Genomic DNA, 57,671 nt, shown 5'->3' with positions numbered 1-57,671 from the left:
CGGCGCGCATCAGCATCGATGCCACCGCCGGCGCCGAGGTGAAGCTGAGGGCATCGAGATCACCGACGATGACGGCTTCGATCATGCGGTCCATCGGGCTCTGGTCGTCGGGCGCTGTCCAGCGATACACCGGCACCGGCACCACCTCGGCTCCCGCGCAGCGCAACACCTCGCAGAAATCGGGGACCGGCTCCCATTCGGTGGTCGCGCCGTGCAGCTGCACGGCAATGCGTTTGCCCTCCACCCCTTCGGCCAACAGATGTTCGAGTACCTCCGCCGAGGACTCCGAGGCGGGCGACCACTCCTCGCGTAGATCGGCCGCTCGAATGGCTCCTTTCGCCTTCGGACCGCGAGCGAGCAGCCGGGACGCACCGAGTGCGCGCCCCAGTTCTTCTGCCTGCCCCCACCCGTCCGCCGCCTCGACCCAGCCACGAAACCCGATTCCTGTTGTGGCTACAGTTATTTCGGGTGGATCCGCGATGACGGCGGCAGTGACGCGTTCGAGCTCGGCGTCGTCGGCCAGCGGGATGATGCGAATAGCGGGGGCATGCATCACGGTGGCCCCGCGCCGCTCGAGCAGAGTCGCGAACTCCTCGGCTCGACGCGAAGCGGTGATCCCGACGGTGAACCCGACCAGAGGCATTGCAGCCCCTGCAATTTCGCTCACGTAGATCCGCCGCGGACGAGCACGACGCCCTCGACGCAGGAGACCTCGAACGATCCAAGGGTGACCTGCGGGTCATCGAGGCAGCGCCCGTCGGCCAGCGAGAAAACCTGCTTGAGCAGCGGCGATGCGACGGTGGGTTCGCCCCCTCGGTCTCCCACCAGTCCGCGTGACATCACTGCTGCACGCCCGTACGGATCGATGTTGCCCACCGCGAACAGTCGTCCGTCGTCGAGCAGAAACAGCGCCGCCTGGGTGCCGCCTCGCAGGAGCACCGCTACCCCGCGCCCCGGAATCAGCGCGTCGAGCGTGCAGGCCGGGGTCCAATCACGAGCGATGTCGTTCGGTACCGCTGATGGTGACTTCACTGCTGACGAATCGATGACAGTCATGGCGTACCTCCTGATCAGCTATTCCACGTTGCTTGTGTTTCTTGGCCGTTAAGTCGCGATTACTCGTCTGTGCACATGCACTCAGTCTCGTGACCTGCCGGTTGTCAGCTCCCGTATCGGCTCACGCGCCCACACGTGGCATTCCCATCAGCACGGGCACCTTGCGCGCGCCGGACTCGTCGAACGCGATCGTGGGGTCGGACTCGTCCGGAGCATTGACGAAGGAGACGAACCGACCGAGCTTCTCGTCGTCTTCGAGCACGCCGGCCCACTCGTCCTTGTATCCGGCGACGTGGCGTTCCATGTCGGATTCGAGCTCGGCACCGATCCCGAGACTGTCCTCGCACACGACGGCTCTGAGGTGGTCGAGTCCCCCGTCGAGCGATTCGAGCCACGGCGCCGTGCGCTGCAGCCGGTCGGCTGTACGCACGTAGAACATGAGGTAACGGTCGATGTAGCTGACCAGGGTGGCATCGTCGAGATTGGACGCGAGCAACTGCGCGTGCTTGGGCGACTGACCTCCGTTACCGCCTACGTAGAGGTTCCAACCACCCTCGGTCGCGATGATCCCGACGTCCTTGCCGCGGGCCTCGGCGCATTCGCGAGCGCAGCCCGAGACGCCGAACTTGATCTTGTGCGGCGACCGCAGACCTCGATAGCGGTTCTCCAGATCGACGGCCATCCCCACCGAATCCTGGACGCCGTAACGGCACCAACTCGATCCGACGCAGCTCTTGACCGTCCGTAGCGACTTCCCGTACGCCTGACCCGACTCCATCCCGGCGTCGACGAGGCGCTTCCAGATCGCCGGCAACTGCTCGACGCGGGCACCGAACATGTCGATGCGCTGCCCTCCGGTCACCTTCGTGTAGAGCCCGAAATCGCGAGCGACCTCGCCGATGACGATGAGCTGTTCCGCAGTGCACTCGCCGCCGGGCATACGCGGCACAACCGAGTAGGTGCCGTTCTTCTGGATGTTGGCCAGAAAGTGATCGTTGGTGTCCTGCAACGACGCCTGCTCGCCGTCGAGAATGTGATCGGAGGACGTAGACGCGAGAATCGACGCGACGACAGGCTTGCAGATGTCGCAGCCGGTTCCCGAGCCGTACTTGGCGATCAGCGACGAGAAGGTGCGGGTGTTCGTGGCCCGAACGATCTCGTACAGCTCGGCCCTGGACTGAGCGAAGTGCTCGCACAACGACTTCGAGAGGACCACACCGGACGCGGCGAGCAACGACTTGATCGAGGGCAGGCATCCGCCACAGGTGGTACCCGCGGTGGTGCAGCTCTTCACGGCCGCCAGGTCGCAGGCTCCGTCGGCTATCGCCGAGCAGATGGCACCCTTGCTCACACCGTTGCACGAGCAGATCTCGGCGTCGTCGGGCAGTGCACCGATGCCGACCTGCTCGGCGGCAGGTGAGATCAGAGCGCCCGGATCGCCGGGCAACTCGCGACCGACCAGTGGCCGCAACAGCGAGTACGCGGAGGCGTCGCCGACGAGGATGCCGCCGAGCAGCGTCTTCGCGTCGTCGGTGACGACCAGCTTGGCGTACGTGCCTTTGGGGGCATCGCTGAACACCACTTCGAGTGCGCCCGGCGTTGCCGCCATCGCGTCGCCGAAGCTCGCGACGTCGACGCCCATCAGCTTGAGCTTGGTGGACATGTCGGCACCCGGGAATTGCGCTGCGCCGCCGAGCAATCGGTCGGCCACGACCTCCGCCGTCGAATACCCGGGAGCGACCAGTCCGTAGCACCGACCCTCGACCGCAGCACATTCGCCGATCGCGTAGACGGCAGGGTCGGAGGTACTGCAGCCGATGTCGACCATGATGCCGCCGCGCTCACCCACCTCGAGGCCACTCTCGCGTGCCAGCCGATCCTGGGGACGCACACCGGCGGAGAACACCAGCAGCGCGGCGTCGATGGTGCTGCCGTCGCTCAGTTCGACCGTCAGACCGGCGCTGTCGTTCTCGGAGATCGACGACGTGCCCACTCCCGCATGGACGTTCAACCCGAGTTCGGTGACCAGGCGCGCCAACAGCGCGCCGCCACCCTCGTCCACCTGCAGCGGCATCAATCGTGGAGCGAACTCGATGACGTGCGGGGTCATGCCCATCTTCTTCAGCGCATTCGCCGCTTCGAGACCGAGGAGGCCACCGCCGACCACCACACCGACGGCACCCGGGCCTGCGGCGTCGGCGCGGGCACGGATCTTGTCCAGGTCGTCGAGGGTTCGGTAGACGAAGCACGCGGGCAGGTCGTGTCCGGTGATCGGCGGCACGAACGGGTAGGAGCCGGTGGCGAGGACGAGAGCGTCGTACTCGACCGTGTCCCCCGCCGAGGTCACGACGGTGCGGTGGTCGCGGTCGATGCGATCGGCACGTACTCCGGTGCGCATCTCGACGAGGGTGTCACCGGGATAGTCGTTGCCCGCCAGAGCGAGTTCCTTGTGGTCCCAGGCACCGACGTAGGACGACAGTCCCACCCTGTCGTACGCCGCCAGTGCTTCCTCGCACAGCACAGTGACCTTCCACTCGGCCGCCTCGTCGCGCGCACGCAACGCTTCGACGAATCGGTGTCCGACCATCCCGTGACCTACCACTACCGCGTTCTTCATTGCGGGTCCTTCCGATCTACGTTGCCGTGCAGTGTGTTTCGTTCTTGGCGGTGATGGATCCTCAGACTGCTACCGGCGCGTCGGCGTCGGCGGAGTTGGTCTTGCGCAGGTAGATCGCCCAGGTGACGATCGCGCAGACGATGTAGAAGGCGAGGAACACCCAGAACGCGGTGGTCGCGGATTTCGCGGTGCCCGAATACGACGCCCGCAGCACCAGGTTGATTCCCACGCCGCCGAGAGCGCCGATCGCGCCGGCGATTCCGATGAGGGCACCGGACATCTTGCGCGACCAGTGCTGCTGCTCGTCGACGGTCATGCCCTGAAGCTGAGCGGATTTCGCAGCGAAGATGGCGGGGATCATCTTGTACACCGATCCGTTGCCGAGGCCCGAGAGCAGGAACAGTGCGATGAATCCGACGACGAAGAGCACCATCACGGTGCCGCTGGCCGCGCCGGGAGTCGAATCGTCCCAGGTACTGGCCGCAACCAGAATCCCGGTGGCAAACGTCATGGCCACGAACGTGTACAGGGTGATCTTGCCGCCACCGATCTTGTCGGCGAGCTTGCCGCCGAACGGACGCGACAGCGATCCCAGCAACGGTCCGATGAACGCGATCTGAGCGGCCTGCAGCGATGCCTGCGCCTGTTGAGCGGGAGTCGCCGGTGCTCCGTCGGTGAGACCGGCGAGGAAGTTGATCTGCAGGACCTGCCCGAACGCGAAGCTGAAGCCGATGAACGACCCGAACGTGCCGATGTACAGGAAGGCGATCCACCACGAGTCCGAGAACTTCAGCACGTCGATCATGGAGCGTCCGTTGGTCTTCTGGTTGTCCAGGTTGTCCATGTACAGCGCGGCACCGACGGCGGCAAGCGCGATGAAGACGAGATAGACGGCGCACACGATCTCGGGGGCGGTGTTACCGATGGTGGCGATGACCAACAGGCCGATGAGCTGGATGACGGGCACACCGATGTTGCCGCCGCCCGCATTCAAGCCGAGCGCCCACCCCTTCTCGCGTTGCGGATAGAACGCGTTGATGTTCGTCATCGAGGATGCGAAGTTACCGCCGCCGAGTCCGGCGAACGCCGCAACGATGATGTAGGTGGTGTACGACGCCGGGTTGAGCATGAAGTACATGGTCAGCACGGTGGGGATCAGGAGCACCAGAGCACTGAAGATGGTCCAGTTACGGCCACCGAACTTCGCCGTGGCGAAGGTGTACGGAATGCGCAGGATCGCGCCGACGAGCGTGGGCACGGCCACCAGGAAGAACTTGCCCGCCGCGTCGATGCCGTAGACCGACAACGGCATGAACAGCACCATCACCGACCAGATCGACCAGATCGAGAATCCGACGTGCTCGGCGATGACCGACCAGATCAGATTGCGCTTGGCGATCTGCTTGCCGCCGGCCTCCCAGGCCTCGACGTCCTCGGAATTCCAGTGCGCGATGTGATGGTTGACGGAGACGGGAACTGTTCCGGGTGGAACAGTCGCCGTGGTGGCTGAGCCGGCATCTGCCGAAGCGCTGCGAGAAAGGCTGGTCACGTGTGGCCTCCTGATCGGTGTGTGAACCGAACATAGGAAAGCCATGTTGCCGCGGCGCTGCGCGCGATGACTCGTTGATTAACTTGGTCTCACGTGCCGTCGAGCACCGACGTGAGCTGAAGCGTCAACGTGCACCGAACGTCACCAGGTGTCTTCGAGCATCCTCGGTCGGCAGCACAGGAATCCTCCGACCAGCAGAACCGCCACACATCCGGTCAACAGAACCAACGGGAGTCCCCAGCCCCCGGACTCGGTGTGCAGCAGCCCGAACAGAATCGGACCGGTCGAGGACACCACGTAACCCAGCCCCTGGGTGAATCCCGAGAGTGAGGACGAGCCAACGGCCGTGCGCGTCCTGAGGTTGATCAGCGTCAGTGACATCGGGAACGTCATCGTGCCCAGCCCGACCAGGCACACCCACGCGACCGTACCGGCAGTCGGAGACCAGTGCAGGCCCGCGAACCCGCCGAGGTAGCACGCCGCGGCAACCATCACGATGCCGTACGGATTGCGCACGCGCGCACAGAGCGTCGGCGCGGCCAGCGACGTGATCAGTCCCATCGCGCCGAACGCCGCCACCGACGCACCGGCCAAGCCTTCTCCGATCCCCGCATCGATCAGGAGCGTCGGCAACCAGGTGAGCATGGAGTAGGTGATCAGGGAAGTCATTGCGAACATCATCACCATCCCCCACGCCAGCGAGGACCGGTGGATTCGGCCGCTCGGCGATGCGTGGACCGACGCCGACCCGGCTTCACCCGAGACGTCCTTCTCGTCGCGGCCGCGTCGGGCGATGACCACACCGAGCCACGGCAGCGCGGCGGCCAGGCCGACGACGGCCCAGATCCCGATGGAGATGCGCCAACCGTGCGCGTCGGCGACGGGGACGGCCAGCAACGGCGGAACCATGGTGCTGACCTGCATGGCGCAGATGTAGATGGTGCTGACGACGGCGAGTCGCTCGGAGAAATACCGCTTGACCAACGGCGGGATGACGACGTTTCCGATGCCCATGCCCGCAAGAGCGATCGCGGACAGCGCGAGCAGAGACGCGGTGTTCGGCGCGAACGCACGAGTGGCCATACCGATCGTGGTCAGCGCCATCGCCAGCAGAGCTGCCCGCTCCAGGCCGGTGCGCTTGGCGAGAAACGGGGTGGCCAGGCCGAAAACGGCGAACATCGCCGGAGGCAACATGCCGACGATGCCGATGACGGTGGTGCCGAACTGGAGGTCGGTGCCGATTCTGCCGAACAGCGGGCTGATCGAGGTGACGGCGGCGCGCAGAGTCAACGCGGACACGACGATCGCGGAGAAGACGAGTACTCGACCACGCACGAGCGAGGTGCCGACGAGGCGGGTATCGGGGGCGGTGGGCGCACTCACCGCGTAATCATAGGATGACCGGATCATCGGGTGCAAAGCATTACTATCGACGCTGCAACGTCCACGGCATGAGGAGTCCACGTGCGGCAGGTCCAGCGATCGAGCCTGATCTCCCAGGTCACCGCTCAGCTGCGCGAAGAGATCACGTCGCAGCGATGGCCGGTGGGTACCCGCATCCCCACCGAACCCGAACTGTGCGAGATGACCGGCACCGGGCGCAACACCGTGCGCGAGGCCGTGCAGGCACTCGTGCACGCCGGCATGGTCGAACGCAGGCAGGGTTCGGGCACCTTCGTCATGACGTGCTCCGATCTCGGCGGAACCCTGGGAAAGTATTTCTCGGACGCCCGGCACCGCGATGTCACCGAGCTACGCGAAACCTTGGAAGTCACTGCGGCGGCTCTTGCGGCCGACCGGCGCGACGACGACGACATCCGTGCCATGCTCGGCGCGCTGGCCGATCGCAACGCGGCGTGGTCCGACGAGACTCCGCTGGCCGATGCAGTTCGGATCGACGCACGCCTGCACCGCGCCATCGTCGCGGCCAGCCACAACGCCATCTATCTGGAGTTCTACGATTCGCTGCTGCCGGTGATCCACGACGCCATGCGCCACCATGCCATCGAGCACGACGACGATTACATCGACGAACACACGGCGCTCGTGGGGGCGGTGATCGCGGGTGACGCGGCCCGCGCGATGCAGGCCGCTCGATCACTGTTCCACGAACTTTCCGAATCACCGGCTCGCACAGCGGAAGTCACAGAATGAGGCGCACCAGATCTGCCGTTCGCGCCAAGCCGGGGAACGCCTCGGACGTCGAACGCGGATGAAGCGCATGCACTGCGAGACGAAACATCAACGCGCGCAGCAACATCTGCGGCCATTCCGGTAGATCGTCCCAGCGGTTGACCAGACCGTCGTCCGCGTCACCCCAGGAAAGGGCGTCCACCACGGCCACCCCGGCAGCCCAGGGCGCAGGACGCCAGTACGGGGTGATGTCGCTGATTCCTGGCGCCTCGCTACCCGAGAACAAGACCGTTCCGAACAGATCACCGTGCACCAACTGGTCCGGCGACTCGACGGGCTTGCGTAGTGTCGCAAGCTGTTTGACCAATTCCAGGCTGCTCTTGCCATCACTGGACGACGGCTCAGGTGCGCCGGCACCGCGAGCAGAGCGCAGCGGGACCGCTTCCCATGCAGCTCTGTCGGCAGCAACGAACACGTCCACGTCGGCCCACGGGGCCACGGGGGGCTGAACCAGAAATCGCGGTCGCTCGAGTTGCGCGGTCGCCGCGTGCAACCGCATCGACAACGAGACCACCTCGTCGTGACGAGGCTCCGGTTCGCCGGCGACGAACGTGTCTGCGCGCCAGCCCGACACGACGTATCGGCCGTCGGTCGACCGCACCGGTCGGGCGAGACGGACCCCGTCCACGGTCAGCGTCTCGCGCACTTTGGCCGACCATGCGGCGCGGGCATGGTCTGCCACCGGGGACAGGACGACATCGCCCAGACGCCATCCACCGTCCCAGTCCGCACCGAGAGGTGCAGGCTCGACATCGCGCAGCCCGAACGTAGAGATCACGTGCTGAGGAGGTTCGACAGAGCTCACGAGCGCCACGCTACCGCCGATCGCGGTGCCGCTGCGGACGACGCGCACACGCGACACATCAGTACATGGGCAAACCAGGATCGATCTGCTCGGCCCACTCCACTATTCCGCCGTGCAGATGGGCGGCGTCCGAGAAACCGGCTGCCACGAGGGCGGAGAGCACCTCGGCGGACCTGATGCCGGTTTTGCAGTAGAGCACGATGGGGATGTGCTGCGGTAGATCCGACATCGCCGCCCCCGACAGGATTCGACCCTTGGGAATCGAGCGCGCACCGTCGATGCGCACGATGTCCCACTCCACCGGCTCACGCACGTCGATGAGGGCGATCTCGCGACCGGACTGCATCATTGCGTGCAGCTCCGCCGGAGTGACCGATTCGCCGGTGGAGTCGGCGGCCGGCACCACTCCGCAGAATGCCTCGTAGTCGATCAGCTCGGTGAGCGGCGTGCGGGACGGGTCACGAGTCAGACCGACGGTTCGATAGCTCATCGCCAGTGCGTCGTAGATCATCAACCGACCCAGCAACGTCTCGCCGATTCCGGTGATCAGCTTGATCGCCTCGGTGACCATGATCGACCCGATCGACGCGCACAGCACCCCCAGCACCCCACCCTCTGCACACGAGGGCACCATGCCGGGCGGTGGAGCCTCGGGGTACAGGTCGCGATAGTTGATACCTGCGTCGCCGGGGGCTCGGTCCCAGAACACCGACACCTGCCCCTCGAACCGGTAGATCGAACCCCATACATAGGGGATTCCGACCAGCGCGGCCGCGTCGTTGACGAGGTATCGGGTGGCGAAGTTGTCGGTCCCGTCGAGCACGAGATCGTACTGCCGAAAGAGCTCGAGCGCGTTCGACGAGTCGAGTCGAACACGGTGCAGCGTCACCTCGACGCCGTCGTTGAGTTCGAGAATCGAGTCTCTCGCGCTGTCGGCCTTCGGGCGACCCACGTCGGACCGGCCGTGGATGATCTGCCGTTGCAGGTTCGAAAGTTCGACGTCGTCGAATTCCACGATGCCCAGAGTCCCGACACCGGCGGCCGCGAGGTACAGCAGTGCGGGTGAGCCCAGTCCCCCGGCACCGACGACGAGCACGCGGGCGTTGCGCAGTCGCTTCTGACCGTCGGTTCCCACACTGGGAATGATCAGGTGCCGGCTGTACCGGGCGACGTCCTCGGGCGACAGTTCGCCTGCGGGTTCGACCAGCGGGGGTAGGTGGACCACGACGCAGCGACGCTCCTCGACTCGACACGGCGGCCGGTGACCCGGCGCGACACGTTCGAATCTAATCCCCCGGCCTGTCGGAAACCCAGCCGATCAGCCTCGCGGGTAGGGCCACGGATTGAATCGGCAGGTCTTGCCGTCCATCGGAACGACGCCCGCTGGGTCCAGTCGCGCGATGTCGTCGTTGTTCGTTCCGAATGTCTGCTGCATCATCACCGGAGCGAGCCCACCGTCGGTCTCGCACGGTTGGTGCTGCTGGTAGCCGATCGCGTGGCCGACCTCGTGATTGATCTGGTACTGGCGGTACGAGCCGATGTCGCCCTGGAACGAGATCGCCCCACGCACCCACCTCGGCTCGTTGAGCACCACTCGCTCGATGCCGGGGTTGTAGCAGGAGACCTCGAGCTGAATGTCGTAACCGCAGGCCTGCCGGATCGACATCTGCGACGTCAGCGAGATCCTGAAGTCGGGATCGCCCTGATCGATGCGACGGAATCCGAACCGTGGATCGTTGGTCCAACTCTTGGGGTTGGTAAGGGTCTGATCCACCAATCGGCCGAACGACTCGTCGCCGCCGAACCCGACCGTGTCCACGCCGTCCTCGACCTCGACCGTGTAGGTGAACACCCGCTCGGTCCCCTGCCCCACCTGCTCCGTTGTCCCCGGCACGGTGTGCCACGTTCCGGCCCCCTCCACCGCGAACGGACCACCGTCGGGCAGTTCACCCGACGATATCGACGCTGCGAAGTTACCGTCGGCCTGCGGCGGAACGCCGATGATTCCGGTACCCGACGTCGTATCCGAACTCAAGGTGCCGAATCCAGGATCGGCGTTGGTCGACTGCGCTGCGGTGCCGGTGACGGGGTCGCCGGTCCGCACGGCATCGAATACGACGAGCGCGGTCACCACGATCAGAATCGGCACCGCGTACGCCCGCCAGCCGTACGTGGACGCGAACTTTCCGAGCTTGCTCTGCTTCCTGATATCGCGATCCGGTCGACGACTGCGCAGCTTGACCTCGCGTTGCGTCGGATCCCACTGCGCGCGGAGCGGTTGATGCGACCCGCGACTGCCCACACTGCGTGGGAAATCGTCCGCGCGATCGTCGTAACCGTCGTCGACGCCGTCCGACTGCACACCACCGCGGATACGCGGCCCGCCTCGGTCAGTCACTCGAACACGATCTCACAATCCTCACCGCCCGCTGCTCGGCACGCCGAGACCGGGAATGGAACTATCGGGTTTTCGGTACGAAAACATCGTACGAACAAACCGCTCGACATGTTCCGGTATCGCCCACTTTCCGCAACGGTCCCCCAGGATCCCGTGGGTGCCGGCCGCCACGAGTATCGTTGCCCGTGATCTGCGCTACGAGCGGTCCGAACCGACGGCTACCCGCCGGAAGTTCATGCCGGACCGTTCGTTGTCGAACCAAGACGAGCGCAGCTGTCGACGCGGATGGGAACATAATTGATGACAGATCTCGACGACCGGAGGTCTTCGGACCGGCCGGCCACCACCGGCAATCGGCGCGGCGCACGGCTGCCTCGCGATGCCCGTCGGGCGCAACTGCTCGCTGCGGCGAGCGAGATATTCGTGACCCGTGGGTACCACGCATCCGGAATGGACGAGATCGCCGAATGCGCGGGCGTCAGCAAGCCGGTCCTGTATCAGCACTTCCCCGGAAAACTCGAGCTCTATCTGGCGGTGCTGCAAAGTTACGTCGACACCCTGATCGCAGGAGTACGCCAGGCTCTACGCTCGACCACGGACAACAAGCAACGAGTTCGTGCCGCGGTGCTGGCGTTCTACGACTTCGTCGACACCGACACACAGGGATTCCGCCTGGTCTTCGAATCCGATCTGATGGGCGACCCGCAGGTCAATGCACGCGTCGAGCAGGCAACCGAAGCGTGCGTCGACGCCGTCTTCGACCTCGTTGCCCACGATTCCGGACTCGATCCCTATCGAGCTCGCGTACTGGCCGTAGGCCTGGTCGGTGCCAGTCAGTTCACCGCTCGGTACTGGCTCGAAGCCGACCGGCCGATCTCGAAGGAAGACGCCGTCGACACCACGGTCTCGCTGGCCTGGGGCGGTCTGTCGCACGTTCCCCTGCAGGCGCCGTAGCCTCGCAACCCGCAAACTCGACACGCCCCTCACTCGATGCGAGTGAGGGGCGTGTTCTGCGTTCCGAGCAGTCTCAGGCGGTCGCGAATCCGACCTTCCGAGAATCGGACGGACCGATCTCGACGTACGACACCTTGGAAGCCTGGATCAAGAACTTGCGTCCCTTCTCGTCCTCCAACGCCAGCACTCCGTCCTTACCGGCAAAGGCGGTCGATACGAGCGCTTCGACCTCGGCCGGGGACTGCGTGCTGTTCACGACGAGCTCACGGGAACTCTCCGAAACACCGATCTTGACCTCCACGGTCAACCTCCGAACTCTCGACAACTCTGCTCACGCCAGGCTAGTGCAGCGGCGTCGAGCCAGACGCCCGACGCCCTGTGCTGTCAGCGAACACAGTCCTGTGCGGTCAGTCGAGGCCGAGTGAGGACATCCGTTCCGCGTGTTGTTCCTGCATGCGATCGAACAGTGCGACGACACCGTTGAGGTCTCCCGATGCGGTGATGACGAGATCGGTCAGCGACTCACGGCGAGCGAGCACGAACTGCGCCTGGGTGATGGCCTCACCGAGCAGACGACGACCCCACAGCATCAATCGCGCCTTCTCCTGCGAGCTCGCACGAACCCGATCGGACACCTCGTGCACCACGAATTCCGAGTGCCCGGTCTCGGCCAGCACGTCGCGGACGATCTCGGCCACGTCGGGGGCGAGACTGTGCGCGATCTGCCGGTAGAAATCGGCCGCGATGCCGTCACCCACGTACGCCTTGACCAACGACTCCAACCACGTCGACGGCGTCGTCGACTCGTGGTATTCGTCCAGGGCGCGAACGAACGGGTCCATCGAGGCGTAGACGTCGAGACCACGATCGGACAAGGCTCTCTGCAACGTCTCGAAGTGGCTCATCTCCGCAGCCGCCATGCTCGCGAGCGCGACGCGACCCTCCATCGACGGAGCCATTCGAGCGTCGTCCGCCAGGCGATAGAACGCGGAAATCTCGCCGTACGCGAGCACCGCGAACAGATCCGGAATACCGGGGTGATCGTGCGCGATCGACGGCTCGACTCGATCCGACTCGGGCGACTCGACGACAGTGGTGGGTGAAACTGCGGACGACGGCTCCGACGAATGGGCTCCCATGGCTGGCAATCGTAGTCCGGTGCCCGACGCCTCGTCGCGGCGCGCGCTGGACCTATCGTGACCTGCCGACAATGGAGAATTCCGTTCGGCAAGCTACCATGGTGCTCGATCGTCACTCGCGGACCGATGAAACGGACCGAAGAAGCACACGACGGTCATCGATAATGTGTGCGCACCTGATCCGGGTCGCCTCGACAGCTTCGCCGCAGCGGACATCGCAGTTCGCGGCCGCGCTGAGGCTGACGGCGACATCACATCGGATCGAGGGCATCGACTTCGGCCGGCAATAGGCCTATGCCCTTCCTCGTGCGCACGTTCGACCACGAGGAAGGCCAGTCCCCTGAGCAAGATAGTCATCGACCAAGAATCCGACACCGGCGACACCACGCTGTCGGCGCAGCTGGACGACAAGCACGTACCCCCCACTTTCGCCGAACTGAACGTTGACCCCACCATCGTTCGCGCGCTCTCCGAGATGGGAATCGAGCGGACGTTCGCCATCCAGGAGTTGACGCTGCCGCTCGCCATCGCGGGCGACGACCTCATCGGTCAGGCACGCACCGGAATGGGCAAGACGTTCGGCTTCGGTGTGCCTCTGCTGCACCGACTCGCCACGGACAACTCCGGTACCTCCCCGCTCGACGGCACTCCCCGCGCCCTGGTGATCGTGCCGACCCGTGAACTGTGCGTTCAGGTCAGCTCCGACCTCGAGAACGCATCCAAGTACCTCAGCGGCGCGAACGGCCCCGTCAAGGTGCTCTCCATCTACGGTGGCCGTCCGTACGAGGCGCAGATCAGCGCGTTGCAGAACGGCGTCGACGTCGTCGTCGGCACCCCGGGCCGACTGCTCGACCTCGCCAAGCAGAACCACCTGATCCTCGGCAAGGTCGGAGTCCTGGTCCTCGACGAGGCCGACGAGATGCTCGACCTCGGGTTCCTCCCCGACATCGAGCGCATCCTCGGCATGGTTCCCGACAAGCGTCAGACGATGCTGTTCTCGGCGACGATGCCCGGCCCCATCATCACTCTGGCCCGGACGTTCCTGACTCAGCCGACGCACATCCGCGCCGAAGAGGCGGAGTCCTCGGCCGTCCACGACCGCACCGCCCAGCACGTCTACCGGGCCCACGCCCTCGACAAGGTCGAGATGGTCGCCAAAGTTCTCAAGGCCGAGGGTCGCGGCGCGACCATGGTGTTCACCCGCACCAAGCGCACCGCCCAGAAGGTCGCCGACGAGCTGGCCGAGCGCGGATACTCGGTCGGTGCCGTGCACGGTGACCTCGGCCAGGTCCAGCGCGAGAAGGCCCTCAAGTCGTTCCGGACGGGCAAGATCGACGTTCTGGTGGCGACCGACGTCGCGGCCCGCGGTATCGACATCGACGACGTCACCCACGTCATCAACTACCAGTGCCCCGAGGACGAGAAGACCTACGTGCACCGCATCGGCCGCACCGGCCGTGCCGGGCGCACCGGCATCGCGGTCACCCTGGTCGACTGGGACGACATCCCCCGTTGGCAGCTGATCGACAAGGCGCTCGATCTCGGCATGCCGGATCCGGTCGAGACCTACTCGAGCTCGCCGCACCTGTTCACCGACCTCGGTATCGCCACCGACGCCACAGGCACGGTACGCAAGGCACCCTCGCGCGCCCCGGAGAAGGCGGACGACGGCGAGGCGACGGCAGCCGACGCGTCTTCGGCTACCAAGCCGCGCCGCTCACGCAGTCGGCGTCGAACCCGCGCAGGGCAGGACGGCGACAACACCGCCGCAACCAGCGTTGCGCAGAACGATTCCGCACCGGCAACGAAATCGGTTGCCGAACAGTCGGATACGTCCGATGCGGCGTCCGCGGACACGGTCACCAAGACTGCGCCGCGCCGCCGCAGGCGTCGTCGCCCCAGTGGGTCGTCCGCCGACGCCGGACCCTCGACTGCGAGCGCGTCGGAGTAATCTCCCGCCGTGCTGGCTCCAGAACGAAGGACGAGAACCGACCTCGTCGTCGCCGCCGTCATCGCGGTGGTGGTAGTGGTTGCCGCGAGCATCGCCTGGTTCACCGGTGATGCTCGCGGAACCACATCGATCCCGGCCGAGGAGCCGCTGGCTCAGGCCGAGCCCGCGCTCGCGGTGCCCACTGCGCTCACCGAATTGTGGCGTGCGCCGAGTGCAGCGACGGATTCGACGCGAACCCCACTCCCTGTCGTCACCGGGTCCACGGTGGTGACGGCGGACGGGGGCTCCGTCCTCGGCCGCGATCCACGGTCAGGAGAGCCATCCTGGTCGTACTCGAGAGATCTCCCGCTCTGCTCGGTGGTCTCGTCGTGGAACACCGCGGTCGCGGTCTACCGCGACGACCGCGGTTGCTCTCAGGTCACCGAACTCGACGGGCCGACCGGAGAGCGCAAGGCGCAGCGCACTTCCGACGCCGACGATGCGGTCCGCCTGTCCTCCGATGGCACCTACGTGACGTCGAGGGGCGACACGCGCATGGAGCTGTGGCGGTCGGACATGGTGCGCACCCTCGAATACGGTCGAGTCGATGCCCCGGTCAATCCGGGTAGTCAGCCGCGAACCGGGTGCACGCTGCTGTCCTCGGCGTCGACGAACTCGCGGACGGCTGTGCTCGAACAGTGCCCGGGAGAGACCGCTGCCCGATTGTCGCTGATGAATCCTGCGCCCAAGGACGCCGGTAAACCTGAGGAGTACGGGTCGACGGTGGTACCGGAACTCGTTCCCCGATCCGACGCACCCACTGCCGGGCAGATCATCGCGATCACGGGCAGCGTTGTCGCGCTGTACATTCCAGCGGAAAACGGCGCGCCCGACCGGGTAGGACTCTACGACGACGCGGCCGCGAAACTGTCCGAATTCACTCTTCCGACCGGCTCCTCCCCTACCCCGGATCTTCCTGCGACGAAGGCAGGTTCGGCTCTCACCTGGTTCACCGGCACGGGGGTCCAGGCGTTCGATTCCAACAACCTGAGCCCTCTCTGGACCGTCCCCGGGGCCCTCGGAAGTGGAGCGGTCATGGCAGGCCGACTCCTCTTACCGGTGCCCGACGGCATCTCGGTGGTCGATCTCTCCACCGGTGTCAGGGTGGCCGACATTCCGGTCGACCGAGGCGATTACGCCGGCCCGATACAGATGTCGGTGATCGGCGATGTGGTCGTCGAGCAACGCGGTTCCGACGTGGTCGCTCTCGGCTGACCCGCCGGCACGGGCTTCGTTCTACTCCGCCGGATCGTAGGTCTTCAGATCGGCTTGACCGTCCCAGTACGCCAGCAGATTCTCGGCAAGTTCTCGATAGGCCTGTGCGCCCTTGTTCTTTCGTCCCGAGAGTACCGTCGCGCCCGAGGCACTGGCCTCGGCGAAGCGTACGGTCCGCGGAATCGGCGGTGCGAGAACCGGCAACGAGTAGCGGTCCGAGACGTCGCCGAGCACATCCCTGCTGTGCGTGGTGCGGGCGTCGAACAGTGTGGGAAGGGCACCGAGCAGCGTCAGATCGGGGTTGGTGATCTGTTGCACCTCGGACACCGTTCGCAACAACTGCCCGACCCCGCGATGAGCGAGAGTCTCGCACTGCAGGGGCACGAGCACCGACTGTGCGGCGGTGAGGCCGTTGAGGGTCAGCACCCCCAACGACGGCGGACAATCGATGACGACGACATCGAAGTCCTCGAGGATCGGCGCGAGTGCACGCTTGAGCGCGAACTCACGACCCGCGCGCATCAGCAGCAGGGCTTCCGCACCTGCGAGATCGATCGTCGCCGGAAGCAGAACGATTCCTTCCGCAGTCTCGATCAGCACGTCCTCGACCTTCGCATCCCCGGTCAGCACCTCGTGCACCGAGGAATCGAGCTTGTCGGGATTGTGTCCGAGAGAGAACGTCAGACAGCCCTGCGGGTCGAGGTCGACCACCAGGACTCGTCGATCGAGAGCATGCAGCGCCGCCGCGAGCGAAGCCACCGTGGTGGTCTTGGCGACGCCGCCCTTCTGATTCGCAACCGCGAGAATTGTCGTCACGGCCCTGATCCTTGCTTACATCGAGCCGATGAGCGAGGGTTCGGCATCTCTCGGGCGCGTCAGTGCAGCGAGATCGGTGCCGCGGACCGCTCGGTCACGTGCTTCGTCCGGGGCAGGAAGAAGGCGGGAACGAACGTGACGACGATCAGTACCAACGCGACCATGAAGGTGGTCCCGAAGGCCCTGGCCGAGATGTCGAAGGCCTCGATCTGGCTGGTTGCGGTCAGTGCGGGCTTCTGCTGAGCGGTCAGCACCACCGACATCAGTGCGGTACCTATCGACCCGGCCGCTTGCTGGACGATGTTCATCAACGTCGAGCCGCGCGCAACCGTCTCGTCGGTCAACGTCTGCAGCGCAGCCGTCATGATCGGCATCATCGTCGAACCGAGTCCGAGTCCCATGACGAACAGTGCACCGATCAGCAAGGTGTACGAGGTGTCGGTGCCGACCCGAGTGAACACCGCCATCCCTGCGGTGATGAGCACCATCCCCACCAGCACGATCCTGCCGGGACCGAACTTGTCGGCGATCACTCCGGCGATCGGCATCGCGATCATCGCGCCGATGCCCTGTGGTGCGAGCAGCAGCCCGGCAGTCAACGTCGTTTCTCCACGAAGCAGGAAATAGCTCGGGAACAGCAGACCCGCGCCCATGAAGGCGACCATGAAGAGCGTCGTGGTGATCACGGCCACGGTGAGCGACCTGTTCCGGAACAGCCGTAGATCGATCAGGGGATGCTGCACGCGCAGTGCATGGAACACGAACAGAACGATCAACACGAGTCCGATGATGACCGGGACCAGCACCTTCACCGCGAGAACGGTTTCGGTTTCGACGACCGAGGACGCGCCGTAGAGGAACAGTGCGAGGCCGGGCGAGAGCATCAGCATGCCGCGGAAATCGAAGGACTCGGACGGAGTCGGGTTGTCCTTGGGGAAGATCAGCACGGCCGCGATCAGAGCGAGGATGCCGATCGGCAGATTGATGAGGAAGATCCAGTGCCAACTCGCCGCCTCGATCAGCCAGCCTCCGAGGATCGGCCCCGCGATGGGCCCGATGAGCATCGGGACACCGAGCACGGCCATCACGCGCCCGATCCGCTCCGGGCCTGCGGCGCGCGTCATGATCGTCATGCCCAGTGGCATCAGCATGCCTCCGCCGAGGCCCTGCAGCACTCGGAAGACGATGAGCGAGGTGATGTCCCACGCGAAGCTGCACAGCACCGAACCGAGGACGAACAGCACCAGCGCCGTGATGTAGAGGCGCTTGGTTCCGAACCGATCGGCAGCCCACCCCGTCAGCGGTATGACGGTGGCCAGGGCGAGCGTGTAGCCCGTCATCGTCCACGCGGCATTGGCGTAGGTGGTCTCGAAGACGTCGGTGAAGGTCCGGAGCGCGACGCTGACGACGGTGACGTCGAGTATCGACATGATGGCCCCGAGCACGACGACCCCGGCGATCTTCAGCAACGCGCCGTCGAGCTTCTCCGGAGAATCGGGCGACGCGGGCTTCTGCAGGTCGGTCATGGTTCTCCAAGTCGATGAGAAGGAGCTGTGCGGCACGACGGACAGAGCTGCGTCGCCCATGGCAGTGACGATTCGGAACGAGAGTAACCGGCCGGTAGGTCTGTACTCAATCGACAAATCGGACACATCCGCAGGTCGACTATGACAAGGGCCACATCACGCGGGCAGGCATGATCGTTCCATGACCACACACGGCGGCGTCGAGGCAGGCAGAGTCGTTCTACTCCGGCACGGCGAGACCGAATGGGCTCTGGCCGGCAAGCACACCGGTAACACCGACGTCCCCCTCACCAGCGTCGGCGAGCAACAGGCCGTCGAGGCCGGATCGCTGCTCCGATTACTGAACCTGCGCGATCCTCTGGTGATCACGAGCCCGCGAGAGCGCGCACGTCGAACCGCCGAGCTCGCAGGCCTGGAGGTCGATCGGGAGTGGGATGCGTTGTCGGAGTGGGACTACGGAGAATACGAAGGCATCACGTCGACGCAGATCCACGAAACTGTGCCGCACTGGACCGTCTGGACGCATCCATGTCCGGGTGGTGAGTCCATCGGTGACATCGCCGTACGCGTCGACATGGTGCTCTCGGTCGTCCTGCCGCTGTTGAGCGGCCGCGACGTCGTGTTGGTCGGTCACGGCCACTTCTCGCGCGCACTGATCGCCGGCTGGACCGAGGCCCCCATCACCGAGGGCAAACGCTTCGCCCTCTCGCCCGCCGCGTACTCGTTGCTCGGCTTCGAGCATTCGTTCCGCCAGCTCGTCGCGCACAACGTGCACCCGTCGATCCTCACCGCCGCCACGGCACCGGAAGGAAACCCAGGATGATTCGCCGCGCCACCGAGGCCGATGTTCCCGCCGTCACCGCTCTCGTGCACGAACTCGCCGCATACGAGAAGTCGTCCTCGCTGTGCACCGTTCGAGACGAGCAGCTTCGCGCCGCTCTGTTCGGAGCGCAGCCGTCGGTGTTCGCACACGTCGCCGAGCACGAGGGGACGGTGGTGGGATGCGCGTTGTGGTTCCTGAACTTCTCCACGTGGGACGGAGTCAACGGAATCTATCTGGAGGATCTCTACGTGCAACCCGCCGCGCGGGGAGAAGGCTTCGGAACTGCACTGCTCGCCGCATTGGCCGCCGAATGCGTCGATCGGCAGTACACGCGGTTGGCCTGGTCGGTTCTGGACTGGAACACCCCGTCGATCGGCTTCTACCGTTCGCTCGGGGCAGAGCCACAGGACGAGTGGACGACGTTCCGCCTGACAGAGGATGCATTGTCCGAGTTGGCCATCCAGGCGCGTTGAACGACTACGTCAGCGGAGGTCGTCGTCGACGTCACTGTATTCGGCGGCCATCCACCGAGAGGACGGCGGGCTGAACAGCAAGACGAGCACGCCGACGACCACGACTCCTAGGGCGACGCCGTAGACGGTCTGGTGCGATCCGGTCAACAGCGACCACACGACGGGCAGCAGCAGGAGCTGTACGACGGTGGCGATGGATCGTCCCCAGCGTTTTCCGAGGATCAGGGCGACGCCTGCGGCTCCGACTCCGATGCCCAGGACACCGAACCACCCGGCGGTGCCGTACCCGTTGGCCACTGCGTTCTCTCCCTCTCCGGAGAACGCTCGGACGAGTAGGACGATCGCGGCCACCAACGACGCCACGCCCTGCGCCGCGACGAGCGCCCCGGCGGATCGAAACGTGGCCGGCGGGGTGAGGTTCTCGGGTGAGGTGGACACGCGACCAGCCTAGGCAACCGGGAGTGGAGCGTGCGGAACGACCCGGTTAGTGTCATTGCTCGTGCGTGCGCTGCTGATCGTCAATCCCAATGCGACTTCTACGACTGCTGCGGCTCGGGATCTGTTGGCTCATGCGTTGTCGAGTCGGGTGCGGGTGACGGTTGCGCAGACGACTCATCGTGATCATGCGTCGGAGCTGGCTCGGGGTGCCCGTGAGGACGGGATGGGGTTGGTGATCGTTCACGGTGGTGACGGGACGGTCAACGAGGTGATCAACGGTTTGCTCGGGGTGCCGTTGCCGACGTCGATGCAGGCGGTGACGATCGGTGCGATTCCGCCGATCGCGGTCGTTCCTGGCGGCAGTGCGAATGTGTTCGCTCGTTCGTTGGGTATCGAGGCCGATCCGGTGGCGGCGACGAATCAGTTGATCGGGCTGCTCGATGCACGGGCGCGGCGGACGATCGGGTTGGGGCATTGCGACAATCGCTGGTTCACCTTCAACGCGGGTATGGGTCTGGATGCCGATGTGTGTCGGGCGATCGATGCCGGCCGTAAGGACGGCAAGCCGGTGTCTGCGACGCGGTATCTGCGGTCGGCTGTGCAGGAGTTCTTCAAGCACAAGCGGCAGCCGGCTCGGTTGACGGTGGAGGTTCCGGGTCGGGATCCGTTCGAGGGAGTCCACTATGCGTTCGTGTCGAATTCGAGTCCGTGGACTTATTTGAACCAGAGGCCGGTGCACACCAATCCGGGTACCGGTTTCGATTCGGGTCTCGGAGTGTTCGGTATGCGCTCGACTGCGTTGTTCCCGACGTTGCGGGTCTCTCGCCAGCTGCTTGCCAAAGGCGCAGAACCGAAGTCTCGCAAGCTGATTCGCATCGACGATGTACCGAGCGTCCGAATTTCCTCGGCAGAACCGGTCGGTTTGCAGATGGACGGCGACTACCTGGGCGAACGCACCGAGGCCGAGTTCTTCTCCACTCCCGACGCGCTGCAGGTGGTTGCGCCGAGCATGTGAGGGCAGCGTGTGCCGAGCCACACTGAGGCGCAGAGCGCACTTTCTGTGAAATCACGAGCGAAATCTGTTCACTCGGGGTACAAAGGAGCGCAGAAGGCTAAAGCGAGCCTAACAGAGTGAGCTTGACCACGGTCACGCGCGTACCCCTTGACTTCACCTGAGTTCGTGAAAGCATTCACAAGCAACAGTGCGGAAACATTGGTTACCCACTCGTGAACAGAAGAGAAACGAAACGGCGCTACGGCGCCCGGTAAGGAGCAGAGGATGGACTGGCGCCACAAGGCTATTTGTCGCGATGAAGATCCGGAACTATTTTTCCCGGTGGGAAACAGTGGTCCGGCGCTCGCGCAGATCGCCGATGCCAAAGTCGTCTGTACTCGGTGCCCCGTCACCGCTGAATGCCTGTCCTGGGCACTCGAATCCGGCCAGGACGCAGGAGTATGGGGCGCAATGAGTGAAGACGAGCGCCGTGCACTCAAGCGACGCAACGCACGTACGCGCGCACGCAGCTCCGTCTAGGACGCGAAACCAGCACACGCTCGAGGCCCGGTATCCGCTGTAGCGGATACCGGGCTTTCTGCGTTCCACGGGCCTCCAGCGTCCCTCTGGCGGTCGAAGAGCCCGTTACGCACTGTTCACCGAACGTGCATCAGGGCCTGGGCACACGCCGTCCCAGAGGAACCCTCAGCATCGCGTCGGTTCCCCCACCCGCCGCGGGATGCAGACCCAGCGATCCGTTCAGCTCCACCGAGACCAGAGTGCGCACGATCTGCAGTCCGAGGCCGTCCGAACGTTCCAGAGAGAACCCGGTGGGCAGACCGCGCCCGTCGTCGTGGATGACCACATCCAGCCATTTCGCGGACCGGTCGGCTCCGATTCGGACGACACCGGCCGACCCGGCGTCGAATCCATGCTCCATCGCGTTCTGCACCAGCTCTGTGAGCACCATCACCAAGGGCGTCGCGCGTTCGGCCGAGAAGACTCCGAGTTTGCCCTCGCGCACCACTCGCACCCTCGGATTGACCGTGGCTATATCCAGCATGATCGGCACCAATCGATCGACGATCTCGTCGAGGTCCACTTCCTCGTCCACCGACATCGACAGCATTTCGTGCACGAGTGCAATGGACGTGACTCGACGGACCGACTCGGACAACGCCGTGCGCGCTTCCTCGTTCTCGAGTCGGCGCGACTGAAGTCGGAGCAGCGCCGCCACCGTCTGCAAGTTGTTCTTCACCCGATGGTGGATCTCCCGGATGGTCGCGTCCTTGCTGAGCAGAGCACGATCGCGGCGCTTGACCTCGGTGACGTCGCGGATCAACACGGCCGCCCCGGCAGACCTTCCGCGCGGCTGCAGGGCCAGCGTGCGCACGAGAACTGTGGCACCGCGGGCATCGACCTCCATCCGATGTCCCACGTTGCCGTTGAGCGACGACCTGATGTGGTCGGCCACTTCCTGCGAGTCGAAAGGGTCGGTGACCAGCGACCGCGTGACCGACGCCAGATCCCGGCCGGACAGCTCGGTCGTCAATCCCATCCGGTGGTACGCCGAGAGGGCGTTGGGACTGGCGTAGTCCACCAGCCCCTCGGTGTCGACGCGAATGAATCCGTCGCCTGCACGGGGGGACGAGTTCACATCGGTGCGCTCTTCGGGGGTGGGAAACGTGCCTTCGCTGATCATCAGACACAGGTCGTCGGCGCATTCTCGATACGCCACCTCGAGGGCGCTCGGCGGTCGAAGCTGCGCGGGATTGGTATCGCGGGTCAGCACCGCGATGACGTGCTCTCCGCAACGCACCGGGATGCTCTCGGTTCGCGTCACCACGCCTCCGTGCACGATCTTCCGCTGCTGCAGCGCGACCATCACATCGGGGTGCTCGGATTCGGAGATCGTCGTTCCCACGATGTCGTGAGTGAAGACCGTGGGCGCGGTCGTCGGCCGGCACTGGGCCACACACAGCACGTCGGCAGTCCCACTGGAGACGTCGTCCGTGCCGACCCACAGCAGCACATCGGCGAACGAGAGGTCGGCCAGCAGCTGCCACTCGCCTACGACGCGTTGGAGATGGTCCACCGCAACACCGGGGAGGTCGGTGTGCTCGGCCAGAAGGTCACTGAGGGTCGACACGAGATCTCACGTGATCGTTGCTCAGGACACGACGGCGATGAGGTCGCCCTGCTGAATGACGTCGCCCACCGCGACGTCCACCGACGTGACCGTCCCTGCGGTCTCGGCCAGCACCGGAATTTCCATCTTCATCGATTCCAGGATCACGAGGGTGTCACCGACCTCGACGGCATCGCCTCGGGCCACGACCACCTGAAACACAGTGGACACCATTTCCGCGCGAACGTCCTCGGACATCGGCGAACCCCTCTCTCACGTCACCACGAACTGCGCTGGACACCCATATGAGACCAGGCCCGTCACAGTAAGCCAATCACACGTGGGAGACTGTAGTGAACAAACGAGAGGAGCCCATCATGGGAAAGCGTGGACGTAAGAAGCGTGCTCGTAAGGGCAACAAGGCCAACCACGGCAAACGTCCCAACAGCTGACGGTTTGCCACAAGCCGCGAGGGGCCGAGAAGCGACTGCTTCTCGGCCCCTCGTCGTTTGTGAGTAGGAACTGCGACTACTCGGAGTCCGTCTGGCGGATCAGCACGGTTCGTCGAATTTCGACGCTGAGTCGTTCGCGCAACCCGGCCGGTGCCTGGTCTCCCCCGCACTTGCGTGAGATCAGCCGCTTGACCTTCTCTTCGATTCCGTAGGCCTCGAAGCACGATCCGCATTCGTCGATGTGCTTCTGCAGACGGGATCGGCTCGCTTCGTCGCATTCGTTGTCGAGCATCACCCACACGTCCGCGATCACCGCCGAGCAGTCGAGGCGCTCGAACTGTGCGTCGCCGTCGTTCCCGCCGTCGATCTTTCCGGTGCCCGTCACTGGACTACCTCCTGCTCGTGCCGGTCGACTGCGCCGTCCCGGTTGAAACCACGCTCGCGTGCAACCCCTGCCAGCAGGCCCCGCAGCTGCTTGCGTCCGCGGTGCAGACGCGACATCACCGTGCCGATGGGAGTGCCCATGATCTCGGCGATCTCCTTGTACGGGAACCCCTCGACGTCGGCGTAGTAGACAGCCATCCGAAATTCTTCGGGAAGAGACTGCAGCGCCGCCTTGATGTCGTCGTCCGGCAACGCGTCCAGAGCCTCGACCTCGGCGGAACGCAGCCCCGTCGACGTGTGTTCGGCGGTGGCGGCGAGCTGCCAGTCACTGATCTCGTCGGTCGGGTACTGAGCGGGCTGACGCTGCTTCTTGCGGTAGGAGTTGATGTAGGTGTTGGTGAGAATTCGGTACAGCCACGCCTTGAGGTTCGTGCCCTCACGGAACGACCGGAAAGCCGAGTAGGCCTTCACGAACGTCTCCTGAACCAGATCCTCGGCGTCGGCGGGGTTGCGCGTCATACGCAGAGCTGCGCCGTAGAGCTGATCGAGCATCGGCAGCGCGTCGCGCTCGAAGCGCTCGGTCAACTGCGCCTCGGTCTCGGCAGCTCTGCGCTCCGCGATCGCCTTCTCGTCGTCCACGTCAGCGACGGGATTGCTGGCTTCTGTCACGCTGATCCCTTCGATAGCTTCCACCGCCCAGGCTACCGCGCCCGAAGTCGACTTCTGCGAAGAGATCACCCCCTTCAGCGCGAGGGGACGTCCCGCGGTCAGCACTGCCATTCGTCATTCCTTCCACCTGCATTCGTATCTGTTGTTGCACAACACGGCGTCGTGCCGCCGTGTTCCCGCCCGATCGCTAGAGTCCCGTGAATGGCTGCGTCCACACCTGCTCTCGCGCTGCTCACCGCACGAAAAGTGGCGCACACCGTGCATTCGTACGACCACGACGCACGGGCGCAGTCCTACGGCGAGGAGGCGGCACAGATACTCGTCGAACGACTCGGCGTTCGGCCCGAACAGGTCTTCAAGACTCTCGTCGTCGAACGAGCGGATCGCTCGCTGGCGGTGGCGATCGTCCCGGTGACGACGACGCTCTCGCTCAAGGCCGCGGCCGCCGCGCTGTCCACCAGAAAGATCACGATGGCCGACAGGACTGCCGCCGAGCGCTCCTCCGGGTACGTCTTCGGCGGTATCTCACCTCTCGGCCAACGCAAATCCCTGCCCACCGTGATCGACGTCTCGGCCCTCGGTCTCGAGACGATTCTGTGCAGTGGAGGTCGGCGCGGACTCGAGATCGAACTCGCACCGGCCGATCTCGTCCGGCTCACAGCCGCTACATCCGCGCCCATCGCCGCGCGCTGATCCCGAATGAGAGAAGATGGACGGGTGAGCAATTGGACAGCCCCCGCCGCCGTCGCACCCGTCGACGCGACAGTCACTCTGCCCGGATCGAAGTCGATCACCAATCGCGCACTGATCATCGCCTCGCTCGCCACCGGCTCGTCGACGATGACCGGTGCCCTGCGCAGCCGTGACACCGATCTCATGATCGACGCCCTGACAACCTTGGGCATCGATATCGAGGCCGCGGAGGACGACAGGACGTCGTTGCGGGTGACTCCGGCACCGCTGCACGGCGGAGCCGTCGACTGCGGGCTGGCAGGTACCGTCATGCGCTTCGTGCCACCCCTGGCTGCGCTCGCCGCAGGCGAAGTGTCGTTCGACGGCGACGAGCAGGCACGTATCCGACCGCTCGACACGATCCTCGACGCTCTGCGCGCGGTGGGGGCCGAGATCGACGGCAGCGCGCTGCCGTTCACGATGCGTGGCACCGGTTCGCTGCGCGGCGGATCGGTCGAGATCGACGCCTCGGGCTCTTCGCAGTTCGTCTCCGGTCTGATGCTCTCCGCTGCGGCCTTCGACGAGGGAATCGAAATCCACCACATCGGCAAGCCCGTTCCGTCGATGCCGCACATCGACATGACCGTGGAGATGTTGCGGCGTGCGGGCGTGCGAGTCGATACCCCCGAGTCCGGTGGTGACGCGAACACCTGGCGGGTGCACCCAGGCCCGGTCGCGCCGATCGACTGGACCATCGAGCCGGACCTGTCCAACGCCACCCCCTTCCTTGCTGCAGCGGTGGTGACGAAAGGCAGAGTGCGCGTGCCGAATTGGCCCGAATCGACCACTCAGCCCGGCGATGCATTCCGCGAGATACTCACCCTGATGGGCGCTCGGGTCGACCTGACCGCAGGCATCCTGACCGTCGAGGGCCCGGATACGTTGCGCGGCATCGATTTCGATCTGCACGATATCGGCGAACTGACCCCTACGGTCGCGGCGCTCGCCGCACTGGCCGAGGGGCCGTCGATTCTGCGTGGCATCGCCCATCTGCGTGGCCACGAGACCGACCGACTCGCTGCACTGACAACCGAGATCGTCCGACTCGGCGGACGCGCCGTCGAGACCGACGACGGCATCCGAATCGATCCGGCACCGCTGCGCGCAGGCGTCTGGCACTCCTACGCCGACCACCGCATGGCGACCGCAGGCGCGATCGTCGGCTTGCGGGTAGCCGGGGTCGAGGTGGACGACATCGGCACCACCGCCAAGACGCTCCCCGGTTTCGAAACGCTGTGGGACGCAATGCTGTCCGCACCGACACCGAGCGGGGTCGGCTCCTGACCGCGCGCCGGTACGACGAGTCCGACGTTCGGATCCGACCGGGCAAGAGTTCGCGACCACGGACCAAGACTCGACCCGAGCACAACGACGCAGAAGCAGGCATGGTCGTGTCCGTCGACCGCGGCCGCTGGGGATGCGTGCTCGACGGTGACCCGGCACGGCCGGTCGTGACGATGCGCGCCCGCGAGCTGGGCCGAACTCCGATCGTGGTGGGAGACGAGGTCGGTATCGTCGGAGATCTGTCGGGCAAGGTCGACACTCTGGCTCGCATCGTGCGCGTGGCCGAGCGGCGGACGGTGTTGCGTCGCACCGCGGACGACACCGACCCGTTCGAGCGCGTCGTGGTGGCCAATGCCGACCGGCTGCTCATCGTCGCCGCGCTCGCCGATCCACCTCCTCGCACCGGCTTCGTCGAACGAGCACTCGTGGCGGCGTACGTCGGCGGACTCGAACCCGTTCTGTGCCTGACCAAGAGCGATCTGGCCGACCCCGAAGAATTCACCGCCGCCTTTTCCGATCTCGACGTACCGGTGGTGCTGGCGGGCCAGTCCGAGGACCTCACGGAGCTGACCTCGATGCTGACGAACTCGGTGACCGCGCTCATCGGACACTCGGGCGTCGGAAAGTCCACGCTCGTCAACCGGCTGGTGCCCGACGCCTATCGCGCCACGGGGGTGGTTTCGGGCGTCGGCAAGGGCCGCCACACCTCGACACAGTCGGTGGCGCTACCGCTTCCCGGCGGCGGCTGGGTGGTGGATACTCCCGGGATCCGGTCGTTCGGACTGGCGCACATCTCCCCCGAAAACGTCGTCGCAGCGTTCTCCGACCTGGCCGACACGATCGAGAACTGCCCCCGAGGATGCACGCACCTCGGCCCGCCCGCCGATCCCGAGTGCGCCCTCGACTCCCTCACCGGAGACGCAGCTCGACGTGTTGCTGCGGTGCGCCTCCTGCTCGAAGCCGTTCGAACGAACGAAGCCTGGTAGCAACCACCCGCTCGGGGTCGGTTGCCACCAGGCTCCAATTCGGTGCAGGACTTACGCGGCCTTACCGACCAGCCTGCGAATTCCCTTGCGCTTCTTCGTTTCTGCGATGGCGGTGCGCAAACCACGACGCTTGCCGGTTTCGGGATCGACGGTGAACAGGCCCGCCGGCGCGTCGGCCCACTTACGCTCGGACGCAGTCTCGGGGGCGTCGTCGCTGGTCGCCCTCAGGTACTTGTTCGGCAGCGACAGCTTCGCGATGGTTCTCCAGGACAGGAAGTACTGGTGAACGATCGAACCGGTCGTGTACGGCAGGTCGTACTTCTCCGCCAGTTCGAGCACCCGAACCTTGATCTCCCGCAGGCGGTTGCTGGGGAGGTCCGGGAACAGGTGGTGCTCGATCTGGTAGCAGAGGTTGCCGCTCATGAACTCCATGACGGGACCAGCATTGAAGTTCGCGCTGCCGAGCATCTGACGCAGGTACCACTGCCCCTGCGTCTCACCCTCCATGTCGGACTTGGTGAACTTCTCCGCACCGTCCGGGAAGTGGCCACAGAAGATGACGGTGTTGGTCCACACGTTGCGGATCATGTTGGCGACGATGTTCGCCGTCAACGTGCTCTTCCAGGCAGGTCCGGTCAGCAACGGGTGCAGGATGTAGTCCTTGCCGATCTGCTTGCCGACCTTCTCGAGCACCTCGCGCCGCTTCTGCTCGAATTCCTCGCGGGGCACTCGACCCTTGGCGACCTTGCCCAGTTCGAGGTGCTGAAGCGCCACTCCGTACTCGAAGAACAACTGCAGCAGCAGGTTGTAGACGGGGTTGCCGATGTTGAAGGGCTTCCACCGCTGATCGCGGGTGACGCGGAGAAGACCGTAGCCGACGTCGTCGTCCATGCCGAGCACGTTGGTGTACTTGTGGTGGATGTAGTTGTGCGTCTGCTTCCAGTGAGCCGACGGGCCCGTGTTGTCCCACTCCCACGACGTGGAGTGGATCTCCGGGTCGTTCATCCAGTCCCACTGGCCGTGCATGACGTTGTGGCCGAGCTCCATGTTCTCGATGATCTTCGCGACCCCGAGCATGGCGGTGCCGACCAGCCAAGCGGGACGCTTGCGGCTGGCGAAAAGCACGGCCCGGCCACCGATGTCGAGGGATCGCTGCAGGCGGATCGTGTTCTTGACGTACCGGGCATCGCGTTCGCCGCGGGACGCTTCGATGTCACGTCGGATGGAGTCGAGCTCGTGGCCCAACGCCTCGATGTCGGCATCGGTCAGATGCGCGTATTCTTTGACGTCCGTAATCGCCATGGGATACAACCTCCTGGCAGTCGTGAACACACAGCTCGCGTTATCAGGCCATGTGCAATTCCATCACCTACCGTATCGTAAGTTACGGTTCCGTAGGTTAGTGGCGGAAATCTGTGTGACGATTCACAACGAAACGCGGTCACCCGAGCGACGCAGGCTCTTGGCCTGACGCTTGGCTTCCTTCTTGGCGTTGCGCAAGCTCACGCGTGCCTCTTGCATTGCCGAACGCAGACCTCGGCGCTGCCCGGTGAGCGGATCGATTCGAAGCGCGTGGACGGTAGGCGAATCGCCCTCCCGCCATCGTCGCTCGGACGACGTCTCGGGAGCGTTGTCGGACGTGGCGCGCAGCCACGAGTCGGGCAGCGACAGCTTGTGGATGGTCCGCAGCGCCAGCAAGTACTGCTTGCCGAGTGATCCTGTGGTGTACGGCAGATCGTACTTCTCGCACAGAGCGTGCACCTTCTCGGCGATCTCCGAGTACCTGTTGCTCGGCAGATCCGGGAACATGTGGTGCTCGATCTGGTAGCAGAGGTTGCCGCTCATGAAGGCCATGACCGGACCGGCCTCGAAATTGGCACTACCCAGCATCTGACGCAGGTACCACTCGGGGCGTGTCTCGGTCTCGAACTGCCCGATCGTGAACTTCTCGGCGCCGTCGGGGAAGTGACCGCAGAAGATCACCGCGTAGGCCCACAGATTACGGACCAGGTTGGCCGTCGCGTTGGCGGTCAACGTGGACTTCCACGCCGGGCCGGACAGTGCTGGGAACAGGACGAAATCCTTGCCGACCTGCTTGGCGATCTTGCGCGCGAAGGCTCGGCTCGCCGGAGACTTCAGCAGACCCTTCTGGTCCTCGCCGTCCAGCTGCTTCTGCGCGTCGTAATCGTGCAGCGCGATGCCCCACTCGAAGGTGGTGGCCAGCACGATGTTGGCAAGCGGCTGAACGAGATTGATCGGCTTCCACGGCTCGTCACGGGTCATGCGCAGAATGCCGAAGCCGATGTCGTCGTCCATGCCGACGATGTTGGTGTAGGTGTGGTGCGAGTAGTTGTGGGCTCGCTTCCACTGCTCGGACGGCCCGGTCTGGTCCCACTCCCACGAGGTGGAATGGATCTCCGGATCGTTCATCCAGTCCCATTGCCCGTGCATCACATTGTGACCGAGCTCCATGTTCTCGATGATCTTGGCGACACTGAGCATCGCTGTGCCGGCGATCCACGCCGGCCGATACTTGCTGCCGAGCAGCACCGCGCGGCCGCCGAGCTCCAGCAACCTCTGCAGTCTGATGGTCCGACGGATGTATGCGGCATCGCGCTCGCCACGGCTGTCTTCGACGTCTCGACGAATCGAATCCAGTTCGCGACCGAACGCTTCCATGTCCGCTTCGCTGAGATGAGCGAACTCTTTGATGTCGGTGATGGCCACCGGGTCCTCCAACAGTTGAGTGCAGTGCCCGAAATATCGGGTTTCGACGTGGGCAACCTACGTAAGCGTAACCGAACAGTCTGAGAAGGCAGTGTGCGAGAAACAGACCTACAGTTCCAGTGTGCAGTCGCCCGCAGCTGCGGAAATGCACGTCTGGACGCGGTCGCCCTCGCTGTGTTCCTTACCGGAACGCAGGTCGATGACATGCCCCGAAGTCAACGGCACCACACATGTCTGGCAGATACCCATCCGGCAGCCGAACGGCATCTGAACTCCGACGTTCTCGCCTGCTTCGAGCAGACTGGTCGCGCCGTCGACAGTGGTCTTCTTGTCCGACTTGGAGAACGTGACGGTGCCGCCGGCACCGGAGGTATCGGCGCGCGAGATCTCGAACCGCTCCAGATGAAGCCGGTCCTCGATTCCCTCTCGCTTCCAGGTCTTCTCGATCTCCTCGAGCAGTGCTGCCGGTCCACACGCCCAGGTGTCGCGCGTGCGCCAGTCGGGGTAGAGCTCGTCGAGCGAGGCGAGTGCGAACTTGCCGTCCGATCGTGTCAGCTGCACATGCGAGGTGAAGTTCGGATGCGATTTCTCGAGCGCAGCGATCTCGGCCGCGAACATGACTTCGTCCTCGGTCGGTGCCGAGTGGATGTGCACGGTGTCGGGCATGTCGCCGTGGCGATCCAAGGCCCGCAGCATCGAGATGATCGGGGTGATGCCGCTACCGGCCGTGACGAACAGGATCTTGTTCGGCGGCGGCACGGGCAGCGCGAAATTGCCCTTCGGGGCGGCCAGCCGAACGATGGTCCCCTGCGGCACACCGCCGACCAGATGCGAGGAGAGGAAGCCTTCCGGCATCGCCTTGACGGTGATGGAGATCAGCTTGTCTTCCCAGTTCGGCGGGGAGGTCAACGAGTACGACCGCCAGTGCCATCGCCCGCCGAGGTGCAACCCGATCCCGATGTACTGACCGGGCCGGTAGTCGAAATTGAAGCCCCAACCCGGCTGAATCACCAGGGTCACCGCCGTGGCGGTCTCCTTCTCCACTCGCACGATGCGGCCGCGGAGTTCGCGTGCCGACCACAGAGGATTCGCGAGATGAAGGTAGTCGTCGGGCAACAAGGGGGTGGTGATGCGGGTGAAGGCACCACGCACCATGTTCAGTCTCGGACGCTTGGGGGCCGATACTCCGGCCGCCGGAGCCTCCAGCCACTTCTTCAGATCCATCGGGTGTTCCATCCCCTCGATCGAGATACTGAACCGCTTGCGGTCATCGAGGTTACGCTACCGTAGGTTCGGGTTCGGGAACACCTGTGTCGGTGTGAATCGTGCGCGAACGAACACCACGGAATCACAGCAGTTCGAGCAGAAACGACAACTCTTGCGGGGCGTACCACGCGAGCGTGTGATCCTCGGCATCTCCCAGCACGAACTCCGCATCCTCGTCTCCCATGTCCGCGGCATCGACCGCGGCGACGGCCTTGGCGACCGCCGATTCGGCACCTTCGAGATCGACGTGGACCGACGCGACCTGATCCATCCGCAACGGCTCTTTGAGGCGGACGACGGCGTCGTCCAGATCGGGACGCAGTGTCGGATCGTCGACATCGGCCGCGATCACCGCCCTCCGATACACCACCCCTTCGGCGACTGTCCCGGTGTCGGTCTCGTCGTCGACTGCTGCGGCGATCAAACGCAGAGAGGCCCGGGCGGCCTCCCCCATCGCCACCTCGGAGAGCTCCTCGTCGTCGCCGGACGAATAGGCCTCACGCAGTGTCGGTGTCACCGCGAAGGCCGTGCGCGAGACCGGGCTGAACTCGCCCTCCGCCGACAGCACTTTCAAGAACTCCAGCGTCGCCGGAACGTAGACACGCATGACAGAAGACCTCACACTCTCGATTCGTTACTCGCGTCGACCAACTCTTCCAGCGCCTCGTGCAGAAGCGCCGTGACGACGTCCACATCGGGCATGGCACCTCGATCTGCATTGAGCCCGAAGAACACGTAGCCGTCGTAGGACGTCAGCCCGATGCTCATCGCCTGGTTCTCGAACAGCGGCGACACCGGATACATCTCGAGCATGCGCGCACCGCCCACATACAGCGGGAACTGTGGTCCGGGGGCATTGGTGACGATCAGATTGAACACCCGCTGGGACAGCCGACTACCCGCTCGCGCGCCCATCGCGTGCAGGCTCGCAGGCGCGAATCCGGAGATGCGCATCAAGGTCTGAGCGGTGACGCCGCGACTCTGCTTGGAGTGGGCCTCGGTGGCGTGCGCAATGTGCGAGAGCCGCACCACGGCATTGGATTCACCGACGGGCAGGTCGACTAGAAACGACGAGACCTCGCTGCGATCTTCCTCCGTCGCATCGATCGGCCGATCGGCCGCATCTCCGAAACCGACCCGATCGACCGAGACGTACACCGACATGGGCACCATGGCCCGCACCGTGGAGGACGCCGTGACGGGCTCGCCTCGGGAGAGCAACCAATTGCGCAGTGCCCCGGTGACGACAGCGAGCACCACGTCGTTGATCGAGCAGCCGAACCTGTTGTGCACTCTGCGATAGTCGGCGAGCTCGGTCTTGGCCACCGCGAATCTGCGGTTTCGCGAGATCGGGGCGTTCAGCGGACTCGACGGCGCGCTCTGGGTCGCGGTGCGCAGCACGGCCGCGACCTTCGCTGCGGCCCGCAGGGCCCCACCCGCGACACCGGCAGCGCCGTGGACCGCGCCGCGCAGTGCCTCGACGCTCTCCCCCGGACGTACCACCAAGTCGGTGAGAGCATCGATGACCAACGCCGAATCCTTGGGCTCGCGCGCGGGCATCCAGAGTTCCTCGGCCATCGGCGGCGGATTCTTGCTGGCATCGAGTATGACCTGACCGATGTCGAGCGCGTGTTCACCGTCGACCAGCGCCGAGTGAGACTTGGTGAAGACGGCGAAACGATTCTTCGACAACCCCTCGACCAGGTACATCTCCCACAGCGGACGGGTGCGATCGAGTGGGCGCGAGGTCAGCCGCGCGATCAGATCGTGCAGCTGATCGTCCGAACCCGGCTTGGGTAGTGCCGAACGGCGGATGTGGTAGGTGATGTCGAAATCCGCGTCGTCGACCCACACCGGCCTGGCCAGCCCGAAGGCGACCTCACGCACCTTCTGCCGGTACCGGGGAACCAATGCCAGGCGTTGCTCGACCAACGACAGCAGACGGTCGTAGCTGAATCCACTGCGCGGAGTCCGGAAGATGGCGAGCGACCCGAGGTGCATCGGGCTGCTACTGGCCTCGAGAAAATAGAACGACGCATCCTGCGCTGTCAGCCTGGTCGCCATCGCGTGTTCCAGTCCCCGTCCTCGCGTGAAGTACGCGCCGATTCCTGTGGCCGAGCGCGCAGTGTGCTCGAACCTAGAGTACGTGGCGGACGAATGTCGCTCTCGGGGTCGTTCGAGGACCGTGTCGCGTGTTGTTCCCGGGTTTCGACGGGAACCGAACGCGCGCTCGGACCGTCAATGTCGGTGTGAGCGTCATCGAATCGAACGACCCGCCGCACATCGCGGACACCTCGGCCCCGGGCTCGCAACTCCGCGCCGAACATCATTGCTTTCTCTCGCGTGCCGCTCCGTTCGAGCCGCCGCTCAGCTCCGGTGCCGTGCACACGTGGGATCCAGCGGCGATCACCGATTCGCCGCCCGCCCGACACCGACCCTCCGTGCGCAGCAACCGTTCTCGACGGCGCATCGAGCCTCCCGGCCGGCCGACGGTGCCCGCCGATGCGCGCTCGAGTGCCGACCGGGCGATGCGCATGATGATCGAGGTGATCGATCGTCGACGCAGCGCAGACCAGCTGTCGCCGTTGTTCACCGCCTCGATGATCGACCTGGTGCGGACCATAGTGCGAAACCCACCGCCAGGAAGGCGACTCGGTTTCGCCGCAGTGCGTCGAGTGCATGTGGCGTATCAGTCGGATGTCTCGGCGGAGATCTTCGGCTCGTACACTCGCGGCCCACGTATGTTCGCCTTCGCGGGCCGAATCGAGCTCGCCATCGACCCGCGCCGCCCCGGGTGGACGGTCACGTCGTTGCGAGTGGGGTGAGGGTCGCGTCGCCCCGCGGCGACGCGACCGTCGTGTACTACCTCTTGCGCTTGGAGCGAGCTGCCTTCTTGGGGGCCTTGCTCTGCGTTCTCGCCGCCTCGCGACGCTCGCGGCGGGTGCCCTCGGCCGCGGACTCGCTGCCGGTCGGGGTCGGCCCGGATCGACGAACGGCAGTGCCGCCGCCCTCGGCCGGACCGGAGAAGGTCAGTCTCTGGTCTTCCTGCTCGTCGAGACCCTTCGCCCGCAGCGCCGAGGGCACCGCAGGAGCAGTAGGTGCCGGAGCGGTGGGTGCGGGAGCCGTCGGTGCAGGTGCCGTCGGTGCAGGTGCTGCGGCGGGTGTCGCTGCCGGGCGGCCGGAGCCCACCGGAGAGGACAGTCCAGGAGCCACTGCGAGACCTGCAGAGGCTGCCGGACCTGCCGGAGCCGGTGTGGCCTCGACCTGCAGGTTGAACAGGAAGCCGACCGACTCCTCCTTCAGGCCGTCGAGCATGCCCTGGAACATGTCGTAGCCCTCACGCTGGTATTCGACCAGCGGGTCGCGCTGCGCCATCGCGCGCAGGCCGATGCCTTCCTTGAGGTAGTCCATCTCGTAGAGGTGCTCGCGCCACTTGCGGTCGAGAACCGACAGCAGAACTCGACGCTCGAGTTCGCGCATTCCGTTCTCGCCGGCGATACCGTCGATCTCGGCCTCGCGCTTGGCGTACGCCGATCGCGCGTCCTCGAGCAGCGCCTCACGCAATTCGTCGCGGGTCAGGTCGCCCTTCTCGCCGTCCTCGTTCTCGCCGGAGAGGACCTTGTGGTCGATTCCCACCGGGTAGAGAGTCTTCAGCGCGGTCCAGAGCTGTTCCAGATCCCAGTCCTCGACGTAGCCCTCGACGGTGGCACCGTCGACGTAGGCGGTGATCACGTCGGTGATCATGCCCTCGACCTGGCCCTCCATGTCCGCACCTTCGAGGATGCGGCGGCGCTCCTCGTAGATGACGGTGCGCTGCTGGTTCATCACCTCGTCGTACTTGAGAACGTTCTTGCGGATCTCGAAGTTCTGCTGCTCCACCTGCGTCTGAGCACTCTTGATGGCCTTGGACACCATCTTGGCTTCGATCGGGACGTCGTCGGGCAGGTTGAGCCGAGTCATGATCGATTCGAGTGCGCCGCCGTTGAATCGACGCATCAACTCGTCGCCGAGAGAGAGGTAGAAACGCGATTCGCCCGGGTCACCCTGACGACCGGAGCGGCCTCGCAGCTGGTTGTCGATGCGGCGCGAATCGTGCCGTTCGGTACCGAGGACGTACAGCCCACCGGCCTCGCGCACGGTATCGGCATCGGCCTTGACCTGCGCCTTGACCTCTTCCAGCGCAGGCTCCCAGGCGGCCTCGTATTCCTCGGGGGTCTCGACCGGGTCCAAGCCCTGCTTCCGGAGCTTCAGGTCGGCCAGGATGTCCGGGTTGCCGCCGAGCACGACGTCGGTACCACGACCGGCCATGTTGGTCGCGACGGTCACCGCGCCCTGCCGGCCCGCCTCGGCGATGATCGTCGCTTCCTGCTCGTGGAACTTCGCGTTCAACACGTTGTGTGCGACGCCGCGCTTGGTGAACTGCTTCGACAGGTACTCCGAGCGCTCGACGCTCGTCGTGCCGATGAGGACCGGCTGGCCCTTGCCGTGCCGCTCGACGACGTCGTCGACGACCGCGTCGAACTTGGCCTCTTCGGTCTTGTAGATCAGGTCGCCGTTGTCCACTCGAACCATCGGACGGTTCGTCGGAATCGGAATGACGCCCAGACCGTAGATCTGATGGAGCTCGGCGGCCTCGGTCTCGGCGGTACCGGTCATGCCCGAGAGCTTGTCGTAGAGGCGGAAGTAGTTCTGCAGCGTGATCGTGGCCAGAGTCTGGTTCTCGGCCTTGATCTCCACCTTCTCCTTGGCCTCGATCGCCTGGTGCATGCCCTCGTTGTAGCGGCGTCCCACCAGGATGCGGCCGGTGAACTCGTCGACGATGATGACCTCGCCGTCGCGAACGATGTAGTCCTTGTCCTTGGTGTAGAGCTCTTTGGCCTTGATCGCGTTGTTGAGGTAGTTCACCAGCGGTGAGTTGGCGGCCTCGTACAGATTGTCGATGCCGAGCTGATCCTCGACCAGTTCGACGCCTGCCTCGTGCACACCGATGGTCCGCTTGCGGATGTCGACCTCGTAGTGGGTGTCGACCTTGAGCATCGGCGCGATACGGGCGAACTCGCCGTACCACTTGCTCGACGCATCGGCCGGTCCCGAGATGATCAGCGGCGTACGGGCCTCGTCGATGAGGATGGAGTCGACCTCGTCGACGACGGCGAAGTTGTGGCCGCGCTGCACGAGATCGTCGAGCGAGTGCGTCATGTTGTCGCGCAGGTAGTCGAAACCGAACTCGTTGTTGGTGCCGTAAGTGATGTCCGCGGCGTACGCGGCGCGGCGTTCCACCGGGGTCATGCCGGACAGGATCACGTCGACCGAGAGACCGAGGAAGCGGTGCACGCGGCCCATCCACTCCGAGTCGCGCTTGGCGAGGTAGTCGTTGACCGTCACCACGTGCACACCCTCGCCGGAGATGGCATTGAGGTAAGCCGGGAGAACACACGTCAGTGTCTTGCCCTCACCGGTCTTCATCTCGGCGATGTTGCCGAAGTGCAGAGCGGCACCGCCCATGACCTGTACGTCGAAGTGCCGCTGCGACAGCACTCTCCAGGACGCCTCACGGGCCACGGCGAAGGCCTCGGGCAGGAGCTGATCCAGGGTCTCGCCTGCGGAGTACCGCTCCTTGAACTCCGCGGTCTTGCCGCGCAGTTCGTCGTCGGAGAGGCTCTCGACTTCGGAAGACAGGGTCGAGACGTGGTCGGCGATGCTCTTGAGCCGCTTGACCATGCGACCTTCACCGACACGGAGCAGCTTGGAAAACGACAGCGACGGCACGGGCTTTCTCGTCCTCGATCCTCGGTTCACGGGTACTGGTACGGACAACACTGCTTACTGCACGAGCTCACGGGTTCGTCACCACGACATCTGCGCGGCGGGTAACCCGAACGCGTCCATGGTAGGCGGTGTCGCTGTGAACCCGGCAGCCCGACTATCGGTCGTCGGAGATCGCCGGTCGGCCATTCGGACAACACCGACACAGCACTGCAGGCTCGACGTGGGGATCGAGTCTCCGGCGTCGAGCCTGCAGCGGTGAAAAGATTTCACGGACGGCGAACGTGTCGAACCGTCCCGATCGGTCCGGTCAGGTGAGTCTGATCAAGCCGTAATCGAAGGCGTGCCGTCGGTACACGACCGAGGGGCGATCGGTTGCGCTGTCGTGGAACAGGAAGAAATCGTGGCCCACGAGTTCCATTTCGTACAGTGCGTCGTCGACGCTCATCGGTGCGGCCGAGTGGGTCTTCGTCCGCACGATGTGCCCCGGACCGCTCTGGTCGTCCTCGAAGGTGTCGAGTTTCGTGTCGGGGTCGAGTGCCAGCGTGTCGTCCTCGGCGAGTTCGGCAGTGGCCTCGGCGACGGACACGGGCCGCTTCTCGCCGTAGTGAACCTTGCGACGGTCCTTGGTGCGCCGGAGTCTGCTCTCGAGTTTCGACGTCACCGCTTCGAGTGCGGCATAGAAACTGTCGGCGCACGCTTCGGCTCGAACGACCGGGCCCTTGCCCTTCGCGGTGATCTCCACGCGTTGACATGCCTTGGCCTGGCGGCGATTTCGTTCGTGCTGCAGTTCCACGTCGAACAGGTAGATGGAGGGATCGAAGCGCTCGAGGCGAGCCAGTTTCTCGGAGACGTATATCCGGAAGTGATCCGGTATCTCGACGTTGCGGCCCTTGACCACGACGTCCGCATTGCTCTTGGCGGGTTCTTCCGAGGGCTTCTCGTCGAAGAAAACCGAGGCTTGTGAAGGGGTCGTCACGCGTACCTCCCGATATCGGCCACGCCCACTGTTGGACGCGGCAAGTGTGCATGCCGAATGGGGAACCTTCCGGCATCAAAGTCCGGGGCATCACCTCACATCTGGTCCAGTCGGTGCGTGTCCGCGACGTTAGTCGGTCATCGACTCGTGTGCCACCGTTCACCCCGAATTGGTTGTCGGCGTGTCCTTCCCCTCCGCCGTCACGCACTCGCCACCACCAGCGCTCCGGCTACCGGGACTCCGAAATCGGTTAGCACTCTTGCACATTCGGCCAACGTGGCACCGGTGGTGACGACGTCGTCGGTCAGCAGAACGGTGAATTCCGCCGATGGCGTCACGCGTGCGTCGGCGTGCGAACGAGCCAGCCCGACGGCCTCGATCCGCCCTGCCACGTTGTGCTGTCGTTGTCCCGCCGACAGTCCGACCGAATCACGTACTCCACCGGTCATGCGGAGCAACTCGGGAACGAGCACACGCTCGGGTGCCAACTGCTCGGCGGCGATTCGAGCGCATCGCAGAACGGGATCGCCTCCACGAGCCCGCGCCGCACGAGCCCGAGAGGGCGCGCAGATCAGAATCAGCGAACTCAGCTCCGGTGGATCGATCTCACCCGCGTCGCGTAGATGTCCGACGGCCTCGGCGAGCGCTCGCCCGAAAGGCCGGGCCACCGACCGCCGACCTCGCTCCTTCAGCGCGATCACACCACTGCGGCGCGGCCCGCTGTACGTACCCAGGGACCAGCAGGGCACACCGGGATCGACTCGTGGCCGAACGGCAACGGGCGGGACGAACAGGGCCAGAGAACACCCTCCGCACCAGTGCTCCCCCGGCACACCGCACCCGGCGCACTCGAGGGGCAGAACCAGATCGAGGAGCGTCCGCATGGATGCGGAGTCTGCCCCGGCCCACCGACAGAGATCTGCGACCGACGTCAGCCGGGCAGAATGGGCACAGCTTTCACGCCGGCCAGACCGGTGACCTCACGCCAGTACCGGTCGCCGACCGGATCGGAGTTGTTGAGGGCGAACACGGCCCGTGCATCGGCCACGTACTCCGTTTCCGGCGAGGCATCGACCGCCAACACCGGGGTGGTCAGGTTGCGTGACGGCAACGGATCCATCCGGGATCCGTCGACGCTCACCTGGACCACCGGGGAGTCGGTCGCGACCCGCGCGATCACGATGGTGTCGCCGGTACTCCAGTCCAAACTCGTGGCGTCGCTACCGAGTCCGATGGCCACGGCCCTCGGCTCGGTGAGGGAGTACACACCCGAGGGCTCGCGCACCACCGTTGCCACGTACACGACGCCGTCGACGATGAGCGCAGCTCGCACGCCGTCGCGGGCCAGTCGCAGTTCGGTGATCCGGTTGCCGAGTGTCGTGACGGCGGTGGCCTCGACGGGTACCACCGACACCTGGCCGGTGGAAGGATCGCGGGCGGCCCGGATGACGTTGGTGCCGTCGATCACCGCCCAGGCTGCGTTGTCGTCGGCTCCCCAGGTGGGTCGAGTGATCGATTGTCCCTCGGCCACGGGAAACGCGCCGCCGTCGTAGCTGCCGACCATGAGCGTGCTCGACGGCGCAGGGGCGGGCCGTCCGGTGTCCGCAACTCCTGCCACGAGCGTGCCGTCGTTGGACAGGGCCACCGAGCGCAGATTGCGGGCCTGCCCGAAGTACCCGGGAGCGGGCGTGGTCTCCGCCTCGTCGACGCGAAGCAATGTGCCGGACGCGAGTGCGTGCAGTCCGACACCGTCGCCGGTACTGCCCAGCGGATCGAACGAGTCCACGCCTGCGGTCGTCCACCCGTCGGGCTTGGTCGTGTCGATCGGTTGACCGTCGGCGAGCAGCACGTAGGGCCCGGCCACCTCGGCCGAGGCCAGGGTCCAGATCACTTGCGCGGCAAGCAGTTCGCGATCGCGATCACCTTTGTTCTGCAGGCCGCCGAAATCGATTCTGATACCACCGAGTCCCACCCCCACCTGTGAGGTCTGACCATCGGCCTTGGTGATGGGCCCGCGAATACTCACGTCGTCGGACAGTTCGTTGCTCACCGCAGCGGACAGCGCGGACTTGGGGCCGTCGATGAGCAGCTGTACGAGCTGGTTGGCGAGCTGGTCCTGAGATCCGCTGGTCCACCGCACATCGGGCACGAGTACGCCACCGAGCGGATCGACGAAGTAGAGCGATCGCTGCTGATAAGTGTTCAGAAAAGCGGATCGATCGATGACGACACCGGGCGGCAGTTTCGAGATCCGCCACTGACCGTCCACCCGTGCCATCTCGATCGCAGCGTCGAAGGTGTCCGATCCGGCCTGGTACTCGCCGCCCGAGGCCAGCATCCCGGCCGTCGCCGAGCGGATCGTGAACTGCGCGGTATCTGCGGTTCGTGGACCGGACAGGGTGTCGATTCGATCCGCCACGACCGTCCGCGCGCCGTCGTCCCAGGTTCCCGACGCCTCCTCGGTGAGAAACTGCCGGGCGGCCTGGTGTCTGTTGGCCGAGACGGCGCTGGCCTCGAAGAAGTCGTCCAGCAGTCGATCGGGCTCACGTCCCGGCTCGGGGGCCGGGGCGCTGGTGGGAACGGCACCGGCGGTCAGGGTGCCGATGGCCTGGGGGCTGGACGACTCGGGCAGGCTGGCGCAGCCGCCCACGAGGGCGACGACGAGCGCGCACATCGCCAGCACCCGGGTGCGACGGCACGAGAAGATCACGTCGCGGGCTCCGACGTGGCTGTCTTGGCTGCGGTGATCGCGGGAATCGGTTGTCCTTGTGCGAACTTCTTGGTGCTGGGTTTGAGGGGCAGTGGGGATCCGATCACCTTGTGCCCGCGCACGAGCGGCAGAGTGAGTCGGAAGCATGCGCCTTCGCCCAGTGCTCCCCACGCCTCGAGCTTACCGTCGTGCAAGCGGGCGTCCTCGACGCTGATCGCCAGCCCCAGGCCGGTGCCCCCGGACCGTCGAACGCGGGAGGGATCCGAGCGCCAGAACCGGTTGAACACCAGCTTCTCTTCGCCTGGTCGCAGACCGACTCCCTGATCGCGCACGACGAATGCTGCCGCGTCGGCATCCGAGCGTAGCCGCAGCAGGACCGGCTTGCCTTCGCCGTGGTCGAGTGCGTTGGCCAGCAGATTGCGCAGAATCCGTTCCACCCGTCGGGGGTCGACCTCGGCGATGACTGCCGTCTCGGGCATGTCGACGATCACTTCGGTGCCGGTCTCGCGCGCCAGGTGCCGCACGGTCGACACTGCCGCCCGGGCGCACATCCGCAGGTCGAGTTGTTCGGCGGCCAGCTCGGCCACGCCCGCGTCGTGGCGGCTGATCTCGAGCAGGTCACCGAGCAGGGTCTCGAACCGATCGAGCTCGTTGACCAGCAGCTCCGAGGATCGCTTGAGTGCAGGCTCCAGGTCGTCGCTGGCGTCGTGGATGAGGTCTGCGGCCATCCGGACGGTGGTCAGCGGGGTGCGCAGTTCGTGGCTTACGTCGGAGGTGAATCGGCGCTGGAGGTTACCGAATTCCTCGAGCTGGGTGATCTGTTTGGAGAGACTCTCGGCCATCTCGTTGAAGGACATCGCGAGTCTGGCCATGTCGTCCTCGCCGCGGACCGGCATGCGCTCCTTGAGCCTGCCGTCGGCGAACCGCACCGCGATCCTCGACGCCGAACGAATGGGCAGAACCACCTGACGTGCGACGAGCATCGCGATCGCCGCGAGCAGCACCAACAGCACCACTGCGCCGATGAACAACGTGCCGCGTACGAGCGAGAGCGTGCGATCCTCGCTGGCCAACGGAAAGATGAGATAGAGCTGCAGGGCCGAGATGTCGGATCCGGTGGGCGATCCCATGATCAGCGCCGAGCCGGAGTACCCGCCGTCACTGTCGGTCACCGTCGCGTACTGCGAGCTGATCAGGCCCTTCTTGACGAAGTCGCGCAGGCTGTTCGGGATCTGATCGACCGGGCCCACCGAGGCCTCCGCGCGGGTGGCGTCGCCTTCCACGATCAGGACCGGATCGAACGATCCCGCAGACCCGGTGGTCGACGCGGCGTCCAGGTCCTGGTTGGTCAGCGCCGCCCTGGCTCGTTCGAGGCGCGTCGCGAGCCCGCTCGAGTCGTCGGCTCCGGCGAGGTTGCCCTCGACGGTGGTCCGTGAGCGGTCGAGTTCCTCGGTGGCTGCGGACAGCTTCGCTTCGAGCAGCCGATCGGTGATCTGAGAGGTCAGCACGACCCCGAGGATGAGGATGACCACCAGGGACAGGGTCAGCGTCGACACGACGACGCGCAGCTGCAGTGATCGACGCCAGGCATGGCCCAGCGACGTACTCAGCGAACGAAACCAACGCAGTACGGGAGAGAACTTGCCGTTGATTCGTCGCCGAGAATGGGAGAAACGGATCACGGCGGTCCGGCCTTGTAGCCGACCCCCCTCACGGTCAACACCACCTCGGGGTTCTCCGGATCCTTCTCGACCTTGGCACGCAGACGCTGCACGTGCACATTGACCAGTCGGGTGTCGGCTGCGTGGCGGTAGCCCCAGACCTGTTCGAGCAACACCTCTCGGGTGAACACCTGACGCGGCTTGCGAGCCAGTGCCACCAGCAGATCGAATTCGAGCGGGGTGAGAGAGACGAGTTCGTCGCCGCGACTGACCTTGTGGGCGGGCACGTCGATGACGATGTCCGCGATGGACAGCAGTTCGGCGGGTTCGTCCTCGGTCCTGCGCAAGCGCGCGCGCACCCGAGCGACCAGTTCCTTCGGCTTGAAGGGCTTCATGATGTAGTCGTCCGCGCCGGACTCGAGACCCAGTACGACATCGACGGTGTCGGTCTTGGCCGTCAGCATGACGATCGGCACGCCCGAGTCGGCACGCAGGACGCGGCAGACGTCGATGCCGTTCATGCCGGGAAGCATCAGATCCAACAGCACCAGATCCGGCCGGTTCTCGCGCACGGCCGCCAGTGCTTGGGTACCGTCGCCGACCACGAAAGGCTCGAACCCCTCACCGCGCAACACGATGGTGAGCATCTCCGCCAGAGCCGAATCGTCGTCCACAACCAGAATCCGAGGCTTCATGGTCCTATGGTGTCACTTTCCGAACGCCTGATGGCTGATTGAACATGTCGGCGGCGAGTCGATCGGGATCGACGTCGGCGGTGACGACTCGCCACGGTGACACCCAGTGCGAGGCCGCGAGCCTGCCGTACGCAGCCGAGGTTCGGCTCTGCAATGAGCCGTCCCTCTCGTAGGCGTCCCGGGTTCGAGCGACGTCCGCACTCTCACGGGCCGCCGCACGCTCGGCGGCGAGCGCAACCGGGACGTCGAGCAGAATCTGGACATCGGGAACGGGCACGGCGAATCGGTCGAATTCGAGCGACCTGATCCATTCGACGGCCTCGCCGTCCGCGGACTGCTCCAGCCGAGCCGCGGTGTAGGCGGCATTGGATGCCACGTACCGATCGAGGAGAACGATGTCGTTGTCCGAGAGCAATTTTCGGATCTCGTCGCCCGCGTCCCGGCGATCGAGCGCGAACAACAGGGCCATCGCGTGCACGCTGCCCGCGGTGTCACCGTGCTCGCCGTGCAACGCCTCGGCCGCCAGATCGGCGTGCACCGACCGGTCGTACCGGGGAAACCCGATGCGCTCGACCGACAGGCCCTGGCGTTCCCACGCCGAAACGAGCCGACGGGCGAGCGTGTTCTTGCCCGCTCCGTCGACTCCTTCGATGACGAACAGTTTTCCCACTGACGGTGCGGTCAGTAGCGGTAGTGCTCGGGCTTGTACGGGCCCTCGACGTCGACGCCGATGTACTCGGCCTGCTCCTTGGTGAGCTTGGTGATCGAGCCGCCGAGCGCTTCGACGTGGATTCGTGCGACCTTCTCGTCCAGGTGCTTGGGCAGGCGGTAGACCTCGTTGTCGTACTCGTCCGGCTTGGTCCACAGCTCGATCTGAGCGATGACCTGGTTGGAGAAGCTGTTGCTCATGACGAACGACGGGTGGCCCGTGGCGTTGCCGAGATTGAGCAGACGCCCCTCGGACAGCACGATGATCGAGTGCCCGTCCTTGAACTGGTACTCGTCGACCTGCGGCTTGATGTTGATCCGCGTGACATCGGGGGCCTTCTCCAGACCGGCCATGTCGATCTCGTTGTCGAAGTGGCCGATGTTGCCCAGGATGGCCTGGTGCTTCATCTTGCGCATGTGCTCGAACGTGATGATCGACAGGTTGCCCGTCGAGGTGATCACGATGTCGGCCTGCTCGATGAACTCCTCGACCGTGCGCACGTCGAAGCCGTCCATGAGCGCCTGCAGGGCGTTGATCGGGTCGGCCTCGGTGACGGTCACACGTGCACCCTGACCCTTGAGCGCCTCGGCGCAGCCCTTGCCCACGTCGCCGTAGCCACAGACCAGAACGGCCTTGCCACCGATGAGGACGTCGGTGCCGCGGTTGATGCCGTCGATCAGCGAGTGGCGGGTGCCGTACTTGTTGTCGAACTTGCTCTTGGTGACGGAGTCGTTGACGTTGATGGCGGGGAACGTGAGCTCACCCGCAGCTGCGAACTGGTACAGCCGCAGCACGCCGGTGGTGGTCTCCTCGGTGACGCCCTGCACGGACTCGGCAACCTCGGTCCACTTGGACTTCGATGCCTCGAGCGAACGACGCAGCAGGCCGAGGAACACCTTGTACTCGTCCGAATCGTGATCGTCGTCGGTCGGCGGAACCACGCCTGCCTTCTCGAACTGCGCGCCGCGCAGTACCAGCATCGTGGCGTCGCCACCGTCGTCGAGAATCATGTTGGCGGGCTGATCGGGCCAGGTGAGCATCTGCTCTGCCGCCCACCAGTACTCTTCGAGGCTCTCGCCCTTCCACGCGAACACCGGGACGCCCTTGGGCTCCTCGACGGTGCCGTACGGGCCGACGACGACGGCCGCTGCTGCGTGATCCTGGGTGGAGAAGATGTTGCACGACGCCCACCGCACCTCGGCTCCGAGCGCAACCAACGTCTCGATCAGCACCGCGGTCTGCACGGTCATGTGCAGCGATCCCGAAACTCGCGCTCCCTTGAGCGGCTGTACGTCGGCGTATTCGCGACGCAGCGCGATCAGACCGGGCATCTCGTGCTCGGCGAGCCGAATTTCCTTGCGGCCGAATTCCGCGAGGGACAGGTCCGCGACCTTGAAGTCGATTCCACCGCGGTGTTCCACGGTGAGTGCCGATCCTGACGTAACTGAGGTCGTCATCTTGCCTCTCCTGTTGACTGAGTGTCTGCCGTCCAGGCTATCGGGTCCGCACGCTTCGGGCTTCGACTGCCCGGAAGTGCAGAGGTGGAGCCTGTCGCCTGCGACCGATTGTCGAGAACCCGCGCTATCCGTTTCGTCCGGCTCGCGCCAGGATTCGAGCCCGTTTGCGGGGCAGGATGTTCGCTCGGGTGATATCTCCCTGGTAGTGCGCCAGTACCCGCGGATCCATGACCCGACGCCACAGCGGCGGAATTGCGGCGAGCATCACCATCGAGGCGTAGCCGGCAGGGAGCTGCGGAGCCTCGTCGTAGGAGAGCAGGGTCTGGTAACGCTTGCCCGGATTGGCGTGGTGGTCGCTGTGTCGCTGCAAGTGGTACAGAAATATGTTGGTGCAGATCCTGTCGCTGTTCCAGCTGTGGCGGGGCGAGCACCGAACGTATCTGCCGCGATCGTTGGTTTCCCGGAGCAGGGCGTAGTGCTCCACGTAGTTCACCATCTCGAGCAGCACGAATCCGACGACGGCCTGCAACAGCAGGTACGGCGCGATGGACCAGCCGAACACGATCAACAGCGTGCCGAACAGCACCAGGCTGAGCAGCCACGTGTGCAGCAGGGCATTGGTCGGGCTTGCGACCGAGCGGCCTTTGCGCCGAAGTCGCTGCGACTCGAGCTTCCATGCGGAGCCGAGGCCGAGAATCGTGCTGCGCGGCACGAAGCTCCACACGCTCTCGCCCAGTCGTGCGCTCGCGGGGTCGTCGGGCGTCGCTACTCGAACGTGGTGTCCGCGATTGTGTTCGACGAAGAAGTGTCCGTACAGCGTCTGAGACAGGGCGATCTTGGCCAGCCACCGCTCGTGCTGCTCGATGCGGTGGCCCAGTTCGTGGGCCGCGTTGATGCCGGTACCTGCCACCAGACCGACTGTGACCGCGAGGCCGATCTTGTCCACCACGCTCAGATCGCCGTACGCCCACATCCAGCAGGCGACGAAGAGCCCGACGAACTGAACGGGCAGGAAGAGGTACGTACACCACCGGTAGTACCGGTCGTTCTGCAGCTTTTCACTGGCCGAAGCGTCCGGATTGTGCCCGTCCTCGCCTGCGATCACGTCGATCACCGGAATGATCACGAAGAACACCAGCACGCCGCTCCACCAGAACAGCGGTATGCCCGTCCAGTAGACCAACTGCGACGGCAGCAATGCCGACGCCGGGGCCAGCAGCCCCAGCATCCATAGATATCGCTTGTTGTCCTGCCAGCGAACCGACCGCTCACTGGCCTTCGAATCCCGCCCCCCGAAAGCGACACCCGAACCCTCCAACGAAGGAATTCGGCCGTCCACACTCACTGTTGCAACACCCTCTCATCGAACTTTTTGAGTCCTCCAAGTCTGTTTTCGAGGGTATAACATTCCAGCGGTTTGATGTGACGCTATCTAAATTGCGCGGAAAGTCCCTGGTTGGGACGTGAGTCGGTATATCCGCGTCGCCGATGCCGGGGTCAGTTCCCCGACCTGTCGGTACGAGCCTTCTCGGTTTCCCGCAGTCCCATCACCGAGTGCCGCCTGCTGTACACGACGTAGATGACGACACCGGCGGCCATCCAGACCAGGAAGCGCAGCCATGTTTCGACCGACAGGTTCAGCATCAACCACAGGCACGCGAGGACCGCGAGGATCGGCACAAGGGGAACCCAGGGAACGCGGAAACCACGCTCGAGGTCGGGTCGAGTTCGGCGTAGTACCAGAACCCCGGCAGAGACCAGCACGAACGCGAACAACGTGCCGATGTTCACCATCTCCTCCAGCGTGCCGAGCGGAACGAAAGCGGCGAGCAGGCCGACGATGACACCGACCAGAATCGTCGTCCGGACCGGCGTGCCCTTCTTTCCGGTGTGTGCCAATGCACGCGGCACCAGTCCGTCTCGCGACATCGCGAACAGCACCCGGGTCTGCCCGAGCATCAACACCATCACCACGGTCGTCAGACCGGCGAGTGCGCCGAACGAGATGATGTTCTTGGCCCAGGTCAGCCCGTTCAGTTCGAATGCCGTCGCCAGCGTGGAACTGTCACCGGCCAGATCCGTGTACTTGACCATCCCGGTCAGAACCAGAGTGACGGCCACGTACAGCACGGTGACGATCGCAAGCGATCCGAGGATTCCGCGGGGAAGTGCCTTCTGCGGTTCCTTGGTCTCTTCGGCGGTCGTCGCCACCACGTCGAATCCGATGAATGCGAAGAACACCAGGGACGCCGCGGCCAGCAGTCCGTACCAACCGAACGTGCTGCCTCCTGCGCCGGTGACGTACGAGAGCAGAGATTGATGCAGTCCCTCGCCGGTGGATCCCGCTTCCGACGGCGGAATGTAGGGGTCGTAGTTGGCGACCTTGATGTAGAAGGCTCCGAGTACGACGACGAACAGCACGACGATCACCTTGATCGCGGTGATGACCAGCGACACCCGCGAGGACAACTTGGTGCCCGATGCGATGAGCACCGTCAGGACCACCACGATCAGCAGTGCACCCCAATCGAAGTTCAGTGAACCGATCTCGAGCACCGGAGCGGCCGTACCGAGCAGATCGCCCAGATAGAGCGACCACGCCTTCGCCACCACCGCGGCTGCGAGGCCGAACTCGAGGATGAGATCCCATCCGATGATCCAGGCGATGAACTCACCGAACGCCGCGTACGAGAACGTGTACGCGCTTCCGGCCACGGGCACCGTCGACGCGAACTCCGCGTAACACAGCGCCGCGAGGCCGCAGGCGATGGCCGCGAGCACGAAGGCCAACGACACTGCCGGTCCCGCAACGTTTCCGGCGGTCCGCGCGGTCAGGGTGAAGATGCCGGCACCGACGGCGACGGCGACACCGAACACGGTCAGATCCCAGGATCCGAGTTCTTTCCGGAGCTTGGTGTCCGGTTCGTCGGTGTCCTGGATCGACTGCTCGATCGATTTGGTCCGGAACCAACCCGTCGTGCGTGGGGTCTTCTCGGGCCGGTCTGCTCTGGTCATCGGGTCTCCGTATCGCCACTTCACATCTGTCGACGGATCACCGAACTCATCCGTCACTTCGATTCACTGTGGCATCAGACTATTGCCTCCGGGCGGACCGTTCGCACAATTACGCAGTCCGAAACCGCAAGCGGCGCAACGATGACCGAATTGCCCGATCTAGACGCGTCCGACGGAGGCCACGAAGACCTCGGCCTCGCCCGACTCGGCGGTCACGGTGACGGATTCGTCTGCAGCGGGTATCCAGGCAGAGCTGCCCTGCGGCACCGTCAGCCCGAACTGGGTGCCCTTCGTGGCGGCCACGACGGTGCCACTCGTGCACAGCAGGATTCTCGGGCCGGAGCCGGGCACGGCGACCGTCTCCCCCGCCGCCACCGCAGTCCGGCTCAGCGCGAATTCGGGTGCAGGCGTGGAATACAGGTAGGTCGGTCGATCGTCGGCACCCGGGGTGATGGGAGAAAGATCGGCCGGCTCGAAATCCAACACGCGCAGCAGTTCCGGGACATCGACGTGCTTGGGTGTCAGTCCTCCGCGCAACACGTTGTCGGAGTTCGCCATGATCTCCACGCCCGTCCCGCGCAGGTACGCATGCAGGTTTCCGGCGTCGAGGTACAGGCCCTGGCCGGGAGTCAACGTAACCCGATTGAGCAGCAGCGCCGCGAGCACTCCGGCGTCACCGGGATACGACTCCCCCAGCTCGAGCAGAGTTCTGGCCTCGGCGGCGAATCGTCCACCGTCCGAGCGTGCGGGACCGGAAAGATAGTCGATGCACCCCTGGGCGACCGCAGGCAGAATGTCGTCCAATGCCTGCCCCGGCAACGTGATCCACGAGGTGAACACCGTGCGCAGACCGGAAGCATCGGGCTGAGCGGCCAGCAGGGTTCGATACCCGCCCAAGGCGGGGACGGCCAACGCGTCGAGCAGTTCGACGGTGTCGGTGGGCCGCCGGAAGCCCGCCAACGCCTCGAACTCCGTGAGCGCGACGATCAGTTCGGGCTTGTGGTTCGGATCCCGGTAGTTCCGTACCGGTGAATCGATGGGGACACCCGCGGCATTCTCGCGAGCGAAGCCTTCACGGGCCTGAGCACTGCTGGGATGCGCCTGCAGAGACAACGGCTCTTCTGCGGCAAGCAGTTTCAGCAGATACGGCAGACGAGACTCGAAATGCTGCGCGGAGCCGCCCAGGTGAGTACCCGGATCTCCGTCGATCAGCGTGAGCAGTGGCGTACTGCCACCCTCGTGCACCACGTGCGCGGAGTCGGCCGGATGAGCTCCGAGCCAGATCTCGGCCTCGGGATGATCGGACGGCACCGGCCGGCCTTGAATCCGAGCCAGTGCTGTTCGCGAACCCCATGCGTAGGACCGAACCGCGCCTCGCAAGAGCTGCACTAGCTACCGCCCATCAACAGCAGATACGCGGCAGTGGTGTCCAACCGCGTCGCCAACACGGACATCGTGTCGAGCACCGAGAGTCTATCCGGATCCGGTGCCGGAGCGGGGTTGTCGAATTCGGATCTCGCGCGGTCGCCGCCGAACAGCGCTTCACTCGAATCGGCGAGCAACAACTCCGATTCCGGAACACCGGCAATTCGTCGTTCGGTCATCGCCCGATCGGCGTCCGAGGCCACGACGACGACGCGCATCGGCAACGCCGGTGGCGGCCCGTCGAGCTGCTCGTCGTGAAAGAACGAGTCGAATGTCTGTGGTGTGCGCGACGATTCGACAACCGACGCCCGGATGGACGCGGCAATGACGTCGCCCAACTCCCCCGCACCGACGACGACACCCGCCACCCGCAGCAGCACCTCGCTGCCGTGCCGAGCCACCTCCACTGCGGCGGGACTGGCCCCGGTCAGCACCACCCGCCGACCGTTCAACCCACTTGCGAGGGCCTTGGCCGGATTGTGGAACATCTCGTTGGACGGGCTGTTTCGTACCGCTTCCGCGTCGAGCAGATCCGCAAGTCGAGACAAATTGGGCAGCAACGTCTTCCACGATCCGCCGGCAACCGCCCCGAGTACGGCCACGAAGGCCGCGAGGTAGCGCATCAGAGCATTGTGGTCACGAACTGCGATTCGCGGCGGAAGCCACATGACTCTGGCTCCCCGGACGGCGCGCAAGGGCCCCTCCTCCGGGGCGACCACGACGACTTCGGCCCCACGCCGGGCTGCCGCGTCCACCGACTCGGCCAGTCGCGGATCCCCGGCGTCGTCGCCCGCCACCACCACCACATCGAGTGGGCCGATCCACGGCGGGGTTCCGGTGCTTCGGACCAGGGGCACCCCGAGGCGATCACCGAGCGCGGCGACGAGCAGCGACGCCGCCCGGCTGCTCCGCCCGTCGCCGGTCACGATCACCACACTTCGGGGACGCAGATCGGCCAACCGCTCCAGGACCGACTCGTCGACCGCGGTCGCGACGGCGCGCACCTGCGCGCCCGCCAGCGCTGCGCTACGCAAGGAGCCCTCACGATCGGCTGCGATGAGAGCATCCGAATCGTCGAGATCGACCAGAGACGACACTGCCGTCATGGCTGCGACACCTCCCCTTACGTCACCCTGCGCGAAACCGCTGTATACCCACTCATGAACCCTCGGTAACCACTATTCCAGTCCGGCGCGAACGATGCTCAATATCTCTGTCGAAAGCGCATCGACGTCCGCTTCGGTGCGTGCTTCGACGTTCAGCCGCAGCAGTGGTTCGGTGTTCGAGGCTCGGAGGTTGAACCAGGCACCGTCGGCAAGATCGACCGTCACCCCATCGAGTCGGTCGATGCCTGCAGTCCGATCGGCAAATGCCGCCAGGACCGCCTCGGTGCGTTCGGCGGCGTCGTCGACGGTCGAGTTGATCTCGCCCGATGCACTGTAGGTCTCGTAGCTGGCCATCATTTCCGACAGCGGACGGTCCTGTGCCCCGAGTGCGGCGAGAACGTGCAGCGCGGCGAGCATGCCGGAGTCTGCACCCCAGAAGTCACGGAAGTAGTAGTGCGCGGAGTGCTCACCGCCGAAGATCGCCCCGGTGTCGGCCATCTGCTGCTTGATGAAGGAGTGCCCCACTCGGGTACGAACCGGTGTGCCACCGAGCTCGGTGACCAATTCCGGAACCGCGCGTGAGGTGATCAGATTGTGGATGACCACCGCGCCCGGTTCCTTGGCCAGTTCCCGCTCGGCCACCAGGCAGGTGACTGCGGACGGCGAGACCGGGTCGCCCTTCTCGTCGACGACGAAGCACCGATCCGCGTCGCCGTCGAAGGCGAGTCCGATGTCGGCACCGGTCTCGACGACGAAACGCTGCAGATCCACCAGGTTCGCCGGATCGAGCGGATTTGCCTCGTGATTGGGAAAGCTGCCGTCGAGCTCGAAGAACAGCGGCTCGATCGTCACCGGCAACGGCCCGAACACCGCGGGCACCGTGTGACCGCCCATTCCGTTTCCGGCGTCGACGGCGATCTTCATGGATCCGATTCCCGACAGATCGACCAGGTCTCGGACGAACTGCGCGTATTCGTCGAGCACATCTCGCGATGTCGCTGTTCCGGACGGCCCGTCGAACTCCGGTACCCCGTCCACCAATTCGGCTTTGACCGTGGCCAGGCCGGTGTCCTGGCCCACTGGCTTGGCACCGGCGCGGCAGAGCTTGATCCCGTTGTACTTCGCCGGATTGTGACTGGCGGTGAACATCGCTCCCGGGCAATCGAGCATGCCGGAGGCGAAGTAGAGCTGGTCGGTCGACGCCAGCCCGATGTGCATCACGTCGAGGCCCTGAGCGGTGACGCCGTCGGCGAACGCCCGTGACAGTGCGGGCGAGGAATCACGCATGTCGTGGCCGATGACGACCGAGCGCGCGGCCCCTACCTCGTCGCGAACCAGTCGCGCGAACGATGCACCGACGTCACGCACGAACGCCTCGTCGATCTGTTCACCTACGACGCCACGGACGTCGTAGGCCTTGATGACGGCGTTGACGGACTCTGCGGTTCGGGCCACGAAGATTCTCCTGGTGATCGTTCTTGACGACGCCGCACATCGGCGTCGGAATCGAGCGTCGGTAGCGGTGCGATCCACACCGAGTATCGGCATACCGCAGCTGTCCGTTTCGGTCCTGCTCGTCGAACCTTGCCAGACGGCAGACGGACCGGCCAGTCGGACCGACGCACACCACACTCGGTGTGCTCGGGCTGCTCAGGACGTGGGGTCGGGAAGAACTCGAAGGTGCCCGCGCCTGCCCGTTCGGACGGCCGGAGCGGATCGGCGTTCGGTGTCGGACGGCCGTGAGCTCGAGCGGTCGGAGCTCTCGCGGTCCTCGGACCGGACGCGATCGCCGCGGCCGGCCTCGCGGACGGCCTCGGCCAGAGCCGTCAGGTCGTCCTCGTCGGGGCTCGACGTCGAGTAGCCGCCTTCGTAGCGCACCAGTTCCCAGCCCTTGGGAGCGGTGGTGGTCGACGCGTGCACCTCGCACAGATCCCAGGAATGCGGTTCGTCGACTGTGGCCAGCGGCCCGACGACCGCGGTGGAATCGGAGTAGACGTATGTGAGCGTCGCAACGGCAGAACGGTTGCAACCAGGCCTGCAGCAGCCACGCAGTGATCTCACGAGTGCAGAGTATCCGGTGGGTGCAACCGACCGAACGACCGACACACCGGACGAGCGCGATAACCTCCCCCTATGCCTCGATTCTCATCCGCGCGCAGGATCACCTCTCGGTCCGTGGCCCGGCACGGACGCGGCGTCCGCGGACCGGTTCTGCCCGAGGACATCCCGGCCAGGCGCTCACGAGCGGAGAAGTTCGACCGGCTGGTACTCGAAGCGTTCGCGCGGATCGATCATCGATGGCACGAGAAGCTCTCGAAGCTCGACATCGCCGTGGACGAGGTACCCAAGATCAGGGCGTTGGACCCGGAATCGGTGACGTGGCCACCCGAGGTGGTGGCAGAGGGTCCGGTACCGCTCTCGCGACTGGTACCAGCAGGCATCGACAAGCGCGGAGAGACGACACGTGCCAGGGTGGTGCTGTTCCGGCGGCCGCTCGAGCGGCGGGCGAAGCACCCGGAGGACTTGGAAGATCTGTTGTTCGAGGTTCTGGTGGAGCAAGTGGCCACGTACCTCGGCATTGATCCCGACGAGGTCGACCCGGCCGGGGTATGAACGATCCGTGCGGTTCCGATCACCGAGACCGAACGGAACCGCTCAGCCGATTCCGCGCTTGAGCCTGCGACGCTCGCGCTCGGACAACCCGCCCCAGATACCGAACCGCTCGTCGTTGGCGAGCGCGTACTCGAGGCACTCGTCCTTGACCTCACAGCCGAGGCAGATGCGCTTCGCCTCGCGGGTGGAGCCACCCTTCTCCGGGAAGAAGGCCTCGGGATCGGTCTGCGCACACAGAGCGCGCTCCTGCCACTGATCCTCGATCTCCTCGAACATCTCGTCGAAACCCGCGACGAGACTGAGGAACGGCTTGGCCGGGGGAACCGACTCGGCGACGAACGGCATCGAGTCGATGTCGGAATCGGAATCGAGCTCTGTGTCGGAATCCGAGTCCAGTTCGGCGTCGACGACATCGACCTCGTTGTCGGACTCGTCCGTTCGGCCGACGTACGCAGAACCCGCGTCGATCGAGACGCTCGAATCTGCGCCGATGCCGGACTCGGTTTGCGGCGCGTCGTCGACAGCGCTGAGATGTGCAGTGGGTCCGCCCCGCTGATCACGTGTCACGTGCTGGTCATACATCGCTTCCGCCTCCTCACCTGTGGTAGCGCAGATACTTTCGGTCCTCGTGTTCTCGAATACCTTGCCCCGCGCCGGTATTCGATCGAGCTGGTCCAACGTGCCGATCCGACTCTCGACCTCTACTCGACGTCCAGTCAGGGACGAACAGGAAGGGAACGAGTGTTCGAAACCAGGTTCGCTGCAATCGAACTCGTGTTGCGAACACTGAATGACATACCTGTGATTAGACACGTCCAGGTGTGTCGCGGTCAAGCCGATCGCACAAATCCAATACCATCACATGCCCGAAATCGGCGCTCTCCCCGGATCGAAGCCCGTCCCGTGCGTGTCGCATCGGTTCTCCCGGTCACAAACAGTCCCCGCGGACGTCGGCCCACGGGTGGGCGCTCACCCCGCACCACCGCAACCCCACTAGGCTCGCATGTTGTGAAAGTTACTGTTCTGGTCGGTGGCGTCGGTGGCGCTCGGTTTCTGCAGGGCCTGAAAACCTTGTTCGGCGACGAGCCCGAGCACGAGATCACCGCCGTGGTCAACGTCGGTGACGACGTGTGGATGCACGGTCTTCGCATCTGCCCGGATCTCGACACGTGCATGTACACCCTCGGCGGAGGAATCGACACCGAGCGAGGCTGGGGGCGCATCGCGGAGACCTGGAACGCTCGGGACGAGTTGGCAGCCTACGGTGCCGATCCCGACTGGTTCGGACTCGGCGACCGCGACATCGCCACACACCTGATCCGCAGTCGTATGCTGCGCACCGGCTTTCCGCTGTCCGCCGTCACCGAAGCGCTGTGCAACCGTTGGCAACCCGGAGTTCGGCTCCTGCCCGTCACCGACGACCGCTCCGAGACCCATGTCGTCGTCACCGATCCGGACGACCCGACCGGGGAGCAGCAGCGCGCAATTCACTTCCAGGAGTGGTGGGTTCGGTACCGCGCACAGATTCCGACCCACAGCTTCGCCAACATCGGAGCCGAACAGGCAACTCCGGCACCGGGAGTCGTCGAGGCGATCGCCGAGGCCGACGCCGTCGTCCTAGCTCCGTCCAACCCGGTGGTGAGCGTCGGTGCGATCCTCGCGGTGCCGGGTATCCGCGGGGCGCTTCGCACGACGGCCGCCAAAGTGGTCGGCCTCTCCCCCGTCGTCGACGGTAAGCCGTTGCGCGGCATGGCCGACGAGTGCCTGTCCGTCATCGGAGTCGAGACCACGGCGCAGGCGGTGGGCCGTCACTACGGAAGCCGAAGCGGTACCGGCATTCTCGACGCATGGCTGGTGCACACCACCGATACGGCGGTTGTCGACGGGGTGGACGTGCAGTCTGTTCCGTTGCTGATGACCGACCCCGAGACCACAGCGGTCATGGCCCGAACCGCTCTGCGCGCAGCCGGACTCGACCTGTGACCGACACTCGCGATACCGACTCGCTCCGGTCGGCACCCGAGGATCACGCTCCGGGCGGCTCGATCGAGATACTGCCGGTCACCGGCCTCCCCGAGTTCCGGCCGGGCGACGATCTGGCCGCGACCGTTGCGGACCGAGCGCCGTGGTTGCGTGACGGAGACATCCTGATCGTCACCAGCAAGATCATCTCGAAGGTCGAGGGCCGTCTTGTGCAGGCACCTCGCGATGCGGACGAGCGAGACGCCGCCCGCAGAGTCCTCGTGGAACAGGAAGCAGTGCGCATCGTCGCACGTAAGGGCCGAACCCTCATCACCGAGAACCGACTCGGCATCGTGCAGGCCGCGTCGGGAATCGACGGCTCCAACGTCGACGGAGGCGAACTGGCACTGCTGCCCGAGAACCCCGACGCCAGTGCCGCCGCGCTCCGCACTGCCCTCGGCGCACTGCTGGGGGTGACGGTCGCCGTGGTCGTCACCGACACGATGGGACGGGCGTGGCGGATCGGCCAGACCGACGCCGCCATCGGTGCGGCGGGCCTGGGCGTCGTCCACGCGTATGCCGGAGCCGAGGACGGTCAGGGAAACGAGCTCGTGGTCACCGAGGTCGCGATCGCCGACGAGCTCGCGGCCGCAGGCGATCTGGTGAAGGGAAAGCTCGGCGGAGTTCCGATCGCGGTCGTGCGCGGACTGACCCCCGTCGACGACGGTTCCACCGCGGCGACGCTTCTGCGCGGCGGCGAGGACGACCTGTTCTGGCTCGGTACCGCCGAGGCACTCGATCGCGGTCGACGCGAGGCGCTGCTGCGCCGACGCTCGGTGCGGTCGTTCACCGACGAACCGGTCGATCCCGACGCCGTTCGAGCGGCCGTTGCCGATGCCCTCACCGCCCCGGCCCCGCACCACACCCGTCCGGTTCGATTCGTCTGGGTCAGAACCCCTGCCGTCCGGCGTCGACTGCTCGAGACGATGCGTGAGCAATGGCGAGCCGACCTGGCCGGCGACGGGCTGAGCGAGGAGCGGATCGCGGCGAGACTGAGCCGCGGCGACATCTTGTTCGACGCCCCGGAAATCGTGATCCCGTTCTGCGTGCCCGACGGCGCGCACTCGTACCCCGACGAGAGGCGTCGAACCGCGGAGGACACGATGTTCACCGTGGCTGTCGGTGCGGCCGTGCAGGGGTTGCTCGTCGCCCTCGCGGTGCGTGAACTGGGCAGCTGCTGGATCGGTTCCACCATCTTCGCCGCCGATACCGTGCGCGCCGAACTCGGCCTGCGCGCGGATTGGAAAGCCATGGGAGCCATCGCAATCGGGCATCCCAGCGAATCGCTGACCGTCAGGGATCCGGTGGTTCCCGGGTCGTCACTGGTGGAGCTCTGACGTGTCGGCGTCCACACTGTGGCACTCGGTCGCCACGACACTCGACCGATGGGCACCCTCCGATTCGAACGACGAGTCGCTTCGACACACGATGCTGGCGTTTCTCGACAGCAACCCGGACGCCTGCCTGCGGGCCAACGAGGCCGGCCATTTCACCGCGTCCTCGTTGGTGCTCGACACGTCGGGTACCCATGTGCTGCTGACCCTGCATCCGAAGGTCGGTCGGTGGATTCAACTCGGCGGCCACTGCGAACCGTCGGACAGCACGGTTGTCGACGCAGCGCTACGGGAGGCCACCGAGGAATCCGGGATCGCCGATCTGACGGTCGACCCGATCATGCTCTCCGCGCACACGCATCCGATCACCTGCTCGCTCGGTAAGCCGACGCGGCACCTCGACCTGAGGTTCCTGGTCCGAGCCCCGGACGGAGCGCGAGCAGTCCGCAGCGAGGAATCGACGGATCTGCGCTGGTGGCCGGTCGATGCTCTGCCCGACGACGCGGAGCGCGAGACGATCGACCACCTCGTCTCGCTCGCCGCGCGTCGCCGGTAGGGACCGCCT

At 65.2% G+C, this 57,671-nt stretch carries 54 protein-coding genes (1 of these 54 cut by a window edge); 17 read left to right on the top strand and 37 right to left on the bottom strand.

Translation table 11 applies throughout. The features are described 5' to 3' along the window. The 5 genes from R3P93_RS02210 to R3P93_RS02190 all read right to left on the bottom strand — a co-directional run. Positions 1-643 carry the 5' portion of a uroporphyrinogen-III synthase gene (locus tag R3P93_RS02210; RefSeq protein WP_255183303.1) on the bottom strand. 539 nt of this gene lie to the left of the window's left edge, so only the first 643 of its 1,182 coding nucleotides appear in the window; it begins with the start codon at positions 641-643; its stop codon lies off the left edge, out of view. A gap of 20 nt (positions 644-663) precedes the next feature. Then, the gene (nirD, locus tag R3P93_RS02205; RefSeq protein ID WP_094642301.1) at positions 664-1,056 is read right to left on the bottom strand and encodes a nitrite reductase small subunit NirD; all 393 of its coding nucleotides are present in this window, start codon (positions 1,054-1,056) and stop codon (positions 664-666) included. 121 nt (positions 1,057-1,177) lie between these two features. Further along, the gene (gene nirB, locus R3P93_RS02200; RefSeq protein ID WP_317532322.1) at positions 1,178-3,673 is read right to left on the bottom strand and encodes a nitrite reductase large subunit NirB; all 2,496 of its coding nucleotides are present in this window, start codon (positions 3,671-3,673) and stop codon (positions 1,178-1,180) included. A 61-nt stretch (positions 3,674-3,734) separates the two neighbouring features. Then, positions 3,735-5,126: a nitrate/nitrite transporter gene (locus tag R3P93_RS02195; RefSeq protein ID WP_094642478.1), complete on the bottom strand. Its 1,392-nt coding sequence runs from the start codon at positions 5,124-5,126 to the stop codon at positions 3,735-3,737. 237 nt (positions 5,127-5,363) lie between these two features. After that, positions 5,364-6,605, bottom strand: coding sequence for an MFS transporter (locus R3P93_RS02190; protein ID WP_317532321.1), 1,242 nt, complete (start codon positions 6,603-6,605; stop codon positions 5,364-5,366). Positions 6,606-6,686: 81 nt separating this feature from the next. Here R3P93_RS02190 and R3P93_RS02185 point away from each other — a divergent pair, with 81 nt between their 5' ends. Further along, the gene (locus R3P93_RS02185) at positions 6,687-7,376 is read left to right on the top strand and encodes a FadR/GntR family transcriptional regulator (protein ID WP_317532320.1); all 690 of its coding nucleotides are present in this window, start codon (positions 6,687-6,689) and stop codon (positions 7,374-7,376) included. Here R3P93_RS02185 and R3P93_RS02180 read toward each other — a convergent pair. The 3 genes from R3P93_RS02180 to R3P93_RS02170 all read right to left on the bottom strand — a co-directional run bounded on the left by R3P93_RS02180 (position 7,366) and on the right by R3P93_RS02170 (position 10,522). After that, on the bottom strand, positions 7,366-8,220 hold the full coding sequence (locus R3P93_RS02180) for a TIGR02569 family protein (protein WP_068046053.1): 855 nt from the start codon (positions 8,218-8,220) through the stop codon (positions 7,366-7,368). The two genes, R3P93_RS02185 and R3P93_RS02180, sit on opposite strands and share 11 nt — an antisense overlap. A gap of 58 nt (positions 8,221-8,278) precedes the next feature. Next, on the bottom strand, positions 8,279-9,445 hold the full coding sequence (gene moeZ / locus R3P93_RS02175; protein ID WP_317532319.1) for an adenylyltransferase/sulfurtransferase MoeZ: 1,167 nt from the start codon (positions 9,443-9,445) through the stop codon (positions 8,279-8,281). Between the two features lie 93 nt (positions 9,446-9,538). Next, entirely contained in the window at positions 9,539-10,522 is a 984-nt protein-coding gene (locus R3P93_RS02170; protein WP_317532477.1) for a DUF3152 domain-containing protein, read from the bottom strand. A gap of 396 nt (positions 10,523-10,918) precedes the next feature. On the opposite strand from R3P93_RS02170, the gene R3P93_RS02165 reads away from it, so the two are divergent. Beyond that, complete coding sequence (locus tag R3P93_RS02165; protein WP_068046045.1) at positions 10,919-11,572, top strand: TetR/AcrR family transcriptional regulator; 654 nt, start codon at positions 10,919-10,921, stop codon at positions 11,570-11,572. Positions 11,573-11,645: 73 nt separating this feature from the next. On the opposite strand, the gene R3P93_RS02160 is transcribed toward R3P93_RS02165, so the two are convergent. Both R3P93_RS02160 and R3P93_RS02155 read right to left on the bottom strand, forming a co-directional pair. Continuing rightward, positions 11,646-11,873, bottom strand: coding sequence for a DUF3107 domain-containing protein (locus tag R3P93_RS02160; protein ID WP_068046048.1), 228 nt, complete (start codon positions 11,871-11,873; stop codon positions 11,646-11,648). A gap of 106 nt (positions 11,874-11,979) precedes the next feature. Then, positions 11,980-12,711, bottom strand: a complete 732-nt coding sequence (locus tag R3P93_RS02155) for a ferritin-like fold-containing protein (protein ID WP_317532318.1) — start codon at positions 12,709-12,711, stop codon at positions 11,980-11,982. A gap of 286 nt (positions 12,712-12,997) precedes the next feature. Between R3P93_RS02155 and R3P93_RS02150 the strand changes: the two genes are divergently transcribed. Beyond that, a complete protein-coding gene (locus R3P93_RS02150; protein WP_317532476.1) occupies positions 12,998-14,662 on the top strand; it encodes a DEAD/DEAH box helicase in 1,665 nt (554 codons plus the stop codon). Between the two features lie 9 nt (positions 14,663-14,671). Next, a complete protein-coding gene (locus R3P93_RS02145) occupies positions 14,672-15,916 on the top strand; it encodes an Rv3212 family protein (RefSeq protein WP_317532317.1) in 1,245 nt (414 codons plus the stop codon). Positions 15,917-15,937: 21 nt separating this feature from the next. Here the strand turns inward: R3P93_RS02145 and R3P93_RS02140 are convergent, their stop codons facing one another. Then, complete coding sequence (locus R3P93_RS02140) at positions 15,938-16,732, bottom strand: ParA family protein (RefSeq protein WP_068045629.1); 795 nt, start codon at positions 16,730-16,732, stop codon at positions 15,938-15,940. A gap of 59 nt (positions 16,733-16,791) precedes the next feature. Next, positions 16,792-18,258 (bottom strand): DHA2 family efflux MFS transporter permease subunit, encoded by a 1,467-nt coding sequence (locus tag R3P93_RS02135; RefSeq protein WP_094642306.1) that lies wholly within the window; start codon positions 18,256-18,258, stop codon positions 16,792-16,794. Positions 18,259-18,439: 181 nt separating this feature from the next. Here R3P93_RS02135 and R3P93_RS02130 point away from each other — a divergent pair, with 181 nt between their 5' ends. Further along, on the top strand, positions 18,440-19,081 hold the full coding sequence (locus tag R3P93_RS02130) for an acid phosphatase (RefSeq protein ID WP_317532316.1): 642 nt from the start codon (positions 18,440-18,442) through the stop codon (positions 19,079-19,081). Further along, complete coding sequence (locus R3P93_RS02125) at positions 19,078-19,554, top strand: GNAT family N-acetyltransferase (protein ID WP_317532315.1); 477 nt, start codon at positions 19,078-19,080, stop codon at positions 19,552-19,554. Before R3P93_RS02130 ends, R3P93_RS02125 begins: the two co-directional genes overlap by 4 nt. Before the next feature lie 9 nt (positions 19,555-19,563). On the opposite strand, the gene R3P93_RS02120 is transcribed toward R3P93_RS02125, so the two are convergent. Continuing rightward, positions 19,564-19,992, bottom strand: coding sequence for a hypothetical protein (locus tag R3P93_RS02120; RefSeq protein WP_094642307.1), 429 nt, complete (start codon positions 19,990-19,992; stop codon positions 19,564-19,566). A gap of 61 nt (positions 19,993-20,053) precedes the next feature. Here R3P93_RS02120 and R3P93_RS02115 point away from each other — a divergent pair, with 61 nt between their 5' ends. Further along, positions 20,054-21,007 (top strand): diacylglycerol/lipid kinase family protein, encoded by a 954-nt coding sequence (locus tag R3P93_RS02115; protein ID WP_068045641.1) that lies wholly within the window; start codon positions 20,054-20,056, stop codon positions 21,005-21,007. Positions 21,008-21,271: 264 nt separating this feature from the next. Next, entirely contained in the window at positions 21,272-21,526 is a 255-nt protein-coding gene (locus R3P93_RS02110; RefSeq protein ID WP_032366305.1) for a WhiB family transcriptional regulator, read from the top strand. 130 nt (positions 21,527-21,656) lie between these two features. Here the strand turns inward: R3P93_RS02110 and R3P93_RS02105 are convergent, their stop codons facing one another. Both R3P93_RS02105 and R3P93_RS02100 read right to left on the bottom strand, forming a co-directional pair. Continuing rightward, positions 21,657-23,135 carry a sensor histidine kinase gene (locus R3P93_RS02105; RefSeq protein ID WP_068045643.1) on the bottom strand — a complete coding sequence of 493 codons (1,479 nt, stop codon included), beginning with the start codon at positions 23,133-23,135 and terminating at the stop codon, positions 21,657-21,659. 21 nt (positions 23,136-23,156) lie between these two features. Beyond that, the gene (locus tag R3P93_RS02100; protein WP_008717734.1) at positions 23,157-23,372 is read right to left on the bottom strand and encodes a biotin/lipoyl-binding carrier protein; all 216 of its coding nucleotides are present in this window, start codon (positions 23,370-23,372) and stop codon (positions 23,157-23,159) included. Positions 23,373-23,491: 119 nt separating this feature from the next. Here R3P93_RS02100 and R3P93_RS24585 point away from each other — a divergent pair, with 119 nt between their 5' ends. Beyond that, complete coding sequence (locus R3P93_RS24585) at positions 23,492-23,566, top strand: 50S ribosomal protein bL37 (RefSeq protein WP_370878772.1); 75 nt, start codon at positions 23,492-23,494, stop codon at positions 23,564-23,566. A gap of 76 nt (positions 23,567-23,642) precedes the next feature. Here the strand turns inward: R3P93_RS24585 and rsrA are convergent, their stop codons facing one another. Beyond that, positions 23,643-23,951: a mycothiol system anti-sigma-R factor gene (rsrA, locus tag R3P93_RS02095; RefSeq protein ID WP_255183292.1), complete on the bottom strand. Its 309-nt coding sequence runs from the start codon at positions 23,949-23,951 to the stop codon at positions 23,643-23,645. Continuing rightward, the gene (locus R3P93_RS02090) at positions 23,948-24,730 is read right to left on the bottom strand and encodes a sigma-70 family RNA polymerase sigma factor (protein ID WP_094642309.1); all 783 of its coding nucleotides are present in this window, start codon (positions 24,728-24,730) and stop codon (positions 23,948-23,950) included. The genes rsrA and R3P93_RS02090 overlap by 4 nt, the downstream gene beginning before the upstream one ends. A gap of 90 nt (positions 24,731-24,820) precedes the next feature. On the opposite strand from R3P93_RS02090, the gene ybaK reads away from it, so the two are divergent. From ybaK to rsgA, 3 genes are read left to right on the top strand one after another with little or no spacing between them, the layout of a single operon-like run. Then, entirely contained in the window at positions 24,821-25,312 is a 492-nt protein-coding gene (gene ybaK, locus R3P93_RS02085) for a Cys-tRNA(Pro) deacylase (protein ID WP_094688850.1), read from the top strand. A gap of 6 nt (positions 25,313-25,318) precedes the next feature. Further along, a complete protein-coding gene (aroA, locus tag R3P93_RS02080; protein ID WP_317532314.1) occupies positions 25,319-26,635 on the top strand; it encodes a 3-phosphoshikimate 1-carboxyvinyltransferase in 1,317 nt (438 codons plus the stop codon). Beyond that, positions 26,587-27,621 carry a ribosome small subunit-dependent GTPase A gene (gene rsgA, locus R3P93_RS02075; protein ID WP_068045653.1) on the top strand — a complete coding sequence of 345 codons (1,035 nt, stop codon included), beginning with the start codon at positions 26,587-26,589 and terminating at the stop codon, positions 27,619-27,621. The genes aroA and rsgA overlap by 49 nt, the downstream gene beginning before the upstream one ends. A 51-nt stretch (positions 27,622-27,672) precedes the next feature. Here rsgA and R3P93_RS02070 read toward each other — a convergent pair whose 3' ends face one another. The 5 genes from R3P93_RS02070 to R3P93_RS02050 all read right to left on the bottom strand — a co-directional run bounded on the left by R3P93_RS02070 (position 27,673) and on the right by R3P93_RS02050 (position 33,678). Next, positions 27,673-28,923: a fatty acid desaturase family protein gene (locus R3P93_RS02070; RefSeq protein ID WP_094670836.1), complete on the bottom strand. Its 1,251-nt coding sequence runs from the start codon at positions 28,921-28,923 to the stop codon at positions 27,673-27,675. 123 nt (positions 28,924-29,046) lie between these two features. Beyond that, positions 29,047-30,348 (bottom strand): fatty acid desaturase family protein, encoded by a 1,302-nt coding sequence (locus R3P93_RS02065; protein WP_068045660.1) that lies wholly within the window; start codon positions 30,346-30,348, stop codon positions 29,047-29,049. 108 nt (positions 30,349-30,456) lie between these two features. Further along, on the bottom strand, positions 30,457-31,572 hold the full coding sequence (locus R3P93_RS02060; protein WP_094642485.1) for a ferredoxin reductase: 1,116 nt from the start codon (positions 31,570-31,572) through the stop codon (positions 30,457-30,459). A 124-nt stretch (positions 31,573-31,696) separates the two neighbouring features. Then, the gene (locus tag R3P93_RS02055) at positions 31,697-32,221 is read right to left on the bottom strand and encodes a DUF6912 family protein (protein WP_068045663.1); all 525 of its coding nucleotides are present in this window, start codon (positions 32,219-32,221) and stop codon (positions 31,697-31,699) included. Between the two features lie 11 nt (positions 32,222-32,232). Then, entirely contained in the window at positions 32,233-33,678 is a 1,446-nt protein-coding gene (locus tag R3P93_RS02050; RefSeq protein WP_094642314.1) for a WS/DGAT/MGAT family O-acyltransferase, read from the bottom strand. Positions 33,679-33,863: 185 nt separating this feature from the next. On the opposite strand from R3P93_RS02050, the gene R3P93_RS02045 reads away from it, so the two are divergent. After that, positions 33,864-34,439 (top strand): Rv3235 family protein, encoded by a 576-nt coding sequence (locus R3P93_RS02045; protein WP_141215337.1) that lies wholly within the window; start codon positions 33,864-33,866, stop codon positions 34,437-34,439. Between the two features lie 37 nt (positions 34,440-34,476). Here R3P93_RS02045 and secA read toward each other — a convergent pair whose 3' ends face one another. The 14 genes from secA to R3P93_RS01975 all read right to left on the bottom strand — a co-directional run bounded on the left by secA (position 34,477) and on the right by R3P93_RS01975 (position 53,198). Next, positions 34,477-37,383 carry a preprotein translocase subunit SecA gene (gene secA, locus R3P93_RS02040; RefSeq protein ID WP_094688853.1) on the bottom strand — a complete coding sequence of 969 codons (2,907 nt, stop codon included), beginning with the start codon at positions 37,381-37,383 and terminating at the stop codon, positions 34,477-34,479. 307 nt (positions 37,384-37,690) lie between these two features. Further along, entirely contained in the window at positions 37,691-38,359 is a 669-nt protein-coding gene (gene hpf / locus R3P93_RS02035) for a ribosome hibernation-promoting factor, HPF/YfiA family (RefSeq protein ID WP_068045673.1), read from the bottom strand. Positions 38,360-38,559: 200 nt separating this feature from the next. Continuing rightward, complete coding sequence (locus R3P93_RS02030) at positions 38,560-39,243, bottom strand: ComF family protein (RefSeq protein ID WP_317532313.1); 684 nt, start codon at positions 39,241-39,243, stop codon at positions 38,560-38,562. A 47-nt stretch (positions 39,244-39,290) separates the two neighbouring features. Next, positions 39,291-41,069 (bottom strand): MtrAB system accessory lipoprotein LpqB, encoded by a 1,779-nt coding sequence (gene lpqB / locus R3P93_RS02025; RefSeq protein ID WP_373454865.1) that lies wholly within the window; start codon positions 41,067-41,069, stop codon positions 39,291-39,293. Next, positions 41,066-42,751 (bottom strand): MtrAB system histidine kinase MtrB, encoded by a 1,686-nt coding sequence (gene mtrB / locus R3P93_RS02020; protein WP_068045690.1) that lies wholly within the window; start codon positions 42,749-42,751, stop codon positions 41,066-41,068. The genes lpqB and mtrB overlap by 4 nt, the downstream gene beginning before the upstream one ends. After that, the gene (mtrA, locus tag R3P93_RS02015; RefSeq protein WP_027496508.1) at positions 42,748-43,425 is read right to left on the bottom strand and encodes an MtrAB system response regulator MtrA; all 678 of its coding nucleotides are present in this window, start codon (positions 43,423-43,425) and stop codon (positions 42,748-42,750) included. The genes mtrB and mtrA overlap by 4 nt, the downstream gene beginning before the upstream one ends. A gap of 4 nt (positions 43,426-43,429) precedes the next feature. Next, on the bottom strand, positions 43,430-44,095 hold the full coding sequence (locus R3P93_RS02010; RefSeq protein ID WP_068045693.1) for a dTMP kinase: 666 nt from the start codon (positions 44,093-44,095) through the stop codon (positions 43,430-43,432). Positions 44,096-44,106: 11 nt separating this feature from the next. Beyond that, positions 44,107-45,591, bottom strand: a complete 1,485-nt coding sequence (gene ahcY, locus R3P93_RS02005; protein WP_068045695.1) for an adenosylhomocysteinase — start codon at positions 45,589-45,591, stop codon at positions 44,107-44,109. 124 nt (positions 45,592-45,715) lie between these two features. Continuing rightward, the gene (locus R3P93_RS02000; protein ID WP_082898577.1) at positions 45,716-46,819 is read right to left on the bottom strand and encodes an alkane 1-monooxygenase; all 1,104 of its coding nucleotides are present in this window, start codon (positions 46,817-46,819) and stop codon (positions 45,716-45,718) included. 269 nt (positions 46,820-47,088) lie between these two features. Continuing rightward, entirely contained in the window at positions 47,089-48,606 is a 1,518-nt protein-coding gene (locus tag R3P93_RS01995; RefSeq protein WP_094670870.1) for an amino acid permease, read from the bottom strand. A 159-nt stretch (positions 48,607-48,765) separates the two neighbouring features. Continuing rightward, on the bottom strand, positions 48,766-49,995 hold the full coding sequence (gene manA / locus R3P93_RS01990) for a mannose-6-phosphate isomerase, class I (protein WP_094642319.1): 1,230 nt from the start codon (positions 49,993-49,995) through the stop codon (positions 48,766-48,768). After that, entirely contained in the window at positions 49,995-51,137 is a 1,143-nt protein-coding gene (locus R3P93_RS01985) for a tobH protein (protein ID WP_068045700.1), read from the bottom strand. Before R3P93_RS01985 ends, manA begins: the two co-directional genes overlap by 1 nt. A gap of 72 nt (positions 51,138-51,209) precedes the next feature. Next, positions 51,210-52,592, bottom strand: coding sequence for a phosphomannomutase/phosphoglucomutase (locus tag R3P93_RS01980; protein WP_068045741.1), 1,383 nt, complete (start codon positions 52,590-52,592; stop codon positions 51,210-51,212). Positions 52,593-52,787: 195 nt separating this feature from the next. Further along, the gene (locus R3P93_RS01975; RefSeq protein WP_176460497.1) at positions 52,788-53,198 is read right to left on the bottom strand and encodes a DUF3499 domain-containing protein; all 411 of its coding nucleotides are present in this window, start codon (positions 53,196-53,198) and stop codon (positions 52,788-52,790) included. A 72-nt stretch (positions 53,199-53,270) separates the two neighbouring features. On the opposite strand from R3P93_RS01975, the gene R3P93_RS01970 reads away from it, so the two are divergent. Next, positions 53,271-53,750, top strand: coding sequence for a metallopeptidase family protein (locus tag R3P93_RS01970; protein WP_094642321.1), 480 nt, complete (start codon positions 53,271-53,273; stop codon positions 53,748-53,750). 42 nt (positions 53,751-53,792) lie between these two features. On the opposite strand, the gene R3P93_RS01965 is transcribed toward R3P93_RS01970, so the two are convergent. Then, a complete protein-coding gene (locus R3P93_RS01965) occupies positions 53,793-54,026 on the bottom strand; it encodes a WhiB family transcriptional regulator (RefSeq protein ID WP_027496498.1) in 234 nt (77 codons plus the stop codon). Positions 54,027-54,758: 732 nt separating this feature from the next. Here R3P93_RS01965 and cofD point away from each other — a divergent pair. From cofD to R3P93_RS01950, 3 genes are all read left to right on the top strand, one after another. Beyond that, on the top strand, positions 54,759-55,733 hold the full coding sequence (gene cofD, locus R3P93_RS01960) for a 2-phospho-L-lactate transferase (protein ID WP_068045705.1): 975 nt from the start codon (positions 54,759-54,761) through the stop codon (positions 55,731-55,733). Further along, positions 55,730-57,109: a coenzyme F420-0:L-glutamate ligase gene (locus tag R3P93_RS01955; RefSeq protein WP_068045708.1), complete on the top strand. Its 1,380-nt coding sequence runs from the start codon at positions 55,730-55,732 to the stop codon at positions 57,107-57,109. Before cofD ends, R3P93_RS01955 begins: the two co-directional genes overlap by 4 nt. A 91-nt stretch (positions 57,110-57,200) precedes the next feature. Then, positions 57,201-57,662 carry an NUDIX hydrolase gene (locus tag R3P93_RS01950; protein ID WP_094642495.1) on the top strand — a complete coding sequence of 154 codons (462 nt, stop codon included), beginning with the start codon at positions 57,201-57,203 and terminating at the stop codon, positions 57,660-57,662. The last annotated feature ends 9 nt before the right edge of the window (positions 57,663-57,671 follow it).

The sequence above is a fragment of the Rhodococcus cerastii genome, from assembly GCF_033042195.1.
GTDB lineage: Bacteria > Actinomycetota > Actinomycetes > Mycobacteriales > Mycobacteriaceae > Rhodococcoides.
This window is presented reverse-complemented; position numbering and strand designations above follow the sequence as displayed.

Bases quoted from the DNA above. Each gene is read 5' to 3' on its own strand.
- R3P93_RS01965 (WP_027496498.1), bottom strand. From the start codon at position 54,026: ATGTTCGAGGAGATCGAGGATCAGTGGCAGGAGCGCGCTCTGTGTGCG.
- R3P93_RS01985 (WP_068045700.1), bottom strand. From the start codon at position 51,137: ATGACGGCAGTGTCGTCTCTGGTCGATCTCGACGATTCGGATGCTCTC.
- R3P93_RS02050 (WP_094642314.1), bottom strand. From the start codon at position 33,678: ATGGCGACCAGGCTGACAGCGCAGGATGCGTCGTTCTATTTTCTCGAG.
- R3P93_RS02070 (WP_094670836.1), bottom strand. From the start codon at position 28,923: ATGGCGATTACGGACGTCAAAGAATACGCGCATCTGACCGATGCCGAC.
- R3P93_RS02165 (WP_068046045.1), top strand. From the start codon at position 10,919: ATGACAGATCTCGACGACCGGAGGTCTTCGGACCGGCCGGCCACCACC.
- nirD (WP_094642301.1), bottom strand. From the start codon at position 1,056: ATGACTGTCATCGATTCGTCAGCAGTGAAGTCACCATCAGCGGTACCG.
- R3P93_RS02135 (WP_094642306.1), bottom strand. From the start codon at position 18,258: ATGACCGACCTGCAGAAGCCCGCGTCGCCCGATTCTCCGGAGAAGCTC.
- aroA (WP_317532314.1), top strand. From the start codon at position 25,319: ATGAGAGAAGATGGACGGGTGAGCAATTGGACAGCCCCCGCCGCCGTC.
- R3P93_RS02155 (WP_317532318.1), bottom strand. From the start codon at position 12,711: ATGGGAGCCCATTCGTCGGAGCCGTCGTCCGCAGTTTCACCCACCACT.
- R3P93_RS02125 (WP_317532315.1), top strand. From the start codon at position 19,078: ATGATTCGCCGCGCCACCGAGGCCGATGTTCCCGCCGTCACCGCTCTC.
- R3P93_RS02030 (WP_317532313.1), bottom strand. From the start codon at position 39,243: ATGCGGACGCTCCTCGATCTGGTTCTGCCCCTCGAGTGCGCCGGGTGC.
- R3P93_RS01995 (WP_094670870.1), bottom strand. From the start codon at position 48,606: ATGACCAGAGCAGACCGGCCCGAGAAGACCCCACGCACGACGGGTTGG.
- R3P93_RS01950 (WP_094642495.1), top strand. From the start codon at position 57,201: ATGCTGGCGTTTCTCGACAGCAACCCGGACGCCTGCCTGCGGGCCAAC.
- R3P93_RS02060 (WP_094642485.1), bottom strand. From the start codon at position 31,572: ATGGATCTGAAGAAGTGGCTGGAGGCTCCGGCGGCCGGAGTATCGGCC.
- R3P93_RS01970 (WP_094642321.1), top strand. From the start codon at position 53,271: ATGCCTCGATTCTCATCCGCGCGCAGGATCACCTCTCGGTCCGTGGCC.
- R3P93_RS02110 (WP_032366305.1), top strand. From the start codon at position 21,272: ATGGACTGGCGCCACAAGGCTATTTGTCGCGATGAAGATCCGGAACTA.
- R3P93_RS02055 (WP_068045663.1), bottom strand. From the start codon at position 32,221: ATGCGTGTCTACGTTCCGGCGACGCTGGAGTTCTTGAAAGTGCTGTCG.
- R3P93_RS02130 (WP_317532316.1), top strand. From the start codon at position 18,440: ATGACCACACACGGCGGCGTCGAGGCAGGCAGAGTCGTTCTACTCCGG.
- R3P93_RS02000 (WP_082898577.1), bottom strand. From the start codon at position 46,819: ATGCTGGGGCTGCTGGCCCCGGCGTCGGCATTGCTGCCGTCGCAGTTG.
- R3P93_RS02100 (WP_008717734.1), bottom strand. From the start codon at position 23,372: ATGTCCGAGGACGTTCGCGCGGAAATGGTGTCCACTGTGTTTCAGGTG.
- nirB (WP_317532322.1), bottom strand. From the start codon at position 3,673: ATGAAGAACGCGGTAGTGGTAGGTCACGGGATGGTCGGACACCGATTC.
- R3P93_RS02090 (WP_094642309.1), bottom strand. From the start codon at position 24,730: ATGGCAGTGCTGACCGCGGGACGTCCCCTCGCGCTGAAGGGGGTGATC.
- ahcY (WP_068045695.1), bottom strand. From the start codon at position 45,591: ATGACGACCTCAGTTACGTCAGGATCGGCACTCACCGTGGAACACCGC.
- ybaK (WP_094688850.1), top strand. From the start codon at position 24,821: ATGGCTGCGTCCACACCTGCTCTCGCGCTGCTCACCGCACGAAAAGTG.
- mtrA (WP_027496508.1), bottom strand. From the start codon at position 43,425: ATGAAGCCTCGGATTCTGGTTGTGGACGACGATTCGGCTCTGGCGGAG.